Origin of the sequence: Streptococcus pseudopneumoniae (genome assembly GCF_001072925.1) — a bacterium.
GTDB lineage: Bacteria > Bacillota > Bacilli > Lactobacillales > Streptococcaceae > Streptococcus > Streptococcus pseudopneumoniae_Q.
Genome location: NZ_JVHE01000039.1, coordinates 1 through 50355 on the forward strand (window position 1 = coordinate 1; position 50355 = coordinate 50355).

57 protein-coding genes and 2 pseudogenes are annotated in these 50355 nt (G+C 38.4%); 18 read left to right on the plus strand and 41 right to left on the minus strand.

What is annotated here, in order from left to right:
* A pseudogene (locus tag ADH81_RS10590) lies at positions 1 to 76 on the minus strand (cadmium transporter); the annotation flags it as partial.
* Positions 77 to 104: 28 nt separating this feature from the next.
* On the opposite strand from ADH81_RS10590, the gene ADH81_RS11410 reads away from it, so the two are divergent.
* Positions 105 to 233, plus strand: coding sequence for a FanG protein (locus ADH81_RS11410; protein WP_080979257.1), 129 nt, complete (start codon positions 105 to 107; stop codon positions 231 to 233).
* A 227-nt stretch (positions 234 to 460) separates the two neighbouring features.
* Here the strand turns inward: ADH81_RS11410 and ADH81_RS01525 are convergent, their stop codons facing one another.
* The 16 genes from ADH81_RS01525 to ADH81_RS01600 all read right to left on the minus strand — a co-directional run bounded on the left by ADH81_RS01525 (position 461) and on the right by ADH81_RS01600 (position 14478).
* Entirely contained in the window at positions 461 to 1726 is a 1266-nt protein-coding gene (locus ADH81_RS01525) for a tyrosine-type recombinase/integrase (protein WP_001031496.1), read from the minus strand.
* A gap of 111 nt (positions 1727 to 1837) precedes the next feature.
* Positions 1838 to 2095, minus strand: a complete 258-nt coding sequence (locus tag ADH81_RS01530; RefSeq protein WP_000339502.1) for a MerR family transcriptional regulator — start codon at positions 2093 to 2095, stop codon at positions 1838 to 1840.
* A gap of 13 nt (positions 2096 to 2108) precedes the next feature.
* Entirely contained in the window at positions 2109 to 3221 is a 1113-nt protein-coding gene (locus ADH81_RS01535) for a CHAP domain-containing protein (RefSeq protein WP_000734464.1), read from the minus strand.
* Between the two features lie 16 nt (positions 3222 to 3237).
* Positions 3238 to 3462, minus strand: coding sequence for a hypothetical protein (locus ADH81_RS01540; protein WP_001092961.1), 225 nt, complete (start codon positions 3460 to 3462; stop codon positions 3238 to 3240).
* Between the two features lies 1 nt (position 3463).
* Positions 3464 to 5350 carry a hypothetical protein gene (locus ADH81_RS01545; protein ID WP_049526002.1) on the minus strand — a complete coding sequence of 629 codons (1887 nt, stop codon included), beginning with the start codon at positions 5348 to 5350 and terminating at the stop codon, positions 3464 to 3466.
* Between the two features lie 11 nt (positions 5351 to 5361).
* Positions 5362 to 7866, minus strand: a complete 2505-nt coding sequence (locus tag ADH81_RS01550) for an ATP-binding protein (RefSeq protein WP_049526004.1) — start codon at positions 7864 to 7866, stop codon at positions 5362 to 5364.
* 13 nt (positions 7867 to 7879) lie between these two features.
* Positions 7880 to 8290, minus strand: a complete 411-nt coding sequence (locus ADH81_RS01555) for a conjugal transfer protein (protein ID WP_049503699.1) — start codon at positions 8288 to 8290, stop codon at positions 7880 to 7882.
* A 2-nt stretch (positions 8291 to 8292) separates the two neighbouring features.
* Positions 8293 to 8517, minus strand: a complete 225-nt coding sequence (locus tag ADH81_RS01560; RefSeq protein WP_001095596.1) for a TcpD family membrane protein — start codon at positions 8515 to 8517, stop codon at positions 8293 to 8295.
* A gap of 9 nt (positions 8518 to 8526) precedes the next feature.
* Positions 8527 to 9522: a conjugal transfer protein gene (locus tag ADH81_RS01565; RefSeq protein WP_049503701.1), complete on the minus strand. Its 996-nt coding sequence runs from the start codon at positions 9520 to 9522 to the stop codon at positions 8527 to 8529.
* Positions 9523 to 9532: 10 nt separating this feature from the next.
* A complete protein-coding gene (locus ADH81_RS01570; RefSeq protein WP_049526006.1) occupies positions 9533 to 10090 on the minus strand; it encodes a hypothetical protein in 558 nt (185 codons plus the stop codon).
* Between the two features lies 1 nt (position 10091).
* On the minus strand, positions 10092 to 10325 hold the full coding sequence (locus ADH81_RS01575; RefSeq protein WP_000456042.1) for a hypothetical protein: 234 nt from the start codon (positions 10323 to 10325) through the stop codon (positions 10092 to 10094).
* Positions 10326 to 10339: 14 nt separating this feature from the next.
* Complete coding sequence (locus ADH81_RS01580) at positions 10340 to 11572, minus strand: replication initiation factor domain-containing protein (protein ID WP_049526008.1); 1233 nt, start codon at positions 11570 to 11572, stop codon at positions 10340 to 10342.
* 207 nt (positions 11573 to 11779) lie between these two features.
* Positions 11780 to 13468 carry an FtsK/SpoIIIE domain-containing protein gene (locus ADH81_RS01585; protein WP_049526010.1) on the minus strand — a complete coding sequence of 563 codons (1689 nt, stop codon included), beginning with the start codon at positions 13466 to 13468 and terminating at the stop codon, positions 11780 to 11782.
* 13 nt (positions 13469 to 13481) lie between these two features.
* Complete coding sequence (locus ADH81_RS01590; RefSeq protein ID WP_049526012.1) at positions 13482 to 13943, minus strand: hypothetical protein; 462 nt, start codon at positions 13941 to 13943, stop codon at positions 13482 to 13484.
* A 21-nt stretch (positions 13944 to 13964) separates the two neighbouring features.
* Complete coding sequence (locus tag ADH81_RS01595; RefSeq protein WP_049526014.1) at positions 13965 to 14261, minus strand: hypothetical protein; 297 nt, start codon at positions 14259 to 14261, stop codon at positions 13965 to 13967.
* Between the two features lie 34 nt (positions 14262 to 14295).
* On the minus strand, positions 14296 to 14478 hold the full coding sequence (locus ADH81_RS01600) for a hypothetical protein (RefSeq protein WP_006595225.1): 183 nt from the start codon (positions 14476 to 14478) through the stop codon (positions 14296 to 14298).
* 660 nt (positions 14479 to 15138) lie between these two features.
* Between ADH81_RS01600 and ADH81_RS01605 the strand changes: the two genes are divergently transcribed.
* From ADH81_RS01605 to ADH81_RS01620, 4 genes are all read left to right on the plus strand, one after another.
* A complete protein-coding gene (locus tag ADH81_RS01605) occupies positions 15139 to 15474 on the plus strand; it encodes a helix-turn-helix domain-containing protein (RefSeq protein WP_049526020.1) in 336 nt (111 codons plus the stop codon).
* A 177-nt stretch (positions 15475 to 15651) separates the two neighbouring features.
* Complete coding sequence (locus ADH81_RS01610; RefSeq protein WP_049526022.1) at positions 15652 to 16512, plus strand: ImmA/IrrE family metallo-endopeptidase; 861 nt, start codon at positions 15652 to 15654, stop codon at positions 16510 to 16512.
* A gap of 8 nt (positions 16513 to 16520) precedes the next feature.
* Entirely contained in the window at positions 16521 to 17207 is a 687-nt protein-coding gene (locus ADH81_RS01615) for a helix-turn-helix domain-containing protein (RefSeq protein ID WP_049526023.1), read from the plus strand.
* Between the two features lie 205 nt (positions 17208 to 17412).
* A complete protein-coding gene (locus ADH81_RS01620) occupies positions 17413 to 18081 on the plus strand; it encodes a hypothetical protein (RefSeq protein WP_049526062.1) in 669 nt (222 codons plus the stop codon).
* Positions 18082 to 18234: 153 nt separating this feature from the next.
* On the opposite strand, the gene ADH81_RS01625 is transcribed toward ADH81_RS01620, so the two are convergent.
* Positions 18235 to 18543 (minus strand): YciI family protein, encoded by a 309-nt coding sequence (locus tag ADH81_RS01625; RefSeq protein WP_049526025.1) that lies wholly within the window; start codon positions 18541 to 18543, stop codon positions 18235 to 18237.
* Between the two features lie 87 nt (positions 18544 to 18630).
* Here ADH81_RS01625 and ADH81_RS01630 point away from each other — a divergent pair, with 87 nt between their 5' ends.
* Together ADH81_RS01630 and ADH81_RS10600 are read left to right on the plus strand one after the other, a co-directional pair.
* On the plus strand, positions 18631 to 18948 hold the full coding sequence (locus ADH81_RS01630; protein WP_080979259.1) for a winged helix-turn-helix transcriptional regulator: 318 nt from the start codon (positions 18631 to 18633) through the stop codon (positions 18946 to 18948).
* Between the two features lie 125 nt (positions 18949 to 19073).
* A pseudogene (locus ADH81_RS10600) lies at positions 19074 to 19205 on the plus strand (ABC transporter ATP-binding protein); the annotation flags it as partial.
* Positions 19206 to 19479: 274 nt separating this feature from the next.
* Here the strand turns inward: ADH81_RS10600 and ADH81_RS01635 are convergent.
* Together ADH81_RS01635 and ADH81_RS01640 are read right to left on the minus strand one after the other, a co-directional pair.
* Complete coding sequence (locus ADH81_RS01635) at positions 19480 to 20850, minus strand: sensor histidine kinase (protein WP_049526027.1); 1371 nt, start codon at positions 20848 to 20850, stop codon at positions 19480 to 19482.
* A complete protein-coding gene (locus ADH81_RS01640) occupies positions 20847 to 21545 on the minus strand; it encodes a response regulator transcription factor (RefSeq protein ID WP_006149379.1) in 699 nt (232 codons plus the stop codon). The genes ADH81_RS01635 and ADH81_RS01640 overlap by 4 nt, the downstream gene beginning before the upstream one ends.
* 223 nt (positions 21546 to 21768) lie before the next feature.
* Here ADH81_RS01640 and ADH81_RS01645 point away from each other — a divergent pair, with 223 nt between their 5' ends.
* Genes ADH81_RS01645 through ADH81_RS01655 form a run of 3 tightly spaced genes read left to right on the plus strand, consistent with a single transcriptional unit; the run spans position 21769 to position 24160 of the window.
* A complete protein-coding gene (locus ADH81_RS01645) occupies positions 21769 to 22680 on the plus strand; it encodes an ABC transporter ATP-binding protein (RefSeq protein ID WP_080979260.1) in 912 nt (303 codons plus the stop codon).
* Between the two features lie 5 nt (positions 22681 to 22685).
* Positions 22686 to 23435, plus strand: coding sequence for an ABC transporter permease (locus tag ADH81_RS01650; protein ID WP_029689695.1), 750 nt, complete (start codon positions 22686 to 22688; stop codon positions 23433 to 23435).
* Complete coding sequence (locus ADH81_RS01655; protein WP_006149384.1) at positions 23432 to 24160, plus strand: ABC transporter permease; 729 nt, start codon at positions 23432 to 23434, stop codon at positions 24158 to 24160. The genes ADH81_RS01650 and ADH81_RS01655 overlap by 4 nt, the downstream gene beginning before the upstream one ends.
* Positions 24161 to 24229: 69 nt before the next feature.
* On the opposite strand, the gene ADH81_RS01660 is transcribed toward ADH81_RS01655, so the two are convergent.
* Both ADH81_RS01660 and ADH81_RS01665 read right to left on the minus strand, forming a co-directional pair.
* Entirely contained in the window at positions 24230 to 24592 is a 363-nt protein-coding gene (locus tag ADH81_RS01660; protein WP_049526032.1) for a hypothetical protein, read from the minus strand.
* A 297-nt stretch (positions 24593 to 24889) separates the two neighbouring features.
* Entirely contained in the window at positions 24890 to 25252 is a 363-nt protein-coding gene (locus tag ADH81_RS01665) for a MerR family transcriptional regulator (protein WP_000332322.1), read from the minus strand.
* Between the two features lie 283 nt (positions 25253 to 25535).
* On the opposite strand from ADH81_RS01665, the gene ADH81_RS01670 reads away from it, so the two are divergent.
* Positions 25536 to 26291, plus strand: coding sequence for an SDR family NAD(P)-dependent oxidoreductase (locus ADH81_RS01670; protein ID WP_049526034.1), 756 nt, complete (start codon positions 25536 to 25538; stop codon positions 26289 to 26291).
* Positions 26292 to 26483: 192 nt separating this feature from the next.
* On the opposite strand, the gene ADH81_RS01675 is transcribed toward ADH81_RS01670, so the two are convergent.
* The 6 genes from ADH81_RS01675 to ADH81_RS01700 form a co-directional block, all read right to left on the minus strand.
* Positions 26484 to 27095 (minus strand): Fic/DOC family protein, encoded by a 612-nt coding sequence (locus tag ADH81_RS01675; RefSeq protein ID WP_000240414.1) that lies wholly within the window; start codon positions 27093 to 27095, stop codon positions 26484 to 26486.
* On the minus strand, positions 27088 to 27276 hold the full coding sequence (locus ADH81_RS01680; protein ID WP_000171299.1) for a hypothetical protein: 189 nt from the start codon (positions 27274 to 27276) through the stop codon (positions 27088 to 27090). The genes ADH81_RS01675 and ADH81_RS01680 overlap by 8 nt, the downstream gene beginning before the upstream one ends.
* A 383-nt stretch (positions 27277 to 27659) precedes the next feature.
* Complete coding sequence (gene rpmG, locus ADH81_RS01685) at positions 27660 to 27809, minus strand: 50S ribosomal protein L33 (RefSeq protein ID WP_001265622.1); 150 nt, start codon at positions 27807 to 27809, stop codon at positions 27660 to 27662.
* Positions 27810 to 27824: 15 nt separating this feature from the next.
* Positions 27825 to 28007: a 50S ribosomal protein L32 gene (gene rpmF, locus ADH81_RS01690; RefSeq protein ID WP_000290417.1), complete on the minus strand. Its 183-nt coding sequence runs from the start codon at positions 28005 to 28007 to the stop codon at positions 27825 to 27827.
* A gap of 148 nt (positions 28008 to 28155) precedes the next feature.
* On the minus strand, positions 28156 to 28356 hold the full coding sequence (locus ADH81_RS01695) for a PTS ascorbate transporter subunit IIC (protein ID WP_000796543.1): 201 nt from the start codon (positions 28354 to 28356) through the stop codon (positions 28156 to 28158).
* Between the two features lie 2 nt (positions 28357 to 28358).
* On the minus strand, positions 28359 to 29366 hold the full coding sequence (locus ADH81_RS01700; protein ID WP_049526036.1) for an SPFH domain-containing protein: 1008 nt from the start codon (positions 29364 to 29366) through the stop codon (positions 28359 to 28361).
* A gap of 183 nt (positions 29367 to 29549) precedes the next feature.
* On the opposite strand from ADH81_RS01700, the gene ilvD reads away from it, so the two are divergent.
* Together ilvD and ADH81_RS01710 are read left to right on the plus strand one after the other, a co-directional pair.
* On the plus strand, positions 29550 to 31253 hold the full coding sequence (ilvD, locus tag ADH81_RS01705) for a dihydroxy-acid dehydratase (RefSeq protein ID WP_049526068.1): 1704 nt from the start codon (positions 29550 to 29552) through the stop codon (positions 31251 to 31253).
* Between the two features lie 106 nt (positions 31254 to 31359).
* Positions 31360 to 31728 (plus strand): glyoxalase, encoded by a 369-nt coding sequence (locus tag ADH81_RS01710; protein ID WP_049526037.1) that lies wholly within the window; start codon positions 31360 to 31362, stop codon positions 31726 to 31728.
* A 43-nt stretch (positions 31729 to 31771) separates the two neighbouring features.
* Here ADH81_RS01710 and ADH81_RS01715 read toward each other — a convergent pair whose 3' ends face one another.
* The 3 genes from ADH81_RS01715 to tgt form a co-directional block, all read right to left on the minus strand.
* Positions 31772 to 32113 carry a metal-sulfur cluster assembly factor gene (locus tag ADH81_RS01715; RefSeq protein ID WP_049526039.1) on the minus strand — a complete coding sequence of 114 codons (342 nt, stop codon included), beginning with the start codon at positions 32111 to 32113 and terminating at the stop codon, positions 31772 to 31774.
* A gap of 250 nt (positions 32114 to 32363) precedes the next feature.
* Positions 32364 to 34181 (minus strand): acyltransferase family protein, encoded by a 1818-nt coding sequence (locus ADH81_RS01720; protein ID WP_049526041.1) that lies wholly within the window; start codon positions 34179 to 34181, stop codon positions 32364 to 32366.
* A gap of 132 nt (positions 34182 to 34313) precedes the next feature.
* Positions 34314 to 35456 carry a tRNA guanosine(34) transglycosylase Tgt gene (gene tgt / locus ADH81_RS01725; protein ID WP_049526042.1) on the minus strand — a complete coding sequence of 381 codons (1143 nt, stop codon included), beginning with the start codon at positions 35454 to 35456 and terminating at the stop codon, positions 34314 to 34316.
* A 116-nt stretch (positions 35457 to 35572) separates the two neighbouring features.
* On the opposite strand from tgt, the gene ADH81_RS01730 reads away from it, so the two are divergent.
* Entirely contained in the window at positions 35573 to 36430 is an 858-nt protein-coding gene (locus tag ADH81_RS01730) for a DUF975 family protein (protein ID WP_049526043.1), read from the plus strand.
* Between the two features lie 47 nt (positions 36431 to 36477).
* On the opposite strand, the gene ADH81_RS01735 is transcribed toward ADH81_RS01730, so the two are convergent.
* From ADH81_RS01735 to ADH81_RS01770, 8 genes are all read right to left on the minus strand, one after another.
* Entirely contained in the window at positions 36478 to 36840 is a 363-nt protein-coding gene (locus tag ADH81_RS01735; RefSeq protein ID WP_049526046.1) for a DUF1304 domain-containing protein, read from the minus strand.
* Between the two features lie 10 nt (positions 36841 to 36850).
* Positions 36851 to 37267, minus strand: coding sequence for a MarR family winged helix-turn-helix transcriptional regulator (locus ADH81_RS01740; protein ID WP_414716798.1), 417 nt, complete (start codon positions 37265 to 37267; stop codon positions 36851 to 36853).
* A gap of 168 nt (positions 37268 to 37435) precedes the next feature.
* Positions 37436 to 38299 (minus strand): DUF2262 domain-containing protein, encoded by an 864-nt coding sequence (locus ADH81_RS01745; protein WP_049526048.1) that lies wholly within the window; start codon positions 38297 to 38299, stop codon positions 37436 to 37438.
* Between the two features lie 149 nt (positions 38300 to 38448).
* Positions 38449 to 39570, minus strand: coding sequence for a LysM peptidoglycan-binding domain-containing protein (locus ADH81_RS01750; RefSeq protein WP_049526050.1), 1122 nt, complete (start codon positions 39568 to 39570; stop codon positions 38449 to 38451).
* A 176-nt stretch (positions 39571 to 39746) separates the two neighbouring features.
* The gene (locus ADH81_RS01755; RefSeq protein ID WP_049526052.1) at positions 39747 to 40361 is read right to left on the minus strand and encodes an HAD-IA family hydrolase; all 615 of its coding nucleotides are present in this window, start codon (positions 40359 to 40361) and stop codon (positions 39747 to 39749) included.
* 3 nt (positions 40362 to 40364) lie between these two features.
* Complete coding sequence (locus ADH81_RS01760; protein ID WP_049526054.1) at positions 40365 to 41645, minus strand: MATE family efflux transporter; 1281 nt, start codon at positions 41643 to 41645, stop codon at positions 40365 to 40367.
* A gap of 60 nt (positions 41646 to 41705) precedes the next feature.
* Positions 41706 to 43190 carry a threonine synthase gene (thrC, locus tag ADH81_RS01765; protein WP_049526055.1) on the minus strand — a complete coding sequence of 495 codons (1485 nt, stop codon included), beginning with the start codon at positions 43188 to 43190 and terminating at the stop codon, positions 41706 to 41708.
* Positions 43191 to 43264: 74 nt separating this feature from the next.
* Entirely contained in the window at positions 43265 to 44542 is a 1278-nt protein-coding gene (locus ADH81_RS01770; protein ID WP_049526057.1) for a glutamyl-tRNA synthetase, read from the minus strand.
* Between the two features lie 372 nt (positions 44543 to 44914).
* Here ADH81_RS01770 and adhP point away from each other — a divergent pair, with 372 nt between their 5' ends.
* The 4 genes from adhP to ADH81_RS01790 all read left to right on the plus strand — a co-directional run bounded on the left by adhP (position 44915) and on the right by ADH81_RS01790 (position 49043).
* Positions 44915 to 45934 (plus strand): alcohol dehydrogenase AdhP, encoded by a 1020-nt coding sequence (adhP, locus tag ADH81_RS01775; RefSeq protein WP_049526059.1) that lies wholly within the window; start codon positions 44915 to 44917, stop codon positions 45932 to 45934.
* A 351-nt stretch (positions 45935 to 46285) separates the two neighbouring features.
* Positions 46286 to 47275: a PTS sugar transporter subunit IIB gene (locus ADH81_RS01780; RefSeq protein ID WP_049526061.1), complete on the plus strand. Its 990-nt coding sequence runs from the start codon at positions 46286 to 46288 to the stop codon at positions 47273 to 47275.
* Positions 47276 to 47304: 29 nt separating this feature from the next.
* Positions 47305 to 48117, plus strand: coding sequence for a PTS mannose/fructose/sorbose transporter subunit IIC (locus tag ADH81_RS01785; RefSeq protein WP_001280303.1), 813 nt, complete (start codon positions 47305 to 47307; stop codon positions 48115 to 48117).
* A gap of 14 nt (positions 48118 to 48131) precedes the next feature.
* Positions 48132 to 49043 (plus strand): PTS system mannose/fructose/sorbose family transporter subunit IID, encoded by a 912-nt coding sequence (locus tag ADH81_RS01790; protein ID WP_000818311.1) that lies wholly within the window; start codon positions 48132 to 48134, stop codon positions 49041 to 49043.
* Positions 49044 to 49277: 234 nt separating this feature from the next.
* Here ADH81_RS01790 and ADH81_RS10605 read toward each other — a convergent pair whose 3' ends face one another.
* Both ADH81_RS10605 and ADH81_RS01795 read right to left on the minus strand, forming a co-directional pair.
* Positions 49278 to 49607, minus strand: coding sequence for a leucine-rich repeat protein (locus ADH81_RS10605; protein ID WP_342625444.1), 330 nt, complete (start codon positions 49605 to 49607; stop codon positions 49278 to 49280).
* 427 nt (positions 49608 to 50034) lie between these two features.
* On the minus strand, positions 50035 to 50280 hold the full coding sequence (locus ADH81_RS01795) for a hypothetical protein (RefSeq protein ID WP_004238875.1): 246 nt from the start codon (positions 50278 to 50280) through the stop codon (positions 50035 to 50037).
* Positions 50281 to 50355: the final 75 nt, after the last annotated feature.

Here is a 50355-nt window from a genome sequence, read left to right on the forward strand (position 1 = left end):
ATAACATTAGGATAATAAGTAAGTCTACGGCTGTCCCAGAATACAGGATTATTGAAGTAACAACATTTTGAATCATAAAATACCTCATTCAAATATATTTTTGAATGTATTTTAACATTAAACTTTGTAGATGTCAACTTCAGCTCCATCAAAATATAGATAAGAAGGTAGTGCACCAAACATTAAAAAGCCCTGCCATTGAAATGATAGCAGGGCTTAATTTCAATATCTAAATGATATTATTTATCTAAAAAGGTAGAGATTGAACTGACATATAGTGAAATGTATTGAAATTGGAAAAAAGAAAAAACGCTTAAAACAAGCATTTTTCTTATGTATTGATTCGTATTGAATGCTTACTTCACTTCTGTAAGGGTTAAATAATCGGCCTGTACCCCTTGTCATATCAAGGAGTATAGGTTTTTGAAGAAAAAAGGTAGTGATAAAGGTAGTGATTGTATTAATCTGTGAGTTCTTGTAATTTATCCAGAAAAATATCAACTGCTTCGAATTTTTTCTTTGGTGCTAGTTCAGCATATGTATCCATAGTTGTGGTAATAGACTTATGTCCCATCCTATGTTGTAGCTCTTTCCAGTTAGTTCCGGCATTGAGCATCATAGAGGCATGTGTATGTCGGAATAGGTGAAACCCATAATTTGGTAGTCCCAATTCGATAAGTCGTTTTTTTAGAGTTGCACGCTCATTTCTATCACACATATAATTTCCATAAATCGTAGGAAATATCAATTTGGATCTTGGTAAATGATGTTCTTTAAAATAGAGATTCATTTCTTGATGAAATTCCCTTAGTCCTTCTAAAGTTGATATCGGAACAGCAACTCTACGATTACCGGCATCAGTTTTAGGAGAATTCTTACAAATAATCCCTCCTTTTTGGTTCAATTTTTTATTAGCACTTTTCCACATTAAAGTTTTATTGACAATGATTTCATTAGTTTCAAAATCAAGATCAGTAATTTCTAAAGCTAATAGTTCATTGATTCGTAGTGCTGAAGCCAGTAATGTATTACAAATGATTTTAAACCGCCGATTTGCTCTCGTGTTTGGTAGTGTGTCAAGGTAAGCTAGCCAAAGTTTTAAATCCTCATCATGAAGGACCATGATACGTTCTTTAATGGCTTTGGGTTTTGGTGGTATCTTGATTGTCTTTGCAGGATTGGTTTTCAAACCGCAATTTGTTATTCCAAAATCAAAAATATCACTCATTTTATGTGCCATTGCACCAAAATCTTTTGCACTGCCTTTCGGAGCACGTTTTTTTCCAGATTCAATTGCTTGTTTGGCTTTTTTTACTAATCGATTTAGCCATAATTGAATATCTGATGCTTCGATCTGCTCAGGTTTATAATTGCCAAATTGTGGAATGATGTAAGTATCTAAGTACCCTCGAACACGGTTTATTGTGTTTTGCGAAGATACCCAAGTTTTAAAATGGCTAAACCAAAATTCAGCTAAACTTTCAAAATTACCAATTTGGATAGTTTCTTTAATAGTTGACCCAGATTTTTCAAATTGAATTTTGGATTCAACAATTTTTCTATCTAAAGCTTTTAATGTTTTAGCAGTGATTGTTCTTGTAATTCGCTTACCAGTCTTAATATCTGTTCCGATATAAACACCTTTGATTGAATAGCTTATTTCACCGTTCTGCTTGGTAGTTTTTATAACTTTTTTATTGTTGTGTTGAATGGTTTCTTTATTCATATTGCCTCTTAATTCGGATATTTAAAAGACTAAAATAAGACCCTCACCTTCTTTTAAGATGATTTTATTTTAGCATATTCCTGAGTTGTTTGTTGCATTCCTGCTTTACTATTAAGTTGATAGAAATTTAATGATGTCTTGCCGTTTATAGTAGACTGTTCTCGTTCCTTCAATAGGTGGTTCCAGACGAGCTAGTCCTTTTCTTTCCCAACTCTTCAGCGTGTTAGGTGATATATTCAATTCTTTTAGAACTTCTTTTTGAGTTATAATTTCCAAGTGATTGGAGTTGCTTTTTTTGTCAAGAAGGTTCACCAATACTTGAAGAAGATTTTCAATTTTATCTAGTTTTACTTGTTGTAGTGCATCCATATAATTATCCTTTCTAATGTCCAATAACATAGGTAAATTGTTTGGCAGTTTCTGCATCAAATGTGCGGTAACTAATTATTCCTAACCCTTTTACATTACACTCTGAGACGAGAATTGAACCATCTGATTTGACCTGTTCCACAAATGAAATGTGTCCGTATATTGGATCAGCTCCAGCTTGTCCAGGGCTAAATGATAGAGCAGAGTGCTCTGTTGGTGTGTGGGTTGTTGTAAAGCCTGGTTTATTCATCCATTGTCCACCATTTCCCATAAATGGATCAAAGTTGACTCCGACTTGTTTTCCACGGTTGAAGACATACCAGGTACATTGTCCCCATGGATAAGTGCTTGTGATATAGCCAGTAGTGTCAATAGCTGTTGTTAGACTGTAGCCAACAGGGATATCGTTTGAAGTTACTCCTCCACCATCTCTAGTTTTTCCTGTAGTTTGTTCAGGAGCTTTTGGAGTTCCTCCATGTTCATCAATGAAGGCATCCAGTTTTTGCATGGTTTCTGCACGTCTTTTTCCGGATCCTGTAGTATCTGTGAAATAAACACCACCATCGGTAGAAGGATTTAGAGTACCATTCGCAAACTTTTTAGCCTTGTCATCTTGAATTTTGAAGGTTTGGTTTTTATTTCCAATGATGGTTTGTTGGGTTAGTCCGACAACCGCAACCTCGTCATTAAAGTTATTGGCATATTCTGGATTGGAATCATAAGCCCCAAAACCAAACATATTGGCTCCAGGATTAGTGGCTACCCCAGCAGTTCCAAGGGAACTTTCATTCAGTGCGATCGCAACGATTCCACGGACATCAAGATTAGATTTAGCTTCCCATTCGAGGAGCTTTTTTCCATTAATTCGGTTCTTATCATAGGAGATTCCTAACGTATCTAAAAAGCCGTCTAATTGCTCTGCTGTAATACCGAAGCGATGAACCAGTAGGTTGTGAGTATAGGGATCTCCATCTGACCAGTGATCCGCATAAGTCACTCCATTTTGGGATTGAGGTGAGCCATTCGTTCCACCACCTCCGACAGCCCCCATAAGGATAATGATGATGAGGACCGGTAGAAAGAGAGGAATGAGACCGGCTAATAGAAACCATTTTAGTTTTTTCATCGAATCTCCTTTCTAGTTAATGTCTTATATAAGCAGTGAACAGAACAGTCCCAAAACGCCATTTTGCATCTAAAACGACTGAATAGGACTTAGCCTGTAAGATGATTTTGTCTCTTTCTTGTTCTGATACTGGAAACAAAAGAAGGAAATCGACTGAGCGTTTTCCTTCTTGGTAGGCTTGATAAAGAGTTTCTTCAAGAACTCTTGGAAAAGCAGTTCTTGAGCGTATCTTGGTATTCATATCATTCTCCTCTAAGTTGTCTTAAGCGTTCTGTTAATCGGTCTCTTCGTTCAATATTGGTTCTCAATTTATCATCTCGTGTCATGGTTTTCCTATAAGCACGAGTGAAGGCATTGGATCCTTGGGCTTTGTACATGGCTTGAGGATCTTTATATTCCTCTAATTTGTGCTCAATACTATTAATGCGGAGCTGTTTAAATGGAGAAATCCACTCTTCTTTAAGAGTTTGAAATTCCTCGTTTGAACTTGGTGTTGGCTCTACTGTGATTGCAGATTCCATTGAAGGAGTTGGTGGTATTTTTTCTTCAACTGGTTTAATCCCTTCTAGCGTTTGCTTTGTTTTCGGAATGCTTGGTTCTGGAGCATCTGGACTTATCGGAGTCTCAAGAGTTTCTGCTGGGAGCACTTCATCAGGTTGGTGCTCTGATCCCTTATTGGTAAAGAAAGATCCGACATTTTGGAAGTGACTTTTGGCATTCATCACCATTCCGGCTCCGAAACCAGCACCTGCTAAGGCAAAATTCCCAAGATGTTGAGCAGATGAAAGACTTCTCGATGGTACTTGTGAAGCTACCTCTCTGGTCTTTGTGACCCCTTTTTCAACTTTGTTTCCAATATCATTCGCAACCATTCGAGCTTTGGATCCAAGAATGAATTGGATCAGTTCAGCTTTGTATTTCCATAGAAAGAAATATACGAGTCCCTTTGAGACGACTGAAATGAGTAGTTTAAAAACAAGGCCAAAGATAATCAAGGATGGGAGTGTTTTAAGAATGCCATCAAAGCCTGTAATGATAATGTTTTCGATCATTTTCTCAATATAGAAAACTAATAGAGTTAATAGACTTGTGATAGCTGGGAAAAGTAACCCACCAAACATGACTTTTAGAACTCCAAAAATCAAATCTTGCATTCTTGGCACAAAAGACATTAATAGCACAATTGGAAAGAGCAGGATCATCATCAGAACGAGTGTCTGAGCAATGACATTTAACATTTGAATCAAAATAACTGGTATTGCTAATACAAAAGCGTCAAAAATTTTAAAAATGACATAAAACATACGAGTAAAGATGAAATCAGGCATTGCCGAAACCCAACGGTTCTTTTCGCCATCTTCATTAGCTCCATTGCCTAGTTCATCTAGATATTTAGAACGGTCTTTGGATTTAACCGCTGTAAAGTTTCCATTTTTATCGCCTGTTCCTAATACCTTACTATCGTCAAAAGTTTCTTGTTTTCCATTTTGGCTATTCTTATATTTCCCATTTTCTTGTCCAGTATTGACAAAGACATAGGCTTTATAAGATGTTTCTGCTATATAGCTATCTGCCATAGAATCACCAATTTTAATGGATTTATTATTGCCATATTCTACCTTGATATTCGTGATGTTTTTAGTAACATCTTGAGAGACATGGTTGATGGTATCTAGTAGATACAGACCACCTGATGTTCCAGCAATTGTTCCAAAATAACCAAAGCCAAGGATGAGTACCAGAAAGACATGAAGTAGAGTCCTTGAAAAAGCTCCTTTCGAAAAGAAAAACTGGTAAAAGAGATAGAAAGCTAGGATTAGAAGCAACATTGAAACGAGTGATTGTTTTGCGACTCCACCGGAACTTGAACCGATAAATCCTTTCCAGATATTCATCGCTCCATTAAATACATAGTTCTTGTAGTTGGAGTATAGATCAATTTTTTCAAGAATTCGAATCAGCAAAGAAAAGAAGCCCACCACTGCGTTTAGAATGAAAAAGAAGAAGTTGACGAAAAGCTCATTAATCAGTACCCAAGCCCCGTTAAAAGAAGCAAATCCAGTTGGCTCCATATAGGACTTGAGAGAGAAGATATCGACTCCTCTTAGTTTGTCAAAAGCTTCTTGCATGGATTCACCTCCTAACTAGCGTATTTATTTTCAAGGCTTGATGATACTGTGGCTTTCATTGGTTTTAGAAGCATATCAATATCTTCAAAGATGTTGTGTACGGAAATCATATTGAGATTGCCATAGACGTCATAGTATAGGCATTGACCAGAGATCATATTGTCAATCCATTCGAGATTGCTTTCAGTGACTTCGAGATTGACGTGTCTGAGGATATCTTCACGTTCAGATTTTTCATAGAAGGCAAAGATGGTCCCAAATCCAGTCGTGTCATCGTCATTTTCTGCATCATGTACAGATTGAGTAATCAGTGCCAAGGTATTGTTTTTGGAGCGTCCAATCCGACGCATATTTTTGATAACGGCTTTTCCTTCTGCGGACTTCATAAGAATCCATGCTTCATCAAAGAACTCAATGGTATCTTCATTTTCATTTCGTTCTCCAAAGTGGGTACAGAAGGCACCAAGCGCAAACATGAGAGCAATAGAGTTACGTTCATGATCTGAAATTTTTGTGGAATCATCCTTTGGTAGTTTGAGGTTATTGACCTCTAGAATGGTCACTCTTGATTCATAGTTAAGTCCTTGAGTGGTCCCATCTGAAAAGGCTAGTTCCAAGATAGAGTTTGTGACAATTGAGGTAAGATAACGACCAACCGAAGCAATTTCAGAGGAGGTAGAGTCTCTCAAAACTTTTAGGACGTGTTTAAATCCGACCTTCTCACCAGCGACTCGTTTCTCCACAATCGCATTAATAGCTTCTGTGATCGCTGTTTTTTGATCCATCGTGACATCATCTACAGCTTGTAGCAGAAACTCAAGCATGTTTTTTGCGACCTCTACAGCTTGTTCTTTATCTAGAACAACAATAGGATCTAAGACTCCGTGGTTTGATGGAAGTGAGCTATCCAGTGTCACAAAGTTAAAGTTCTCAATCTGTTTCTTGCGTTCAGGATAGAGACGTGCAAATTCAGGTGAGTTGATCACTTCTTGGTAGTGATTTCTAAGTTCACGTTTAGGGTCGATATAAAGGGTTTTAACATTTTGTAAAGCCACACTTAAAAAGATGATCTGAGCGAGGAAAGATTTTCCTTGACCTGTTGCACCCGTGATGATGATATGCGGGTTCTTGGTAATCTTTCCAGCGATATCTTCCTTATTTCCCACTGTCGCATTGTAGAGTACAATATTCTTTGAGGAATCAATAGCTTTCTCAATATTGTCCCAACGCCCTGTCCAGTTATCTACTCGGCCGATATACCAACCGATACGGTTTCCAGAAGAGGTATTGGTGAAGGGCATGAGCTCTGAAAATCCACGAGCTGTGACCATATGTGTCCAGGTGCGAGTTTTCTTTTGGAGGTTTTCTCCATAAAGCAGAGCTTGAAAGAGATAAGGTCCGTCTTGAGAGGCTTCACTGATTTCAACGCCCATATCATCAAAGTAATTCAAAACTACTTGCCGTCTTTGTCGTAGTTGGTTCACACTAGAAGCAGAAACAATCAGATAGGCTCCATATTCGATGATATCTTCCTTGTTTCCGACTTTCTTCATTAAGTCCTTTAGGGAGATGGAACCCATGATGATCTCGTCTTGTTGGACAGTATCGGTATTTTCTGCCTCTTCCATAATGTTTCTGTAACGTGTATTCGAGCGTCCCATTCGACCCTTGATTTTACCTGTATCAATGAATTCCGCTTTAATTCGTAGTTCTACGGGAAAGTTCAAACGTTGGATAAATTCGCCTAGGTGAAAACCATTGAATTGAACAGGAAATTTACCTACAGGAAGAATCGTCACAAAAGATGAACCATAGGGGCTTTCTAACTTGAGAAAGCCACCTTTTAAGACTTTGATCAAGGTGTCTGTGATATTGAATTGAGCACGATTGGCGAGCACCTCCTTCTTGTAGTGAGGAATATAGCGGAGGTATTGCATCCGCTGGTAATAAAAGAGTTCTTCATTGGATAAACGCTTTGCCCGAAGAACTGAGAAGGCTTGGAAAATGGTGAATTCATCACTTTTATAGTCTTCATACCAGGTGGGACATAATTCATATTCATAGCCAAGACCCTTTGCGATCTTTTCAGTGAACTCATTAAAGCTCTCATAGGCCAAGTCTTTTACTGTAGCTCCATGATTTTGTTTGCGTAAAGTCACTCCTACGACCCAGTCAAACTGATAAGGGATTTCCATTTCATCTGTTAGGCGATCCACTGTGTAGAGAAGAAGTTCTTCTCCTAGTTCACGACTGTCATCTGCTAGAGCATCTGAAAAGTCTCTCATTTTCTCTTCTAAGAGATAGTCTTTAGGGATCAGAGATATTTCAAAGAACTTGTTTTTCTGGAGCTTCTTCATCATTTGAGCAACCGTAATTTTATGTTTGCCCTTTTTTTCATCATCTGTAATTGTGATGGGAGTGTTTGGAATACGATAATAAGCAACGACTGTTTGATCTTTTTTGAGAGCTAGATTTTCATGTGTTTCCCTTATAGGATAAGTTAAAGTAATACTCATAGGTCCTCCTTTTCTATAGATTTGTTTTTTCAAAGACAATTTCTTCTACAGGCTCTATCCGATCTTCATGGTAGATAGCTTTTTTATTGATCTTAAAGTCCCAAAAGTAAATTAGGTAATCTCCAATAAAGACGTGCATCTTTTTACCGTGAGGCTCGTATTCAGTATAGAACTTAGCCAATTTGTAAGGGAGATACCAATAGAGCAAGAGAGAAATTGAGTGAGTGATTTTTGCGAGTGGCACAAAGATAAAACCTCCAAAGAGTAACATGGCCACAAAGACGATGATAAAAACAATGAAAAAGGACAACTGCATGGGTGTCGCAAAGTACCATAGTCGAGTGCCCTTTTTTGTCTTGATTTCTTGGATCCAATAAGGAGCATTTAGGCCCTTACTGTAATCATAAAGTCTTTCTTCATTCATACTTAGAGTCCTGATTCAATACCGAAGAGTCGCAGGAACCAGCCGACTGCTTTTAGGATATCTTGTCCTTTCGCAATTGAAACAATAACGGCATAGAAACCAACGACAGAGAAGAGTTGAAGCCAAGAGCTGTTCCGCCAAGCCTTGATCGCTAAGAGCACGGCAATAGCTGTCAGGATCCAAATTCCATCACCTTGAAGGAAGGTTCGTAGATTGTTTGTATTCATAGAGTTCTCCTATTCTTTATCATTTGCATAATTCAGTGGAATGGTGTGTTCTAGTTTTGAGACATAGTAGGTCTTTTCTTTTTCTGAGAGAGTAAAGGTGAAGTTTTCCGAGTGAGTGGTCCCTCCAACTTCAAAGGTAGCTTGGACATAAGCGATTAAATCATCACCGTCCTGTTTGAGATAAGTGTAGTCGATCGTTTTGAAAGTGCTATTTGCGATGATATCCACATCCTTAGCAATCAGATTAAGATTATCTTGGCTTGTGGTGTAGTTGGTAAAGAAGACCTTGAGGAATTTCTCTACTTTCTTTCGCTCGCTGTCTGAAAAATGATCATTGGCAGTGAGTTGGAGCTTATCATCTTCGCTAAAGTGTCCAGCTTGTGAGGATTCAATGGCAGAAAACCAAGGAAGGCCAGAAACGTAATATTTTCCATCTTTTTCATCAAAAGGAATATTGAAACCTGTCACAATTTCTTTTTCTTCTGTGTTGTTATCCCGATGGATGCTTTCCTTGTATTTAACCTTATAGGTCGCAACTTTCCCTTCTACAGTCACTAACTGAGAATAGACAAGTGAGCTGGGATTTCGAACTTGCCCTTGAGATTTTACTTCAGGGATGAAATTGTAAAATTTATTTAAGTAGTCAACTTGAGCTTTTTGTTTATCGCTTTCTTGTGGAAGAGTGAAATAGGCATAGACGTAGTCATTCAAGTAATACTGGAGTTTATAGTCATATTTTCTACTCGACTCCATAGGCTGTGTCTGTTGCTTTTGGGTGGATTCTACTTGGGCTTGTAGTGTACTTACCTTATTTGAGAGTGTGATAGCACGGATAGATCCCAAGAAACCAACAAAAAGGAGGAAAGAAATTCCTCCTATGACTGCGATATTGACGGTCTTTTTATTGGTGACTTTTAGTTTTGGTGGACCTCCTTTTTTCTCCACCTTTTTAAAGTGTGAAAGATATTCTTTCGCTTGAAGCAAGTAGCGTTTAGCTTTATCCATAGATCCTCCTTTAGAGGCCAGCAAGCTCAATGAGCTTTGATCCTTTTGCATAAAGGCGCTTATTGGCTTTTTCGATCTCGCCATTAATGTAATAGTAGCCTCGTAGCTCAGTTTGGAGTTTTTCGATCAGGTCAGGCTTTAGGTCTTTGGCTTCTTCTTTTTTTAGGAGACTATTTAATTCTCCAGCCTTGGTCCAAGCCTCTCTGTGATCTTTCTTTTTAAGTAATTCTCCCAGTTCATTCGTGACTTGAGAGACTTTCTTTTCAAAAATAGTTTTAGTGGCCATTTCAATTTCCTTTCTAAATTTTTCTTGATTGTCTTTGATGGTCTTTTGGATATAAGTAATGAGTGAGGGGCGCATTTTTATATTTACGCTCAACACTTGACCATCTAGCGTGAAACAGGCATGTTCATAGTCATAGAAACCTTTCGCATCTGGTGGTTTTTCGGTAGATCTTCCAGCGCATTCATAGTAGAAGTCTTTGCCTTTTCGTAAGAGAATGTACATATGCCAGAATTCTTGTTCTGGAAGAAGCAGAAAGTCTGCTTGATAAATCTTCTTTAACATCTCAAGAAGCCTCAAGCAGATCATCGTAGCCTAGAGCTTGGTAGATAAAATCTGAATCAAACCAGAGCCAGTCATTGATTTGTCCTTCTGTTGGAGTATCGCCAGAGAAGATATCTTCACAAATGACGGTTAGAGTATCTACTCCACCACGTTCACGGACAGTGTTCAAGGTGGTTAGTCCACCAGACCAAGCTTTAAAGTTTTCTAGTGAATTGATTTGAACTTTGTATTCCATATAGTTTTTCCTTTCTAGTGTTCATAGTGTTTATTGGCTTTGAGAAGTCGTAACATGGCTTTTCCTCGATCAGTGATCTCTCCGCTATTCTGAATCATTTTCATGTATTCTGTTTGGAGGATCTTGTCCGCTTCAGTGACTAGTGCAAGAGAGTTAGCAACTTGATAGGTCAGCCAGCGAATCGTTCGCTCAATACTGTATGGTTGTGGGTTAGTTGAAAGTTTTAAGGGTTCGACTCCTCCAAAGAGACGTTGCCATTTTTCATCGGGTTTATAGGCTCCAAATCGAGTGAGACCATCATAGACTTGGATTTCCTTGTTTATGATACCTCGTGCGATTTCTCCGAGATCTACACCGTTGATATATTCCTCCACAATACCTTGAGCTTTCTGATCTGAAAATCGCAATTCATAGCGATTCCAGATACCAAAAATCTCCAAGGATTCGTCCAAGGAGATGTTTTCCATTCGAGCTATTTCATAGCGCTTTTCATAAAAGTTGAAGTAGAGTTGACTTTGACGGCTCCCAAAGTAAATGGACAAGCCGTGATTCGCTTCCATGTCTTCATTATCTGTGAAAGATCCACCACCCGTGATATTCCATTTCTTGATCGTATCTAGAACAATCTCTTTGGAATAGAGCTTATCAATCAATTTGGGAATTTGAATTTGTTCGTCCTCGTGACCATAACCCTTATAAAGTTCATCCAGAGCAATATCGAGTCGCTTCACTCGAACATCTTCATAGGAATAAAGAATGTTTTGAAGAAAGATCTGCCAAGTGATTCCCTTGTCTTCTAGAAGCAATTCCAACTCACGGCATCCTTGACCGGATAGTTGAAGACAAGTTTGGTAATCATTGGTCACAGACTTATCAAAGAAATCAAAAATCCAGATATTTCCTCGTTGCCATAAGTGGGTATAATTCATGAGACGGGTTTCTTGGTCTGTAAATTCGCTAAGGTGGCAGTGAAGGAAGTTTTCACAGAAAGCATCTAAATCCTTTAATCTAGGAAAGGTCAATCGTAGATAGTCGATTTGAGCCCGAAGACTGTTTTTATCGCAATCTTGATAGTAACCAAGTTTTTCTTTAAGTTCTCTAAACTTATCAATCGTCAGTCCTCTTTCGCCTGTTTCATAAGAGCGGTAGGTTCTTGTAGGTAGATTAACAGCTTGTGCAAATGATTTTTGACTAAGTCCTGTTTGTTTTCTGAAATTCTTAATATGAAAAGGACTAATTTTGTCCATTCATCGCAACACCTCTTTCTAACAAAGTGACACACTTTTTTGACGAAAGTGACACACTTCATAAAAATTGAAAACCCAACTCCCATAAGGAATGAGGAGGGGTGGACTTGGCGTATTTGCCAAATGTAACCCCCCTATTAGAAAACGGGGGTTGAAGTTTCATCATGGCCTAGAGACTTCGGGCTACGGTCTGCGCCTGACCTGCGGTCAGGCTTGCCCTTGCCCTTGTCCTAGCCCATGATGAACAATCGTCGCTTCAACTGCTTTTGGATAAGACCTGCGTCCTCCCTCTTCAAATTGAGCGAGGATTTCAAGAAGAAGTTTTTCTTGAAAAGGATTCACTAGAATAGCGGATACAGTCCGTTCAAAGATGATCCCTTGTTCTGTTAAGAGATAGATAATCTTGCGTAAGGTTGGCATTTTAAGATTTTGTTCGTCCGCAAATTCCTTGAGTGGTCGTTTGTTTGGTCCATTTTCTATAGACTCCTCTTCCTCTATAGGATCAATTGTTTCAAGCGGTGATTTATATTCTTCAAATACTGAGAATTCTTCTCCTTCAAACTCCATGATGGGAATTTTAGAGTAGGCATCATAGAAAGAAAAGCCTTGATCAAGCGGTACATATGGAGAGAAAAACTCACCAGCTAGCTCGCCGTTGTTTGCGATATAGCCCCGTCCTTTGACCTTGACTCCATTAATTTCATCTAGCTTTTTAAACTCTTTGGTTTTATTGGCATCTCCAAACATCATGTCATATCCTGTTGATTCTAAATGACCGACGGAGAGACGCTTCATAAAGTTATCCCGAAGAGCAGTTTTAATAAATTCACCATCTGGCCGTTGCATAGCAAAGATGATAAAGACTCCAGATTGACGACCTTCTAGAACTAACTGTGAGAGATATTCCATGAGTTCTGACTGTTGGCTATAGTCACGATCAATCTTTGCCATAAGAGCTGCCCACTCGTCAACCAGAATGAATTTTGGTTTCATATCATAGTGAGTAAAGTTCTTCCCAGCTTGGAATTTTGGCGAAGTAGACATCATTTCATAGCGTTTTTCCATGAACTCTACATTCTCTTTAAAACAGTTAATGATATCTTCCTTACTAGTATAGACTCGACCATGGAAGACTGGAATTTTCTTTAATCCAGCTAGATCTGAATTCTTTGGATCACAGATATCAACAAAGCCAATTTTAGCTAGTGCATAGATTATGGTCATGAGAACAACTGTTTTTCCTCCACCTGTTCCACCGCCGATGAGAAGATGAGGTTCTTCAATATAATCCCAAGATACATCTTTCATGAGCTGGAGTTTGGATCCCTTGACTTTTACTTCATCGATGGTGATTCGGCTATCAATTCGGTTAATAGCAATTTCATACTTGATAAAGCGATTATCAAAGGTTTTATTACGAAAGTCCCCGTTAAACATGACTTCAAGAGTGGCTCCAAGGTTGAGAAAGCGATCTTGAAATTTATTACCTTCTAGAATGAAACTCGCTTCAATATTGTAGCGAGACTGTTTGATATACACTTGAGGTAAGGTGATCTTTTCAATTATCTTGTTTTCACGTCTAACCTTTTTAACGAGATAGAGGTTGTTCTCTAGCAAAAAGCGAGAAAGAATTCGAAGGCTGTTGAGTTTTTGAAAAAAGAGCAACTTTCTGTAGCAAACCCGATTGATAAACCAAGAGAAGATTAAAGAAAAGAGAAGTCCAGCTCCTAGAAAATATCCTTGAGGTAAAGGATGGACTTTTAATTCTTCTAGATGTAAGTAGCTGTAGAAACTAATAGCCAACAAAAAAGGAAACCACCAGATAAACCATGTGATTCCCTTTAGTTTACGATGAAAAACTCGAACTCTTTTTCCCCGATAGGTAAAGAGTTTCATCCTGTATCACCTCCTAGTTTTCCTTCTTATTTTCTACTGGTTTGTTTTCTTTAGTCGGTGCACCTCCAGCTTTTTTCTTGATTTTAGAAGCAAAAAGCTTATAGATATCATTGCGATTGACGTGGGTATGCGTGATAACAATATCTTCTAGTTCAACCTCTTCTCGGTATTTAATTCCTAAGTCTTCAATTTCAGACTCTGACATATCTGCGATGGTGAAAAAGAGGGTTTCGTGCTGGACAGAAGAATGGATCCCTACAACAATTCCACGGATCTCACCTGTATTGACTTGTACAAATGATCCATCAGGATTACGTTGTGAGCGATCCACTTCAAAGATGATATCAGGGCCTTCAATCCCACGGAAGGTCAATTTCCCAAGGACTTCTGGCACATCCAGCCCGTCAGTAATAACACGATAGGTTTTATCTGCAATTTGTAGTTTTTCTCCGTAGTTTAATCCAATTTTAGCCATGTGATTTTCTCCTTTTATTTCTTATTTTTTAAGTACCAATTTTTCCGCAAAGACGTTGAGGTAAGGCGCAACAGTATTGCCGTTTAAAGCGGTATCTGGGAAAAAAATTGGGTTGACTGCTTCTACTAGAGCATCTTCTGGAAAGACTGTTGTAGAGGCTGGTGTAATGACATGAAAGGCTCCGTGCTCTGCGCTGTTTAGAATGTGGCGTTGGTATTTGCCTTCTTTTCCAAAAATGAATTTAGGAGCATTTCCCAAACGTTCATAGTAAGCAGGGCCAATAAATTCTGGTTTCATTTTAAGTGTTTCTGAGATCATAAGATTTTCCTTTCTGAGTGTAAAATAAAAAGAGTTAAGCTAGTTGCTTCACTCTTGAGTAATAGTGTGTAAAAAGTTTGCGTTTAAACATACGACTATAGAATTGAATATCCCCATGAGAGTAGCCATTTCTACGAGCATTTTGAGCTAGATGATCTAGATCTACTTGCGCTTGAGCATAGAGTTTAGCCTGTAGTTTATCAGATTCACTAAACATGCCATAGGTGAATTCATAATTATCATAGAGTCGTTTACATTGTAATGCGAAAAAAGTTTTGCATATCGTTCTCCTTTATTGTAATAAGTAAAAAAGCTACTAAGTGAAAAAAGGAAAGAACTTAGTAGCTTGAGAGTAAGTCTATCAATAATGATAGACAGCAGTAAAGAAAAGTTATTTGGTTGGAAAGATCCCTCTTTCCACGGTGGCAACGTTTAGCAAGGTGCTTTGCGTCAATTACCATCGCTTTCCCAGCCAATCTCTTCAGGTAGTCCTCATCATACCCAAGGGATTCTCTTACGCCCTTTGGCGAAGCCAGTTCACTTTACTATTCGGAAAAGTGCGAAAGTCCGAAATGCGTGGAAGCCCACAAGAAATTAGTCTTGTTTTATATCTTCACTTCAACCATAAAACGGACTTGACTTTTCTTATCAAAACATTTACAATAAAGGTACGAAGTTTATGTGTAGTTCTGATGATCAGTCCTCTGGTTGTCAGACGCACTTTTTATTTAATTGTCAATGATCTAAGCCTTCTAAAATAAGGTTATTATTTTTAGAAGATATATACTCTTTCGAATATATTTATATTATATACTCGTTTGAGTATATTGTCAAGAGATTATTGCAAAATATTTTAAAATTTTTTGAGGAATTAGAAATGGGATTTCCAGAACGATTAAAAGAACTCCGTTTGAAAAAAGGATTGACACAAAAGGAAATTGCGGAAGAATTTGGTATCAAACAACCTAATTATCAGCAATGGGAAAGTGGAAAAAGAAAACCATCGTCTAAAACTTTAGAGAAATTTGCGAATTTCTTTGGAGTTACGATGGACTACCTTGCAGGGAATGATGAGGAGCTAGATAATGTTGAACTGCTTTTTCGTATGAATTCAAAAGGTTTAACTGAAGAAGAAAAAGAAATCTTCAAAAAAGAGTTGATTGAGTTTATGGAAGAACGCAAGAAGGCGTTTGGGAAAGATATAGATCAATAAAGAAAATGCAATATGGAAAGTTTTGAAATTGAAATACCTAAAAAGAGCATTTTGAAGTTGATCTCAGAAAAATTAGAACAAGTATAAAAAAGTGGACAACCGTCCACTTTTTTTATACAATAAACTCAACCAAACTGGTTTAGTTTTGTAATTTATACTTAAAGGAGGTATCATTCTTTGAATGAATTGTATACAAGAATAAGTAAGTCTACAAAACATATATTATACCAATACATGAAAGATAATGATATTTCATTATTAAATTATAATTTTAATTACTTCTTTCAACATTGTATTCAGAAATATAAGATTCAGGTGATTAGTCACCATTTCTCAAATCATAAGATTGAAGGCTTAACTGTTATTGATGAATTAGGTATTAGTTTTTCATATGAAAAGGATAATCCAATTGTAAAACAGAATTTTACTCTGTGTCATGAACTGGGGCATTTTATACTTAAGCATGAAGGCACTTATTTTGCTGAATCTATTGATAATCAGGAGAACCTACTAGAGCGAGAAGCGAATATCTTCTCTGCTATCGTATTAATGCCTGACATTGTTTTGTTGTCAAAGATTTATTATAGTTGCGACACCTTTCAACACATTCAAAATAGTCTGGATGTTTCAAAGCAGGCATTGTTCTTTCGCCTTTTAGATCTTCTTAGAGAGTATTATCCCGAACAAGAAAGTACCATTAAACAAGCTATCGATGCTTATATTGATGGACAAAATGCCTCTCTACTCCTTTTGTTTCACAGCATCAAAGAACATATTATTACAGAGTTTAATGACTACCAAACTTCTCTAATTAAGAAGATAGAACTATCCATAAGCAAAAGAGGCTTCGTTACTAGTCAAGAGTATCCTGAACTTTTGAATCAAGAGAATTGGGAATCCATAAAGGATTATCATGACAATCTAAAAATATGGCTCGTTTATAACAAAGGAAAATCTATAGCTTATGTTTGGGATAAGAATAAGCTAACGGACAAAGAGGCAAGACAAAAAGCTGAATTGAAACTACTGTTAATGTGAGGTAAGTGATGTATCAACCAGAAAAACTAAAGGCTCGTAGAAAAGAGCTAAAAATGACTCAAAAAGATATTGCAGATCGATTAGGTATTAGTTATCAAGCTTATTCCGCATGGGAGCGTGGAGTAAAACAACCATCTAAAGAAAAAGTAAAGCAGTTAGAGCATATTCTAGATGTCCCAATAGGTTATTTTACAGAGCTTGAATTCGTTCGGCTATATAATGCTCTATCGGATGAAGGAAAAGGTCAAGCACTTAGCTATGTCAGAAACCTAGTTAAAAAAGAAACATGTAAGAACGTTGTTTCAATATCAGCAAAATTATACGAATACCATGTTTACGAAAAAATGTCGGCTGGTATCGGTTCATCAGTTTATAATGATCAGGACTATGATACTGTTTATTTTGATGAAGAACTAGCTCATGACTTTGCTTCATGGGTATCTGGAGACTCGATGGAGCCCAAATATAAAAATGGCTCTGTGGCTCTCATTCGTGAGACAGGGTTTGATTATGATGGAGCAGTTTATGCCGTAGTCTGTAATAGCCAAACCTACATTAAACGAGTTTATCGTGAAGAACACGGCTTAAAGTTAGTTTCTATCAATCCAAAGTATAGAGATATTTTTCTTTCATATGATGAAGATCCGCGAATAGTAGGAATTATTGTTGGTAATTTTGTACCAATAAAACTCTAACAACATTTTATTTACGTTTATTTTCTATTTCTGATGATTATGTAATAGAGGAATGTAGAAATCATTTACATGGAAACTCTATACGCCAATCTTTTAAATATTTAGATAAATTACGAAATGTTACAAAAATATTTCAAAAAGCACTTGACAATGTGTGATATTGTAATATAATGGTTTCTATCAAATAAAGTGAGGGATCATGATGATGAAAAAATGGACAAGTTTAGCACTTTTAGGATTAACTTCTGCAAGCCTACTCGTAGCCTGTGGTTCAAAAAAAGAGGAGAGCAAATCTTCTGCCAAAGAAGCACAAACAACGGTGAAGTCTAGTCAGAAAAAAGCAAAAGCATCTTCTGGAAAGAAAGAGACAAAAGCTACTGAAGCTGCTTCACAAGAAGGGACACAAGCTCCTTCTCAAGATGCAGCAAACTCAGGTCAAACCAAAACAGGATCTGCTTCAGCAAGCACTGATAAGGCCACAGCTTCGTCTCAAATGGTTCCAGAAGAGCTGGTAGGGACTTGGACAGGAACAACTGAATTGGCCAAAGATGTCCAAATGACAGTGGCTGCAGACGGAACGGTCACTACGACAGCGAACTTTTATCAAGCTGATTATAATCCAATTCGCACAGCGACAGCTAGAGCCAAGGCAGTCCAAGCTTCTGGAAATATCTACTACTGGGAAACAGAAGAACCTGGAGATCTTGATGCCCTTCTTCCAGGTATTTCTGGACTTGGGGGAGCCAATGCCAAGGTAAAACCCGGTTTTATTTTGGAAGAGGGCCATTATACACCAATTTTATTTGTAACGGGGCTTAATGAAAATTTTGATTATAGCAAATACACCGATTTCCGTGTTTCCCTTACAAAATAAAAACATATTCAATGCTCTTAAAATTAACAACACCCTAAAAGTTAGATTTCCATCTATACTTTCAGGGTGTTTTCTTATAACCTAATATACAAATGAGGCTGGGTCACACTTTTTCAATGGCTCTACGCAATATTGAGTAGACCTTGAGTTTCTTTATCTAATTTTATCCACTGGATTGTTCAGGACGGTTTTCAATTCAGGACAATATTTACTTACCTCAAATTCAATAATCTCATATTGAGCAATCTCATTTTGATAGAATGGATCGTGTGTAATGATTTCTTGAACGGCTTCTTTATTTTTAGCTATCATGAGAATGATACCGCCGGTTCTTGGATTTTTTCTTCCAGATGCGATAAAAAGACCTTTTGTATAATACTGATTTAAAAAATCTATGTGTTTTTCTAAGTGTTTTTCAACTTCATCAAGGGATTTTATATAGGTAAGATTTACAATAAACATAAGTTACTCCTTTAAAATAAATGATAAATAGATTATAATACTTTACAAACTACCTGAATAGTAGGCACATTTTTGTAAGGAGAAAAAATGTTAACAAATAAAAATTGGAACTGTAGTATGTCTCGAGTCTTAGATGTGGTTGGTGGGAAATGGAGGATGAATATATTATGGGTTATAAACAAGCATAAGAAAATTCGTTTCAATCAATTGAGAAGAGAAGTTGAAGGGATTACAACTATCAGTTTGACACGTGGATTAGATGTTTTAATAGAGAACCAATTGGTTGAGAAATATGATTATGAGTCTTTGCCTCTTCATACAGAATATGAGTTGACAGAAAAAGGTAAATCACTGATGCCGATTTTAAAGGACTTGAATCAATGGGGAAAAGAATGGTTGCATTAAATTTTCTTCTTCTTTTTGTCACTTTCATCTTGCCACTTAGGTTCTCATTTTGACCGCTTATACCAAAAGGCCGTTTTTAAAACGGCTTTTTTGCTAGACTGATACTGTCAAAAAGGAGAGAGAACATGATATTACAAGCTAAAAACATCAGTAAACGGTATGGAAATCATCTAGTGGTTGAACATATTCACCTACAGTTTGAAAAGGGAACGTTTAATGCGATTCTAGGACCAAATGGGGCGGAGAAATCAACGACTGAGAAATAAGATTATTGACTCACTATTTATGGAAGTAGTTATTTAAGAGAGAAAGATGAGTTACCAGAAAGTTACTAAAATTTGAAAAATGAGTCTATTTTGCAAGATTCAAAAGTCCTAAAACCCTATTAAATCAAGGTTATAAGATTTAAAAAATGTATTCATAGAACTCAAAATCTTGCTTTGCTTGTCTTGGCAGGCTAGACAGGGTATAAGTGGAAGATAAGATGAATAAAATGGAGAAGACTCTAATGGTTCTTCTCCATTTTTTTATCTAATTGGTAATGTTGAAAATCGGAAGTGAAATGATACTTTCAAAGAATTCATTTTGAACACTAGCAAACGAAATAGAGCCCTGATGCAAATCAACAATTTGTTTTGAAATTTTTAGCCCAATTCCAGTCGTTCTAATTTTAGAAATATCAATGTTTTTAAAAGATAATTCATTAAGTTCAGCAATTTTTTCTGGTGAAGCTCCCTGTCCATTATCTTTGATTTCGACAATTACATTTGTATCTTTTTTGAATAAGTGGATTCTTATTGTGCACCCCTTTTCGTTATGTAAAACAGAGTTGTAGATGATATTATGGATAACTCTTGTGATTAAAAACTGCTCAATCATGATAGATTGATTAACAAGTGAATCATCGTAATCAAATTCAAATTCAAAATCATTCCAGATTTCTTGATTTAAAATATGGATGAGAATGTCTTTAAAGAAGGGGATAATTTTTGTTTCAGTCTGATTTAATTGAAGATGACCGGATGAAAGGCGAGCTACTATATTTAAGTCATTTAAAACATTTTGGATGTAATAGGATTCCGTCAATATTGGACGAATATGTTTTTTAAACTGTGTATCTAGTTCAGAATCATTTAACAAGGACGCGTTAGAAATGATGACAGAAAGAGGTGTTTTGATATCGTGTGCAATACCTGAAATCCATTGCTCTTTAAAGACTTCATTCTCTTTGAGTAGAGTATCGGTTTGATTAATTGCAGTTGTAAGATATTCTAGTTCTGATATAGAATTTATTGGATTTTTCAAACCATCTGGGAGATTCTGAATAGCAGTTACAAGAGGCACAATTTTACGATTGATATGCGTCACGCCATAGTAGTAAAGAAAAGCGAAATAAAGGCAGTTGAAAAGCAATACTCCAAATGCTATTAGTGGAAACAGGCGGAGACTATCTATATCTAAGTAATTAAAACTATAACGAGCAATTTTATCTTTTGGAAAACCAACAACAATGATGTATCCACCTTTTATCTGACTAAAAACAGGATAATCTGAAAGATAATAGCGAGAAAACTGTAAAATGTCCCCGTAGTCAAATTGCGAAGGAACTTCTGTAGGTTTATACTGTTCGAACACTTGTTTTCCAGTCTGCTTATCCAATACCATGAGCCATAACTTTTGTTCTTTTAGACTAGAAATATCATTTTCAGGTATGTGGACGTTATTATTTGTGATGGTAATGTGTTCAGAAATTATTTTCACAGTCTCAGTAGCAGTTTGCTTTTTACTAATGTAGAAAACAAAACTGGCAATTAGAATAATATTGGTAATAAAGATAATGATGGAAGAAAAGATAAATTTCTTTAGTGAATACCTTAAAATTTTGGTTTGATTCATAATCATGATAACAATTTATATCCTAGCCCTTTAGCTGTCTTTAAATATTGAGGTTTTGAAGGATTTTCTTCTATTTTTTCTCGAATTTTCCGAATATGTACAGTCAAAGAGTTTTCATAACCAAAGCTATCCACTCCCCAAATCGTATCACAGAGAGATTCGGTTGAAACGATGTAATTTTTATTATCGTAAAGTTTTTTCAAAATCTGAATTTCAATTGGCGTAATAGAAATTTCTGCTCCATTTTTTTGTACTGTTGCATTCCGAAAACTCACCAAAGTCTGTCCAATCTGTATTGTTTCCTGTTCTGATTTATAACTTCTACGGAGCAGAGCCATAATACGATAGATAAGATTTTTTGGAATGAAGGGTTTCATGATATAATCATCACCACCAGCATTGAAACCAGCTATCTCATCTTCAGGATTATTTTTGGCAGTCAGAAAGAGGATAGGAGTATCGCCTTTTTTTCGGATATGTTTTGCTAATGTGTAGCCATCACCATCGGGTAGCATAATGTCCAAAAGGAAAAGGTCGAACTGCTCTATTTCAATCATGTCCAAACTAGATTCTATATCATAGGCTGATGTTAGATTGGAAAATCCGTAGGCAGTGAGAATATCTCTTATGGAAGAGTTTAAAATTTTGTCGTCATCAATGATAAGGATGTGCTTATTCAGGAGTTGTTGTTCGAAACTCATAATCTTACCTCGCTTATTTAAATTATACCATTTAAAAGAGTGAAAAAAAGAAAAATACTTTAATCTTAATGTAAAATTAAGGTTAGCTTAGTTTAAAATTAATCTAGCATGTCTATAATAAAGACATAACCTAGATAGAGATACTTCTCAAATAAATTTTAATCAGTGAGGTATTTCCAAATGGCTAAACAACAAATGAATCTCGTTGAGGAGGAAGTTCATAATGATTAGTAATGTTTTACAGATAAAAAACTTACAAAAGGAATTTAAGGACACTCAGGTAGTTAACCTTAGTTCCTTATCAGTTCAACAAGGTGAGATTTATGGTTTTCTAGGTCCAAATGGAGCTGGGAAAACAACCACCATGAAGATGATTTTGTCTTTGATTTCTCGTACAGCTGGGGATATTGAAGTGTTCGGTCAATCCATAGGTACGGACAAGCAGTATCTTAATCAGATTGGCTCTATGATTGAAGAACCGTCTTATTATCCTAATTTGACAGGCTATGAAAATCTCTTGGTTTTCCAAAAAATCCTTGGATTTGATAAGAAAAATATTCAGGAAACCTTGAAAATTGTTGGGTTAGATCAACCTAAAAACAAGAAAAAATTGGTTAAAGATTATTCTCTGGGTATGAAACAGCGTTTGGCTTTAGCCTTTGCCTTAGTCAAGAAACCGCGTTTGTTGATACTGGATGAACCAACTAACGGGCTAGACCCAGCAGGGATTCATGAAATTCGGGAACTGATTATCAAGTTGGCAAAAGAACAGGGCATTACTGTCTTCATCTCTACCCATATCCTTTCTGAAGTAGAGCATATCGCTGACCGTGTAGGGATTATCAATCATGGTCAACTCGTTTACGAGGGAGAAATTCGTAAAATTCAGTCCAATAAATGGCTGGAAGTGCGTGGGGATTTTAGAGGTCGACATGAAGCCATTAGCCAAGTGTTATTTGGTTATCCGTGCAAGATGTTAGAAATACATGAGGATAAACTCAAGCTGACTAACCTTGCCGACCAGCAGATTTCTAGTTTGTTACGAGATTTAATAGTCGAGGAAGTTCCAATTTATGAAGTGAAGCAAGAACAAGAAACCTTGGAATCTATCTTCCTCAACTTAACCAAGGAGTGAGTCTTATGTTGAATAATTTGTCTATTGAATTGCTCAAGGCAAAACGAACCAAATCCTTCTTCATTATCATACTAGTTATGGGAGTCGGATTTGCTTGGGCAATTGCAGCCGCTACACGTTACCTAAGTAATCCAGACATGCACCAGATTAACCTAATTTTCTATATGATAAAAGAAGTAAATGGCTTGATTCTCCCTATCGTGATTGCTCTCTTTGTATCCCGGATTGTCAAGAACGAGAAGGAGGGCAACACTTTCAAACTGCTTTTGGCAAATGGTGAAAATGTACGGCATATCTTTCTGAGTAAGCTTGGCCTGACTATGTTCGTTTTGACCTTTCTCGCTATTTTGGAGGGAGTAGTAGTCCAGTTGATTGCAAACTTTTCTGGTCTAGAAATGCCTGTTAGCCTAATCCTCTGGCAAATCGTCATTTTCTTGCTAGCATCTTTTGTCTTAACCTGTCTGTTTTTGACTTTGCAGTTTTTACTGAAAAAGCAGGCATTGATAATGGCATTAGGGATTTTCGGAGGATTTCTTGGAGTTGGATTTGGTCATGCAACAGCTTTTCTACAGCTGATTTTCCCATTTGGTGGTATAGCATATCTGTCTCTGGTGGATTACCAGAAAGTCGCCAGTCAAGTGAGTTATGTTTTGGCGACAAACCTAGGATTTAAACTCTTTACATATTTGCCAATAGCCCTAATCTATCTCTTCTTATCTCTCTATCTAGTTGAAAAGAAAGGAGGCAAGCTATGATGTCTTATCTATCAGTAGAATGGCGGAAAACCCAAAAATTTTCCATGTTGATGATTGGTATTTTCTTCTTAGCTTTTTGTAGCCTGATTGGTCTTGGTATTTACTTAGGTGCAGCTTATTCTATGGTTGCAGAAAGTGAAAAAGTGCCTGTTTTATGGGGACAATTGACCTTCTATTATAGCCAGCTTTTCTTTCCGATTTTGGTCAGCATTTATGTAGCCATGATGTTAGGAAAAGAGTTTGATAGGAAAAATATTGAATTTCTCAGAGCTAATAATGTCAGTCTTGGGAAATTATTGTTGGCAAAAGAAATAGTAATTATCTTGTTTATTGCTGTTTTACAGTTGTTCTTGTTTGGTATTTTTTATGTCAGTGCTCACCTAATTCATTTAGAAATTTCTAATTTGTTCACCTACCTTAAGTGGGATTTATTGGGGATTTTTGGAACAATTAGTATGATGGCAGTACAGTTTTTTGTGACAGCTAAAACTCGTGTTTTTAGTAAATCTGTGGGAATTGGTTCTATTGGTACTTTCGTAGGATTCATGATGATTTTTGTATCAGATAAATTATCTTTAATCTATCCCTACTCCCAAGCTATGGTGGCAATGCGGTCACGGAATTTGATAGACTTTAATTTAGTGGAAATTTTGCTGTTTATCATTGTAAATATTCTTCTGTGGGGTATTTTTCATACATTGAGTAATAAAGAATTGCATAAGTAATGCGAAGACTCTCCGGAGTCTTTTTTATTTGAAAAAAACACCTATTCAGGAAAATAGGTGTGAATGATGTTATTTATATCCATATTGTTTTAGTGCGTTATTATATGCTTCGCTATCTTTAAGATAGTAGTCGTGCTTAACTCCACTAATATCAACAGAAAAGACCCCATCTTTAAATGAATATTCTTCTGTTCGACTTGCAATATTTTGTCCAGTTAATTCGATCGTATTCTTTTTTTTGTTAATGATAAAACTATCGGCTTCTCCATGCTCTATGGAAGCATTATCTCCTTTAATAGTAAACGCCAACTCGTTTCTTTCACTTGAGATCCAATAATACTCACCATCTAAAGATTGGTGGTTGTTTTTTGAGCAAGCAATTAAAGTAATTATTGATAATGAAAGCAGTAATATACCTACTAATTTTCTCATAATCTTTGCCTCCTTTTATAATATTACTATACCAAAATAATGTTACAAAACTGTATTAATGTCTGTTATAATGGAAATTTCAAATAATGTCCATTATAACAGACATTAGTAAATTATAGAAAAAGATCTATATTTGGCTATAGTTTTACTAAATCTCTACGACTATAGATTAAAAATGTATACACTTCTATTTTACAAGTTCAACTTAAGAAAATCCCAATTACAACCATTTAACAAGTAATATAAAAAGAGTTCAATTGTCAATCCCTTTTTTAGATAAAGAAAATAATAATGGTGCTAATTAGGATTAATACCTAAATAAGTTTTAATTTTCTTTTCAAGAAAATCAATATGTTGGTTAATTTCAGTTTGTTGCTTATGAAGTTCATCAAGTTGAAAAAATAGTAGTCTAAGTCGTTGAGGAATTGTGGAGTCTCCTTTATATCTTAGGTCAGCGTATTCTTGCATATTTTTAATAGACATTCCCGTCTTTTTTAATCTAATAATGAATTGAGCCCACGCTATATCAGAGTCATCATAGTATCTACGATTATTTTCTTCTCTGTGTGAGTAAATCAATTTTTCTTGCTCATAGTATCGAAGTGTGGGAATAGGAAGTCCAGTTTTTTTAGCAAATTCTCCAATAGAATAGTAAGCCATAATATTTCCCCCCTTTATTTTTTATTATTTTAGCATAATTTTTAAAAAATTAAAAAATTTTCAGTTTTCTCTTGACATAAAGTGCGCTTTACTATGTAAAATACATAGTATCAAAGGAATTTGATATAAAGCTAGGAGAGGAGGTAATACCATATAGACGAAAAATTGGTTTGAAGGAATAGAGAGCTCCAAAGGGGCTTAGTGATAAGGCTGTCAAGAACCTTGATGGGAGCAGCGACTCTTATAAAAAATGCAAATAGCAATCTGTAAAGGAGAAAATAGTATGGAACAAACGAAGAATTATACTTGTATTACTGGAGCCAGTGCTGGTATAGGAGCGGAGACAGCAAGACAATTTGCAAAATTAGGAACGAATCTTATTTTAATTGCTCGGCGTCAAGAACGACTAGAAAAATTGAAGCAAGAGATTTTGAACCATTATCCGGATTTAGATGTTGTTATTAAAGTTGTTGATTTATCGAAGTCCAGTAATATTTTTGCTCTTTATGAAAGCTTGAAAAAATATCACATTACTACGCTAATAAATAATGCTGGTTTTGGAAATTATGATAAGGTTGAATCTCAAGATTTAGAAAAGATAATAACATTAATCCATCTAAACATTGAAGCTTTAACAATTCTATCAACTCTATATGTGAGAGATTATAAAGATTGTAAAGGCGCTCAATTGATTAACTTATCATCTAGAGGCGGATACATGATGGTTCCAAATGCAGTTACATACTGTGCAAGTAAATTTTATGTCAGTGCTTTTACAGAAGGCTTGGCATTGGAACTAGAGGCAAATCAACATCAATTAAAAGCTAAGGTTTTAGCTCCAGCTGCCACAAAAACGGAATTCGGTCAAGTTGCTACAGATTCTAAAGAATATGATTATGATGAGCATTTTGCTAAATATCACACAAGTGAAGAGATGGCACAATTTTTGATGGAATTATATCAAAGTGACAAAGTTGTTGGTTTAGTTGATGTTACAAATTTTGAATTTCATCTTAGCGGACCACTACTTAATTATTAATTATTTTAATAAATAGATATAATATGTATTGAATAATAATAGTTGTAGCCATTTTATGACAAGAAAAAAGCTTCTGAAATGTTAGATTTCAGAAGCTTTTTGTCTATCTATTATGATTTAAACCTTGGTAAGTTATAATTTTCTGTGATATTTAGGATATTTAAAAATATAGAAGTATTTTTGTAGACTAATTTACAATTTTTCCAGTATTTTACCAAGTAGTTCTTCTAACTTTCTTAAATCTCCATAGACTGTTCCGTCCATATAAAGATTGTAAACCTCGTCATCTTGCTCAACACGTATTTGTGCAGAATATCCTTTTGACAGTGCTAAGGAACGAATAACTTCTCGTTGAGTTCGTCCATTACCTTCTCGGAAGGGATGGAAATAATTAAGATTATCAAGAATTTTTGCTAATTGTTTAATAATCCCATCTTTTGAATTAGCAGTTTGATAATAGGTATGAATAAGGCGGTTTATATATACTTGGGCAGTACTGAAAGATTGTATTGACATAAAAGGATTCCCATTTTTTGAGATATTCACCTTGCGAAATTGCCCCGCCCAAGCATAGACATCTTGAAATAAATATTTATGAATGGCTAAAATATCACTAATGGAATATACTTCAATGGTTTTCAAGCGCAAGTCTGCAAGCCTTTTAGTAACGAATAAATGCTCATTCCGATAGGCTTCTTCAATATTTGTAATATTTTGTTTGTTGATTAAGACTGTAGAATTTGGATAGGTATATTGGTGATTGGGGTCAATGTACTCATAGCCTTCGTATTGATTTTTAACCAATATTCAATTCCTTTCGTTTGTTGATAACATAAGTTTTTAAATCAATCACATCTTGAACAGTAGGTTCATAATTTTCAATCATTGATGACCCAATAGCATACCAGACAGTATCAAAATCTGAAAAGTTATCAAAGGGAATTCCTAAAATTGTTAATTCTTCTTTATTCACATCAAGAGTCATGGCACACCTCCTTATATAGAGTTATCCTTATTATACCATAAAATCGGTATTTTCACCTAAAGGATAGAGAGCAAAAGATATATGTAAGCGTATAGATTAATACTTACAGAACTAAAAATATTCCCCTGTTTTTAACCCAACTGAAAACCCATACTTTCCAAACCAAATGTTACTATTTGTAAGTAAAAGAACAAATAACAAAAAGAGGAGCTTCACACTAAAGTTCCTCTTCTTTTAAATATCCGAATCATTATTTTTATTTCAAAAAAGGTAGTGAAAAAGGTAGTGATTCGATTGATTTATATTGCAATGTAGTGAAATTTGAAATTTCAAAAATTGCTTAAAATCAAGGTTTTTAACGTCTATTGACGTGTAGTGAACCCCTATTTCACTTCTGTAAACACAACGTGTTTGCGAAGTTTTGGTGAGTATTTCTTCAATTGAAGACGGTCTGGAGTGTTACGTTTGTTTTTAGAAGTAAGGTACAAGCGTTCACCAGATTCTTTGTGTTCAAGTGTAATATTTACGCGCATGGTATCTCCCTTCTATTATTCAGCTGATGCAGCTTTTGCGATCTTACGTCCTTTGTAGTATCCTTTAAGTGATACACGGTGTGAACGTGAGTAATCTCCAGTAGTTTCGTCAAAGTTTACAGATGGAGCTGTTACTTTGTAGTGTGTACGACGTTTGTTTTTCTTCGCTTTTGAAGTGCGACGTGCAGGTACTGCCATTTTGATTTCTCCTTTTAAGATATAAATTCAGTTAGGTTTGATTTTCATCAACTTTAATAGTATATCAAAACTTTTTTGTAAAGTAAAGTTACTTGACAAAAAAAGATAAAAAAATTTTCCTATCCAATCTTTTGGATAGGAAAATAGATTAAATATCAATCTCGAAGGGTTCATCAATGGTTTCTGAGACGTATTTCCCGTCTTTTTTTCGTTGTTTGACGCATTCGGTGAGAAGATATTCAATTTGCCCGTTGACTGATCGGAAGTCATCTTCTGCCCATGATGCGAGTGCAGCATATAACTTATTCGAGAGTCGAAGGGGAATTTGCTTTTTTTTAGCTTCTGCCATTTCTAATAAAGGCTTCCTGTATTGACAATTGGTTGTGCATCATGATTGCCACAGAGAACGACTAGGAGATTTGAAACCATGGCTGCTTTACGCTCTTCATCTAGTTCAACCAACTCTCCTTCATTGAGACGTTCCAATGCCATTTCAACCATTCCTACAGCGCCGTCTACAATCATCTTACGTGCATCGATAATAGCAGATGCTTGTTGACGTTGAAGCATGACAGCTGCAATTTCTGGTGCATAAGCTAGGTAAGTAATACGTGCTTCAAGAATTTCCAAACCAGCGTCCTCTACGCGACTTTGAATCTCTTCACGAATACGTTTAGCTACAATCTCACTAGAACCGCGGAGGCTTCCTTCATCGGCTTGCCCATCACCTGTAGTATCCACATTCGGAGACACATCGTAAGGATAAATGCGGACAATATTACGGAGGGCGCTATCACACTGCAATGAAAGATATTCTTTATAGTTATCTACGTTGAAGACTGCTTTGGCTGTATCGACAACTCTCCAAGTTACCGCGATGCCGATTTCAACAGGGTTACCTAAACAATCGTTAATCTTTTGACGAGAATTGCTCAAGGTCATAACTTTGAGAGAAATCTGTTTCTTGCCAATTTCAATGTTTACATCATTGCCATTGGATGATTTCATTCCTGAAAAAGGAGATTTTGTGCTAACATCGCCACTTTGTCCGAGTCGAGTGTGAATTGCAGGATTGACCGCTATGCTAAAAGGATTTACAAAGTAAAAACCTGGTTCTTTAATGGTACCTGTATAGTTACCAAAGAGGGTCAAAACCAGAGCTTCCTGAGGTTTGACAACTTTTAAACCAGCATGAGCTAGAGCTGAACTTAATATTAATAAAAGCCCGATAATAATTCCAAAAATGTTTTCTGAACCAGCACCAATGATAAATATAAAGAAACCAAGTACGAGTGCCAACTCAATGAGAATCAATGCTACTACACCATTTGGTTTTGAATTGATTAGTTTTTCAGTCATCAGAATGACCTCCTATATTTGATATCTAAATGATATCACTTTAATGTTAAATGTCAATAAAAAAATGCAATCTTTTTAAGAAGATTTCAATGTATTGAATTTTCTGAAAATTCAAGAATTTTCTTCTGTTCATTGCTTTTAAAATGTGCTATAATGGTAAAAACTGAAATGGGAGGGAACTTAATGACAGAATTAGATAAACGTCACCGTAGCAGCATCTATGACAGCATGGTGAAATCACCAAACCGTGCTATGATGCGTGCGACTGGTATGACAGATAAAGACTTTGAAACACCGATTGTGGGGGTCATTTCGACTTGGGCAGAAAATACACCATGTAATATCCACTTGCATGACTTTGGGAAATTGGCTAAAGAAGGTGTCAAATCTGCTGGTGCTTGGCCGGTTCAATTTGGAACCATTACGGTAGCAGATGGGATTGCCATGGGGACGCCTGGTATGCGCTTCTCTCTAACGTCACGTGATATCATTGCGGACTCTATCGAAGCTGCTATGGGCGGTCACAACGTGGATGCCTTTGTGGCTATCGGTGGTTGTGACAAGAACATGCCTGGTTCTATGATTGCCATTGCCAATATGGATATCCCTGCTATTTTCGCCTACGGTGGTACGATTGCCCCTGGAAAACTAGATGGTAAAGACATCGACTTGGTTTCTGTATTTGAAGGTATCGGAAAATGGAACCACGGTGATATGACAGCTGAGGACGTGAAACGTCTGGAATGTAATGCCTGCCCTGGCCCTGGTGGTTGTGGTGGTATGTATACTGCCAATACTATGGCGACTGCTATCGAAGTTTTGGGGATGAGCTTGCCAGGTTCTTCTTCTCACCCAGCAGAATCTGCTGATAAGAAAGAAGACATCGAAGCAGCTGGACGTGCTGTGGTTAAAATGCTTGAACTTGGTATCAAACCGTCTGATATCTTGACTCGTGAAGCCTTTGAAGATGCTATTACTGTTACTATGGCTCTCGGTGGCTCTACAAACGCTACTCTTCACTTGCTCGCCATTGCCCACGCAGCTAATGTTGACTTGTCGCTCGAGGACTTCAATACCATCCAAGAACGTGTCCCTCACTTAGCCGATTTGAAACCTTCTGGTCAGTATGTCTTCCAAGACCTCTACGAAGTTGGTGGTGTGCCTGCAGTTATGAAGTACTTGTTGGCAAATGGATTCCTTCACGGAGACCGTATCACATGTACTGGTAAGACTGTCGCTGAAAACTTAGCTGATTTTGCAGACCTCACACCAGGTCAAAAAGTCATCATGCCACTTGAAAATCCTAAACGTGCAGACGGTCCGCTTATCATCTTGAACGGTAATCTTGCTCCTGACGGTGCAGTTGCCAAGGTATCCGGTGTTAAAGTTCGTCGTCACGTTGGACCAGCTAAGGTCTTTGACTCAGAGGAAGATGCTATCCAAGCTGTCTTGTCAGATGAAATCGTTGATGGCGACGTTGTCGTTGTTCGTTTCGTCGGACCTAAGGGTGGTCCTGGTATGCCTGAGATGCTGTCCCTTTCTTCTATGATTGTTGGTAAAGGTCAAGGAGACAAGGTTGCCCTCTTGACAGACGGACGCTTCTCTGGTGGTACTTATGGACTGGTTGTTGGACATATCGCTCCTGAAGCTCAGGATGGTGGACCAATTGCCTACCTTCGTACAGGAGATATCGTCACTGTCGACCAAGATACTAAAGAAATTTCTATGGCCGTATCCGAAGAAGAACTTGAAAAACGTAAGGCAGAAACAACCTTGCCACCACTCTATAGCCGTGGTGTCCTTGGTAAGTACGCCCACACCGTATCTTCTGCATCCCGTGGTGCCGTTACAGACTTCTGGAATATGGAACAATCTGGAAAAAAATAACTAGAAAAATAAGCAGTCACTAAAGGACTGCTTTTTCTAATCCTTTGTCTTATCTCGTGAAATGTGATAAGATAATTGCTCTAACTATGATTATGAAGGAGAAACAATGTTTTCACAAAATACAGGGATTATGCTCTACGTAGATGATGTAGCAGCTGAGAGAAACTTTTGGTCTGCTATCGGTTTTGAAGTTTTTAATCAATCAGAAATTATGGGTTTTGAAACTTTTGAAATGAAACCTCACACGGACAGTACACTGAATTTTACTGTCTACGCCAAAGACTTTATTCGTCAGGTATCGCCAGAGGTAGTTGATATGAAACCTAGCCTACTCTTTGAATCAGCGGACCTTTGCAGTCTTCACGAGCGCATAGCTGCAGTAACTGATACCACCAGTCCGATCAGTACTCAACCTTTCCCTAACTTTAACTTTGCAAATCCAAGTGGACACTATTTCGCAGTTAGAGGAATCTAATAACAAAACAGCTCTCTGTTTATTAGCAGAGAGCTCTTGTATTTTAGCGTGGTGGTAGACCAAGCGCTATGCGACCATAGCGACTGATTCGCGTAATCTTCCAAGCAGGTGACCAGGTAACTTCAACCCTGACATCTTCAATCCCTTCAATCTGTTTTAAACCTGCAACGATTTCGATGGGTAAACTTTCTGCACAGTCACAGGCAGTATCGGTGAAGGTCATGACAATTGTACAAAGACCAGCCTCGTCCAAATGAATCTCGTAAATCAAGCCAAGATTATAGACATCTAATTCCACATCTGTATCGTAAACTTTTTCTAGCTTGTCAATGATTTGTTCTCCTAATGCTAGAGCACGATCATTGATTTTGATATCTTCTCTCATTGCATTCCCTCCATTTTGTAAACTGCACCTATTTTCTCATAATTCTGACAATTTGGCAAGTTTTTCCCAATCAAAACTGGATTCGCTATAAAAACGAAAGCATAGAGATTGCCATAGTTGGTCCAAACTGCCCAGAGAGCTAACAACCTAGAGCAAGAGGATATTGGCATAGGTTAGAGAATGATTGAGCTTCTAAGAAATACTTTCTAAAAAGAAAAAGTAGAGAACAGTCATCTCTACTTTTTAAATATTATTTTGACTTCACAGGCTTATCTGCCAAGGCCTTGATAGGTGATGCTATCGTTTCTGCGTAGAGCTTAGCTCCCTCTTCTAGTTTGGTATTATCACTTCCAAAGTGAACCTGGTCCGTTCCTTTCCAGATGTCTGGATGATCTTTAGACACCTGATTCCAGTCTGCAACCTCAATGTAAGGATACTTTTGGGCTACTTCACGCACATAGCTAGCATACTGTTCTACATAAGGCTGAGTTGCTTGAGTTTTGTCCCCTTCATAAGGTGTCACAAGTACAAGCTGATGGCCCTTAGGTAGATTTGTTATCAAAGAATCAATATCAGCCTTATAATCCTCAGGGTTATTCACTCCAGTAGCAATAACGACTATTTTAGGGAGGACTTTATTCTGACTGTGGTTGAGCATAATAGCATTGGCTTGCTTGGTATTTCTGCTTACTTGACCATCTGTCTGAGCGTCTGGTAGAACCTCTTTTAGTCCAGGTGTTGCACGCAAGGTTACAGAATCTCCGATGATGGATACACCATCGGCAATATTGTAGCGAATTGCTTCTGCTTGATCCGCCATGGTTTTTGTACGGGTGATATTGGTTTGAGCTTGATTGAGACCATTTACCATCAAATCCGTTTCAAAAGCACCGACTTGAGGAGCAATAAGCATCACAATCAGTGTCAGTAAGCTAAGGAAACCAACGCTACCCGCAAAAATTGGTTGAATATGCGGAATTTCTTTTACCTTTTGCAATAAGCTACTGTTCTTCCCTGCAATGAAAGGTTCAATCACATAGAAAGAAAGGCTTGCAAAGAGATAAGAGAAGATAGTGGTGAGAATCACTGCTGGTAGATTGCTCATCAACTGAGAGAAAATGATATAAAACGGCCAGTGGAAAAGATAGACGGCATAGCTAGTGTCAGCTAAGAAGCTAATCACCTTTGGTTCTTCAATCGTCGGAGTTTTCTCATGCAAAAGTCGTGCTGCAACGATCATCAGAAGAGCAGCTAAACTTGCTAACAAGAAGCCAAGCAAGTAGGCAAAGAGATAATTGAATTTCACGAAGAAGGTCAATAAGAGTAAAACCCCGAGACCAGCTGAAAAAACTAACAAGGTCTGTTTCAAGTCCAAGGTTTGATTCAAACGTTTGAGAAGAGGTGTCGTATGACGGACCCCTATCAAGGTAGCTAGGACACTACCTAGGAAGAACGGATAAACATGAGTTAGACTTGAAAAGTAAAGCGTTGAGTAGGAAGAAACAATAAAGCTACCAATAAACATTGAAAGGAAGCTAACAACAAAGGTAGTTGAAGATAGTAGAAAAACCATTCCCCGTAGTTGCCCACCTGTTTTGGCTTGCTTAGACATGAGCCAAACTGCCAAGCCCCACAAGATATAGTAATGAACTTCAACTGCTAAACTCCAGTTATGAACAAAGAGATGAGGAATGAACTGAGATTCATAACTTCCCCCTGTTAACATTTCATAGAAGTTGGTCATAAAACCAAGGACACCAGCAATCTGACCACCAATCCCTGCTATATAATCCTGCCGAACCAAGAAAGTAAAGGGCATAACGACAAGGATCATCAAGACAACTGGTGGAAAAATCCGATAGAAACGTCTCCTGAAAAATCCTAGGATATCAATCTTCCCTTTTTGTCCAAATTCTTCTAACAGGAGTGACGTAATTAGGAAACCTGAGAAGGTGAAGAAGACGTCAACCCCGAAGAAACCTCCTGGAAAAACCGTCTGAAAGAAATGGTACAAGAGTACCAAGAGTAAGCCTGTAATCCTGATCAAGGAAAACCATTTAATACGCATACGAGTTTATTCTCCGTTCATTAGAGTAGTAAAAAAACCATCTAATGTTCATTCCATATTACCTTTATTTTATCAAAAAAAGAAGAAAAATCCTAAGAGAAAACTTAGGATTTGAGCTTTAGATTGATAATCTTAGAAATTACGACCTGATTTATTGTAGCCATATTTTTCAACAAAATGCTCACGGAATTCCAAGAGATTGTCATCCATAATAGCCTGACGAACCTGCTTCATAAGATTGAGCAAGAAGTAGAGATTATGGTAACTGGTCAAGCGGATACCAAAGGTTTCATCAGCCTTGAGCAAGTGACGAAGGTAGGCACGGGTGTAGTTCTTACATGTGTAGCAATCGCACTCAGGATCAAGTGGTGTAAAGTCCTCCGCAAACTGGGCATTCTTGACAACCAAACGTCCTTGGCTAGTCATACAAGTACCGTTACGAGCGATACGAGTCGGCAAGACACAGTCAAACATATCGACCCCACGAATAACCCCATCAATCAAGCTATCTGGCGCTCCCACTCCCATCAAGTAGCGAGGTTTATTTTCAGGAAGGAGTTGAGTGGTGAAGTCCAAAACTGCGTTCATCTCTTCATGAGTTTCTCCAACTGCCAACCCTCCGATAGAGTATCCTGGGAAGTCCATGCTGACAAGGTCCTGAGCTGACTGACGGCGAAGATCTTCAAATCCTGCACCTTGTACAATCCCAAACAAACCTTGGTCATGTGGACGACAATGAGCTTTTAATCCACGCTCTGCCCAACGGCTGGTACGTTCGATTGACTTCTTCACATAATCATAAGGTTGGTAGAACTGAGGGCATTCATCAAAGGACATCATGATATCTGAGCCCAGATTGTTCTGGATAGAAATAGCTTTTTCAGGTGATAGAAACATTTTAGAGCCATTGAGGTGGTTTTTGAAAGTCACACCTTCCTCTGTAATATTACGACTATCTGCTAGGGAATAGACTTGGAAACCACCACTATCTGTCAAGATAGGCTGATCCCAGTTCATGAACTTATGAAGCCCACCTGCTCGAGCAATGAGTTCATCTCCAGGACGTAGCCACAAGTGATAGGTATTAGATAGGATAATCCCTGACCCCATCTCTTTCAATTCTTCTGGCGATTGGGTTTTAACAGTTGCTTGTGTCCCAACCGGCATAAACATAGGAGTTGGGAAAGTTCCATGTGGCGTGATAATCTCACCCAGACGAGCTCCCGTGTGTTTTTCTTTCTTAATCAAACGATATTTGATTGGTGAATCTGACATTTTTTACCTCCGAAGCTGGGAAAGACAGTCCCAGTTCTTACTTTGTGCCCAAGGGCATACTGTATGATTCTATCAAAAAAAACAGGAACTGTCACGAACTATGGTATAATGAAAGAATGAAATACCCAAAAATTGATTTAAAAGAAGTTCGTCAACAAGCTAAACAGTTTCAAGCCAAACATCCTCGTCTATTGCTTGTCTTTTTATTACCAAGCATTTTCCTGATTCTATCCAGCTTTATAAGTCCATTATCCCTACTTGATGAGGGGATTCTTGAGCAATCCTTCTTTACTTTTTTGATGAGCTTGATCCAGTCCTCACTCTTTCCTCTAGCAGTCGGATTTACAAGTTCTATTATCCTAGCTGGTGCTCTGTTTACAACCATTAATCTTTACAGAATTTCCGAGATAGAGCTTTCCTTTAAAGATAGCCTGTCCTTACTTGACAATCGCTTCTTCACCCAGACCTTTCTGACTCTCTTGCTCAAGCGTTTCTATCTCTTTTTGTGGAGCATCCCTAATCTTTTTGGTGTCTACTTGCTCTTTTATAGCAGTGCCATGGCTCGTAAATTTGTAGAACTTCATCCCGAATTTCCAGCCGTAGACGTCACCAATTCAGATATCGAACATTTTCTGCTCACTTTTGCACTCTACTTCTTTGGTAGCGTCTTTCTGATGATTTTGGGAACCATTGCCTATCTGCCGCAATACTACGCTTATTCCCAAGTAGAGCTTCTCCTATGTGATACCCTTGCAATTGGAATTGCCAAGCCAAGTCGTGTACTCAAGACCAGTCGCTTCCTTATGAAAGGCTATAAGTTCCAACGCTTCGTACTTGATTTACAGCTACTTCCTTGGTATCTCCTTATCTGGATTAGCTTCGGAATTGCGAGCATCCCTACTTTCCCTTATATCTATAGTAGCCAATTCTTCTTTTATCAAAGATTACTCGAAATCAAGCGGAGAAAAGTTTAATGTGAATGATTAAAACCAGCACCTTCAATAGAAAGTGCTGGTTGTTTTTATCTCAAGAAAAGGATACTCAAGAGTGCTAAGATTGCTGGACCACCTTGCTTGAGAATGATTTTTTTATCTGCTGTTAAGGCACCATAAGTCGCTGCTCCTATGACAAATAAAACAAAGATTGTTACGATTTCTAAGCTATGTGAGAAATAAATTCCGTAAATAAGAAATACCCCAATCAAGGCATTATAAATTCCTTGGTTTTTGAAAAGTGAGGTTACAGATGGTCGAGTCAACTCTTCCATTTCCATATTAAAGACTCGACTGGTGGCGTCTGATTGGGTTGCCATACTCTCCAAATAAAAGATATAAAAATGTTCGAGGGCAACAAGTGTTGCTAAAATAGTCGTAATAATTGACATCGTTTTCTCCTTAAAATTCTATTTTTTCTAGACCTGACACTAGCTTGGTCAGTAAAGTCGTCAGCTCTTTCTGCTCAGCAGGCGATAAGATGCTCTCCATCTGTTCCTTCACTTTCAAGTGATGTTTAGGCGGATTGACCAAGAGTTGATTCTTGGCTTCTTGAGTTAATTCAACTAAGACTTCTCGTTGATTAAGCGGATTACGTTTGCGACTGACATAGTTTTCTGTCTCTAAAATCTTGAAATGACGGGTCAAAGCTGCCTGGTCAATCTGTAATTTCTCCTGAACGGCAATTTGGTTACATGGTGACTGTTGCAGTAAAAACTGCAGGATTTGATAGCGGGTCAAACTAATTCCCAATTGTTTCTCAAAAAGTTGAGTGATGGTCTGATCTGTTAAATGGAGCTGGTAAAGCAATTCATGCATTTTTAGTATTTTTCTCCTTTTGTAAGCATTTGATTTATCAATTATTGACTCGTCAAGTATATTACAAGCAGAGTAAAAACGCAACTATTTTGCTCACGCCGAAAAAATAGCCTCTTGGTTTCAATTCCAAAAGACTATTACTTCTACATTCTAAATAAAATCAAGCCATTAGCCTACCAAGTCCGCTCGAAGGATTTCCCCCTCTTTATCGATGACAACTTCGATGGCATGGCCTGCAAAAATTTCCTCGCTATCATCATAGTAAAGGGTCAATTCCCCGTCTTCGTTAATCGATAGTTCACTCAAGGAAAGTGAGTTGGTAAAATACTCTTCTGTTAACTCCATATCATTTTCATCTGAATCAATCCAGTCTTGAGCTGTTTCCCACAGTTCTTTTACGATATAGTTTTTAATCTGAGCATCTTGAACTTGGAAAGATCCCATAAATTTCTTTAAATCATCGAAAGAACTTGGAGGAAGACTTTCATCTGCACCCGCATCAAACATAGCATGAATCTTACCGCCTTCATAGGTGATGAAGCCTTCAAACCAAGAATAGGCTCTGTTTAAGGTGAATTCGCCAAGAGCGTCTTGAATGATAACAGGTTTCTGGTAGGTTTCAATCAAGGTCTCTAACCTAGCGTCTGTGGATTGGTCATCTAAGTATTCCAGCAAGTGGTAGCAGTTGTTAGCCACTTCTGACATATAAGGCTCTAGCTCCATGAAGGGGCGTTTTTGACATTTGATACGATGAATTTTGTAGGATTCAAAACTAAACCCCCAATGCTTTTCTTCAAATTCTTCTGGGGTCAGGAGCCATTCCAAACGTCCCTCACGTTCAGAGAACTCCTGAGTTTCAACATTGACACTAGCTTTAAAATGAACGGACGGCATTAGACAACCATCTTTTAATGAAGCAGCCCCATTTACATTTTGGATGGTAAAAATCAAGAGTTCAACAATTTCTCCAGTAAATTCCTGTTCAAAATCATCTCTTGTTTTCTCAAATGGAGTTTTTAATCGGTTTGTCATCCTTATCATCCTTTCTCTCTATGCTTAAAATCGTTAGCACAACTTTGTATCCGCTTACATTATATCGTGTTTTAGATTTTATTTCACTTATAAAGTGTGTCATAACAAAAAAAGAAGCGGAAACTCAAGTTCCCAACTTCTTAATATTCTTAGTTCATAGATACGTGAACGTGGTCATAGTGGTTTTCTGTAACGCTTCCACGGTCTGGCATTGGATTCCAAGTGTAGGCTGGTCCGTATTTGCTATCGAATGGTGCATAGAAACGTTGTTTCCAGATGATGTAGCTGATGCCTCGGCTTGCCATATTTTGGATAGCATAATCTGCAATCTGGTCCCCAAGAGCTGAGCTTACTGGAACCATAAAGTCAATGGCAAGTCCTTTTCCGTGGTCTCCACTATCTCCTGGACGGTAACCACTAAATGATGTGATTCCGAACAAGTTAGCTACTTCCTCTTTAAAGGCAGCCGTTTGTGGCTGAAGACCTGCATTTTCTGATTTTGAAGCTGCAATACTTGCATAATCAGGTGCTGCTGGTGCTGCATAAGTCGCTGATGAACCTTGGCTTGCTTCAGCTTGATAAGTTGATGGTGCTGATTGAGTCTCTGTTACAGTCTCTGTAACTGGTGCTTCTGTTGTAGTTGTTTCTTCCACTACAGGTGTTTCTGCTACCGGCTCTTCTACTGGTGCTGAAACTTCTGCAACGGCTCCTGTTGTTGTTTCTGCTGCAGATTCTTCCGTTGGTGTTGCAACTTCAGTAGTGGCTTCTACTACTGACTCTTCTACAGGTGCTACAACTTCTGTTGTTGCTTCTGCCACTGGCTCAGCTACAGTTGTTTCTGCAACTGGTTGAGTTAAATCTTCAACCTGTACAGTTTGGTCATCTACAGTGACTTGGTTGGTTGTCAAATCTGCTGTTGCAGTTGTACCTTCGCCACCTTGAACTGTATCAGGGGTTTGAATTTCAACCTCTGTCACTTCTTCTTTTTCATTGACAGTTGTTGTAAGGACTGTCTCAGGGAAGATCAAATCAATATTGCTGATCTTGTTCAAGTTAGCAAGAACGTTCACATCCACTCCCAAAGCTTCGGCAATGGTACTTAAGGTATCACCATACTGAATCGTATAGCTTGTTTTATTCTCACTCTTGGTAACATCGTTTTGAATTTGCTCAACACTACGCGCTGTCCACACTAATTCTTCTGCTTGAGTTGCCAATACAGGGGCAAGGGACAAGGCTACTGTTGATGCTAAAATAATTCTTTTCTTCATACTATCAAACTCCTTTTCAAATGTAGTACCTGTCTATCATAACACAAAGAAAATAGAAAAAAAGCCCTTTGGGGGCTATTTAACAGAACTGTACATTCGTTGTAACAAATCACATTACTTGAAATAGTTTGTTAGTTTCCTGTCATCAGGCTGACACATTCTTCTTGAAGAAAATTCTAGAAGGAAAGCGAGCTAATATCTTCTAAATGCTCTATCTGTTGATTACAAGTTGCAGGAGAGGCAAGAAAATTGATACTCTGAATCCCACTATTTTGAGCAAATTCGATATCCAAAGTCCGATCGCCGATATAATAAGTCTGCTGAGGATCTAGTTCATACTTATCTAGAAGATAAATCGCAGCTTCTGGACTAGGTTTCCGAGAAAAGCCACTTTGATTGGTTAAAATTTCTGTGAAATAGTGGGCCAAACCTAAATTTTCCAAAATTGTAAAAGCATTGTCCCCTTTGTGGGTATAAACAAACTGCTCAATTCCTTGCTGGTCTGCCCAAGCTAAGATTTCACGCGCCCCCGGCATCAGAACAACTTGAGCATTCTTCTCAGCCAAGCTCTGAGCACGAACCTGATTGAGCATATCAGCATCCAAGCCTCTTTCTTCTCCCACCTTTTCCAACAGATCTTGAACGGAAGTTTGTAGAATAAAGGCACGAACCTCAGCCTTATCATAAGGAATGTCAAACTGGGCAAAAGTCTCTTCGATTCCTGCTAAGATAGCCTCATAAGAGTCCAATAAAGTTCCATCTAAATCCCAGATAAATCCAATTTTTTTCATATGTCATCCTTTCAAAGAGATATATTGCTTATAACGATAGCGCAGGAAGAACCAGCGAAAACCATTGTCCAAAAGCGTTCCTGCCCAAATACCAGGCAAGCCCCAACCAAGAACAATTCCCATCAGGTAACCTGTCCCGATACGGATACACCACATTCCGATACTTGTCGCATAAAAGGGGAGGCGTGCATTCCCCAAACCCTGCCAGACAGCTGTATAAATGACTGTTCCCGTCGTCATAGGAGTCCCTAGTAGAGAGAACAGCGTCACCATAACACTGGCTTTAATGGCCGCAGGATCACTGGTGTAGAGGTGACTTAGAGGCGTTCCCAGAGCATAGATACTAAGTGTTAAGGGCAACATAAGAAAGAGAGAAAACCAAAAAGTTTGCTTACTTAAGTTGTCTACCCTTGCCCAATCATTCTCCCCTACTGCTCGTGCCACCTGCATGACTGTTGCTGTCGCAACACCGAAGGCAGGCATATAGTTGAACTGAGTCAAAACTTCACCGATCGCATTTCCCGCGACGGCCTCAGTTCCAAAGGAAACAACCAAGGCAATAATAACCACATCTCCAGCTCGCATCATGAGACGCTCTCCCGCTGCAGGTAAAGCCAAAGTCAGTAAGTCTTTGTCCAGTCCAAAGCTTGGTCTCGTATATGGAAGTTTTAATTGTGACCACAAAATCACAACTCCGATTAAACGAGATAGGATGGTCCCCCAAGCAACACCAGCTATGCCCATATCAAGAACAAAAATAGCTAGACTTGAAAAGAGAATATTCAGGGCATTGGATAAAAGACTTACATAGAGAGGAAGGCGCGGATTATGGGTGGCGCGAATCAAGGCTCCTAAACTAGTCATCAAGCCCAAGAGGACGATTGTCCCACCAACCAAAGCTAGGTATAGTCCACCACTCTCAGCTACAGACGCTTCTGTCCCCAAAAGGCCAATCATCTCTCGTCCTGCAAAGATAGACAAGCTCCCTAAAACTAAACTCAGTAGTAGGGTAATCTTGAGCGCTTCTGTCACATGGTAGGCTAGTCTAGACTGGTCCTTCTGCCCCAAACTTTTGGAAATGACGCTGGAAATAGCCGCTCCCAAAGCAATAAAAATAGCCTGATAAATGGTGATAATATTGCCCGCTACAGACACACCCGAAATGGCGATTAAACCTAGATGGGCTACCAGATAGCTATCTACCATCCCCATGAACATCTGTAAAAAATTTTCACCCATGGCTGGCAGGGCTATGTTGAGAATGTCTTTATATTTCTTAAACAATCCTTCCTCCTGATGAAAAGAAACTCAGTTAGTTTCCCAACCGAGTTTACTTCCTCTCTTTTAAAGTCCTAGATAAGATTCTACTGCAGTCTGCATCTCTGCTGCTGCAACAGTTGTCTTGTGACGAACTGGAGCTGTTTCGAGGCCATCAACTGCTGGTGGCACTGCTACTCCTGAAATTTCGTGTAATTGAGCCAAGGCTTCAAAGTCGCTAAGACCTGATTGTCCAGTTACAGCTTCCACCGCAACCACTGGGAATTTGTAAGGACTAGCTGTTGAAGCAATCACTGTCTTGGTCGCATCACCAGTCGCTGCTTGGTATTTTTTAAATACGGCTGAAGCAACTGCTGTATGAGGATCCTCGATATAAGAATCTGACTCGTAGACACGCTTGATTTCTGCTGCGGTTTCCGCTTCTGTCGCATACTCTGCCGCAAAAAGATCAAGAATCTCTGCATCAAAATCTGTCAACTTATATTGACCTTGAGTGTTCAAGGCATTCATAAGTTCAGCGGTCTTAACAGCATCATTTCCCAAAAGGTGGAAAATCAAACGCTCCAAGTTTGAAGAGACCAAGATATCCATAGACGGACTAGTGGTCACCTTAAACTCACGCTTCTTGTCATAGACACGAGTTTTGAAGAAGTCTGTCAAAACATTGTTGTCATTTGAAGCGCAGATCAGTTTCCCAACTGGCAAACCGATTTGCTTAGCGTAAAAGGCAGCCAAGATATTTCCAAAGTTTCCTGTCGGTACGGTGAAGTTGACCTTGTCACCAGCCACAATTTCGCCAGTTTTAACAAGCTGAGCGTAGGCATACACATAATAGACAATTTGTGGTACCAAACGGCCAATGTTCATAGAGTTGGCTGATGAGAACTGGAGCTTGTTAGCTACTAATTTTTCACGAAGAGCCACATCGTTGAACATATGCTTGACGTTGGTTTGAGCATCGTCAAAGTTTCCATCGATGGCAATGACATGAGTGTTGTCCCCAGTTTGAGTGGTCATTTGCAACTCTTGTACCTTGCTGACACCATCTTTTGGATAAAAGACGATAATTTCAGTTCCAGGAACATCCGCAAATCCTGCCATGGCAGCTTTCCCAGTGTCCCCAGATGTCGCTGTCAAGATGACAATCTTGTTTTCCAAGCCATGTTTCTTGGCAGCTGTTGTCATAAAGTATGGCAAGATAGACAAGGCCATATCCTTAAAGGCAATGGTTGAACCGTGGAAAAGTTCCAAGTTGTATTGGCCATCAAGTTTGACAAGAGGGGCAATGGCTGGTGTATCAAACTTGCTGTCATAGGCATTGGTGATACAGTAGTCCAACTCTTCTGCTGTAAAGTCATCCAAGAAAGCTGACAAGACCAGCTTAGCCACTTCTTGGTAAGAAGCATCTTTTAATGTATCAAAATCCAAATCTACCTTTGGATAACTAACTGGAGTAAACAAACCTCCATCTGTTGCCAAACCTTGCAAAATCGCTTGGCTGGCTGTTACGGTATTTTTCGCATCACGCGTTGATTGATAAACTAATGTCATAAATCTCTATCCTTTATCTATAGTCTCATCCATTATAACATGATTTTTCAGAAAATTCTTCCTTTATAAGAAAATTATAGAGTCATTTTTTCTTTCAGAGGCTCTAAATAGCTCATTTCACTCTGCCCTCTCATCTCAAGTCCTTGCTCTGCTATAGCTAGCAAATCTTTTGAGAATTGAACAATTCCAGCTGTCTCCTCATCTGAAAGCTGTTTCTTAGAAAACTGACGTCTCAAAGATTTGTAGTCACGACCAAATCTCTCAAAGAAAGGTGCTGTTTCTAGGTATGTTTCAAGCTTGTCTAGATTTACCAACAAACCTAGATGAAAGGCTGCCGAAGCAAAGGTTCGGTCTAGGGGTTGCGTACAAACACTACGGAATTCAACCGTCCCTCGAGTTGTTAGGTCTTGATATTGGTAACTACGGTGCGTTTGAAAATCCTTCTCATGAGGAACAAGCAGAGTTTCTTTTCCATTTAAAGTATAGGCCGAAACTTCCTCAGTAGCTAGGTAATCTCTAGCCCGAATCGGAGAAAAATAGTAGGTTTCTCCACCTCGTTCTGCTGTAAAAATCGCAGAGTGGTCTAGATAATCGAAGAAATCATCCTCATCTTTGAAAAGTCTGGCATTGACACCGACATTCTCTGGATAAATCCCATGCATGGAGTCTTCCCAAAAGATATCTCGTGAAATCTGAGTATCCCATTCTGCTCCCGAAAACTCAGAATTGGCAAATAAGAAAGCTTTGGCTGCCTCAAGCTGAGTGAAAGCATTGATGACACGTAGGTAGTTAGCAGTCGATACATCCAACTGAACTTGACTCCCACAGATAAAAGCACCGTATTGTGGAAAGTCATGCAAATCAGCTCTATCTTGGCGACTTCCCATATGCAAGTAATCCATCAGCATCTGGTAACGTGGATAAGCCACAGGTCGATTGTCATTCTGATCCCAGTTTGGGTGAATTCCCCAGCCCTGGATAGCATGATCCTTTTCTCCAAGCTTTTCCTGAATGACCTTCATATAGGCCTCGAAGCGTCCTTGGACCTCTTGGATATTATGGGCTCTGCCAAAGGCAAACTCCAAGGTCGTGTAGGAAACCTCAAACAGAATCCGATCCTGATTTTTTGGTTCTACAAGTTGAATCGGATTTCCTTCCTGGTCCTCTTTTTCAACTTCCAGATGGAGAGCATCCACCAAAAAGCGCATCAAGTCCTTACTGACTTCAATATCTGTCGCTTGCCCATTTACATGAACGATAGGAAACTCCAACTCAATCCCAATATAGAGATCTGGATTTTCTTTTATATTTTTTAAATAACGGTTTTTCAATAACTGAACAGAAGGGGACATAGATACCTCTCACTCTAAATTCTCTTATCAGAAAGATCAATTGCTTTCTATATTATACCAAAATCCCCTCGGGAAGGAAGTCAGAAAATTTGCTGAAAATCTTAAAGCGGGGATATAAAGTCAACTTTTCTAGCATTTATAGGTATTTGCTCGCCAATGCATCAATCTTACTTGTTCAATTTTCACAGTCTTATCAACCGGTTAAGCGATTACATAGTTTTTTACCTCAAAACTATTGTACTATAGCAAATATCGTGATATACTTCACATATAAGTAAATAAGAGGGCGGTTCAAATTCGACTTCACTTGAAAACCTCTCAAGCCAAGCCCCTTTTCCTCTGCACCTCAACGACTAATCAAGGAGGATAGCTATGAAAGCTGTTGTTGTAAATCCAGAAGGTACTGGTGTTGCTATTGAAGAAAAAGTTCTCCGTCCACTCGAAAATGGGGAAGCTCTTGTAGAAGTTGAGTACTGTGGTGTCTGCCACACTGACCTCCACGTTGCCCATGGTGACTTTGGTAAAGTTCCAGGACGCGTTCTCGGTCACGAAGGTATCGGTATCGTCAAAGAAGTTGCTCCTGATGTAAAAAGCCTCAAAGTTGGCGACCGTGTTAGCGTAGCTTGGTTCTTTGAAGGCTGTGGTATGTGTGAATACTGTACAACCGGACGAGAAACTCTTTGCCGTTCCGTAAAAAATGCAGGCTACTCAGTTGACGGCGGTATGGCTGAACAATGTATCGTAACTGCAGATTATGCTGTTAAGGTTCCAGAAGGGCTCGATCCAGCCCAAGCTTCTTCTATCACTTGTGCCGGTGTTACCACATACAAGGCTATCAAAGAAGCAAAAGTTGAACCAGGCCAATGGGTTGTCCTCTATGGTGCTGGAGGCCTTGGTAACTTGGCTGTCCAATACGCTAAAAAAGTATTCAACGCTCACGTTATCGCAGTTGATATTAACAATGATAAACTTGCTCTAGCTAAAGAAGTTGGTGCTGATATCGTGATTAATGGTCTTGAAGTCGAAGATGTTCCAGGTCTTATCAAAGAAAAAACAAACGGTGGTGCTCACTCAGCTGTCGTAACAGCTGTATCAAAAGTTGCCTTTAATCAAGCAGTTGATTCTGTTCGTGCAGGAGGTCGAGTAGTTGCTGTCGGTCTCCCATCTGAAATGATGGACCTTAGCATCGTCAAAACAGTTCTTGACGGTATCCAAGTCATCGGTTCCCTCGTTGGAACACGTAAAGATTTGGAAGAAGCCTTCCAATTTGGTGCAGAAGGTCTCGTTGTTCCAGTTGTTCAAAAACGCCCTGTGGAAGATGCCATTGCTGTCTTTGATGAAATGGCTGCTGGAACCATCCAAGGTCGTATGGTTCTAGACTTTACTCACTAAGATAAATAATAAATGCCAAAACGAGGTCGGGACAGAAGATCCCACCTCGTTTTTTTGTAATAAAATTTTGACACGACAACTAATTGGACTTGGGGCATTTTTTAGACTCCCAAGAGCACTACTGACGTAAACTTCCTAGTCCCTCTTCTTTTTTATATTAAATTTTTTTACCATTTTATAGACGATTTTATAAAAAGTTGATATATCAATATTTGCAAATATGAAACTTTGAGATTTTTTTCACTCTTTATTATAATTAGTTGCTTTTTTTCTGAAAACGATTTATACTTAAGGAGTCTTAAAGTTTTCTTAAACTACAAGTCAAACATTTTATAAGGAGGAATGACAATAATGAGTATCGGAATCATTATTGCGAGCCACGGTGAATTTGCCGCGGGTATTCATCAGTCAGGATCTATGATCTTTGGTGAACAAGAAAAGGTTCAAGTTGTAACCTTTATGCCAAACGAAGGTCCAGATGATTTATACGCCAAGTTCAACAATGCTGTGGCTGCATTTGACGCAGAAGATGAGGTTCTAGTCTTGGCTGACCTTTGGAGTGGATCTCCATTTAACCAAGCTAGCCGCGTAATGGGAGAAAATCCTGAGCGTAAATTTGCCATCATCACAGGACTTAACTTGCCGATGTTGATTCAAGCCTACACAGAGCGCCTGATGGATGCTAATGCTGGAGTAGATAAAGTCGCTGCAAACATCATTAAAGAGGCCAAAGATGGCATCAAGGCTCTTCCAGAAGAGCTAAATCCAGCTGAGGAAGTTGCAACTGCTGCAGCTGCTCCTGTAGCCCAAGCTGCTATCCCAGAAGGAACAGTTATCGGAGACGGTAAATTGAAAATCAATCTTGCTCGTCTTGACACACGTCTTCTTCACGGGCAAGTCGCAACTGCTTGGACTCCAGATTCTAAAGCAGACCGTATTATCGTTGCTTCAGATAACGTTGCAAATGACGACCTTCGTAAAGAATTGATCAAACAAGCGGCTCCTAACGGAGTGAAGGCTAACGTTGTGCCAATCCAAAAATTGATTGAGGTTGCAAAAGATCCTCGTTTTGGTAACACACACGCCCTTATCTTATTTGAAACACCTCAAGATGCCCTTCGTGCTATCGAAGGCGGTGTGCCAATTAAGACTCTTAACGTTGGATCAATGGCTCACTCAACTGGTAAAACAATGATCAACAACGTATTGTCAATGGACAAAGACGACGTTGCTACATTTGAAAAAATGCGCGACCTTGGTGTTGAATTTGACGTACGTAAAGTACCAAACGACACTAAAAAAGATTTGTTTGACTTGATTAGCAAAGCTAACGTTCAATAATTAAAACTAAATAGAAAAGGAATAAAACCATGTCAGATATTTCATTCATTTCTGCTATCTTGGTTGTAGTTGTTGCCTTCTTCGCAGGTCTTGAAGGTATCCTCGACCAATTCCAATTCCATCAACCAATCGTAGCATGTACCCTTATCGGTCTTGTAACTGGTAACCTCGAAGCAGGGGTTATGCTTGGTGGATCACTTCAAATGATCGCCCTTGGTTGGGCTAACATCGGAGCTGCCGTAGCTCCTGACGCTGCCCTTGCCTCTGTTGCTGCTGCAATCATCATGATCAAAGGTGGTAACTTTACTACTGAAGGTATCGCAGTCGCAACTGCAACTGCAATCCCTCTTGCAGTAGCTGGACTTTTCTTGACTATGATCGTTCGTACAATCTCAGTTGGTTTGGTTCACACTGCTGACGCTGCTGCTAAAGAAGGAAACATTGCTGCTGTTGAACGCGCTCACTACTTTGCCCTTGCTCTTCAAGGTCTACGTATTGCTATCCCAGCTGCGCTCTTGCTTGCAATGCCAACTGAAGCCGTTCAAGGCGTATTGGAACTTATGCCAGAATGGCTTAAAGGTGGTATGGCTGTCGGTGGTGCTATGGTCGTTGCCGTTGGTTACGCTTTGGTTATCAACATGATGGCTACTCGTGAAGTATGGCCATTCTTCGCTATCGGTTTTGCTCTTGCAGCAATCTCTCAATTGACTTTGATTGCCCTTGGTGTCATCGGTGTTGCCCTTGCCTTCATCTACCTCAACCTTTCTAAACAAGGCGGAAACGGTGGCGGAGGAGCTGCAACTTCTAACGATCCAATCGGTGATATCCTAGAAGACTACTAGAAAGGGGAACAATCATGGCTGAAAAAATTCAATTATCAAAATCAGATCGCCAAAAAGTTTGGTGGCGTTCACAATTCCTTCAAGGTTCTTGGAACTACGAACGTATGCAAAACTTGGGTTGGGCTTACTCTTTGATCCCAGCTATCAAGAAACTTTACACTAAAAAAGAAGACCAAGCTGCTGCTCTTGAGCGTCACCTTGAGTTCTTCAATACTCACCCATACGTAGCTGCTCCAATCATGGGGGTTACTCTTGCACTTGAAGAAGAACGCGCAAACGGTACTGACATCGATGACGCTGCTATCCAAGGTGTTAAGATTGGTATGATGGGACCTCTTGCTGGTATCGGTGACCCAGTCTTCTGGTTTACAGTACGTCCTATCCTCGGTGCCCTTGGTGCATCACTTGCTGCGACTGGTAATATCGTCGGACCACTTCTCTTCTTCTTTGGATGGAATGCAATCCGTATGTCTTTCCTTTGGTATACACAAGAGTTTGGTTACAAAGCTGGATCTGAAATCACCAAAGACATGTCTGGTGGTATCTTGAAAGACATCACTAAAGGAGCTTCTATCCTTGGTATGTTCATCCTTGCCGTTCTTGTACAACGTTGGGTATCAATCAACTTCACTATCAACCTTCCAGGTAAACAATTGTCAGAAGGTGCCTACATCGTCTTCCCAGAAGGTCCTGTTACAGGTGGAGAATTGAAGGGAATCCTTGGTCAAGCACTTAGCGGATTGAGCTTGGATAGCGTTCAACCACAAACCCTTCAAGGTCAGTTGAACTCATTGATCCCAGGATTGATGGGACTTCTCCTTACTTTCCTTTGCATGTGGTTGCTTAAGAAAAAAGTATCTCCAATCACAATCATTCTTGCCCTCTTTGTAGTTGGTATCGCAGCTCGTTTCTTCGGTATCATGTAATCTCGACGAGAATGTATAAACAAAAAAAGAATCAGGTTTATCATCTGATTCTTTTGGCTCTTTGTCAAATAGTGTTGATGAAGAACCTAATGAAAAAAGAATCCAACAAAAATTGGACTACCTGTCTCCGGTTGGATACCGAAGACGGTAGCCCTAGGGTGTTTTTATTAAATTCTCACTTTTTGGGGTCAGTCCCTAAGCCTGATAGTAATTTTTTGTTCATACTATTCCCCTTTAGTCATTTACTACTTTAAGTTGCATTGCTTTAGCTACTTCTTCTGCCTTTGATCCCTTAGGTGTATGGATTTCTACATCTGGGTTACAGTTATCCACAAAATAGAAGTATTCTGTAATTTCTGTTACACTTGCTGGAATTGTAATAGATTTAATTGATGATGTCCCCCAGAATACTAATGTTCCAATACTCTTTGTTCCTTCTGGGAATACAACTGATTCTAATGAACTGTCAGAGTTGAAAACATCATCTTCTACTGTTTCTATTGACTTACCAAAGTGGACATACTTTAACTTATTGTCAATCGTAAACGCACCTTTCCAATATATCGTACTGTATCTGGTAAAACGATTGCCTCACAATGTTTCAAGTTCGCAAGACCACGTTCTCCAATTGCGATAACAGGTTTACCTTTAATTTCCTTTGGTACACGAACAACCTTATCGTCAGAAGTACAACTATAGATGACATAACCTTCTTCCCATAAATATACGCATGTTAATATATTAATATCTTTAAGGATTTATAACTATAGTTCCTTAATTTTCCCAGTAAAAAAACGAAAGGCACCACAAGTTATTTATGTGTTTTCTTTAAACGATTCATGTACTTCTGTCGCAACTTCTCACCCGCCTTTAATTGCGGTTGCGATAGATTGAGGACCTAAATATGCATCCCCTGTTATTAGTTCATTTCTATTGTATTCTGATGTTGACCGAAAGTCAAATTTTTACCTTTCATCTAGAACACTAAAGTCTACTTTTGTTCAATTGCTGCAACGACAAGGTCACATGGAATAATATGTTCACTACCTGCCACTTCATGCGTTGATCTTCTTCCACTTTCATCTGATTCACCAAGTTCCATTGTAATAACCTTTACACCAGTTACTTTCCCACTCTCATCACGCAATACTTCTTTAATATTCTCTAAGAAATGGAATGTAACACCTTCATTGTGTGCATCTTTGATTTGTAGTGTAGCTTCTAGTATATTGTTCATATGGTCATCATTCTTTTGTTTTAGGTTTCAGCGCTTTTAATATAATGGATGTTGGCCTTTTTGTATACACTAAAA

Bases quoted from the DNA above. Each gene is read 5' to 3' on its own strand.
- ADH81_RS01745 (WP_049526048.1), bottom strand. From the start codon at position 38,299: ATGACAAACCGATTAAAAACTCCATTTGAGAAAACAAGAGATGATTTT.
- ADH81_RS01735 (WP_049526046.1), bottom strand. From the start codon at position 36,840: ATGTCAATTATTACGACTATTTTAGCAACACTTGTTGCCCTCGAACAT.
- ADH81_RS01590 (WP_049526012.1), bottom strand. From the start codon at position 13,943: ATGGCTAAAATTGGATTAAACTACGGAGAAAAACTACAAATTGCAGAT.
- ADH81_RS01680 (WP_000171299.1), bottom strand. From the start codon at position 27,276: ATGACTCTTGATGTGAATAAAGAAGAATTAACAATTTTAGGAATTCCC.
- ADH81_RS01695 (WP_000796543.1), bottom strand. From the start codon at position 28,356: ATGGCAGAAGCTAAAAAAAAGCAAATTCCCCTTCGACTCTCGAATAAG.
- ADH81_RS01645 (WP_080979260.1), top strand. From the start codon at position 21,769: ATGATTAGTAATGTTTTACAGATAAAAAACTTACAAAAGGAATTTAAG.
- ADH81_RS01525 (WP_001031496.1), bottom strand. From the start codon at position 1,726: ATGAATAAAGAAACCATTCAACACAACAATAAAAAAGTTATAAAAACT.
- ADH81_RS01630 (WP_080979259.1), top strand. From the start codon at position 18,631: ATGTTAACAAATAAAAATTGGAACTGTAGTATGTCTCGAGTCTTAGAT.
- adhP (WP_049526059.1), top strand. From the start codon at position 44,915: ATGAAAGCTGTTGTTGTAAATCCAGAAGGTACTGGTGTTGCTATTGAA.
- ADH81_RS01780 (WP_049526061.1), top strand. From the start codon at position 46,286: ATGAGTATCGGAATCATTATTGCGAGCCACGGTGAATTTGCCGCGGGT.
- ADH81_RS01635 (WP_049526027.1), bottom strand. From the start codon at position 20,850: ATGATTATGAATCAAACCAAAATTTTAAGGTATTCACTAAAGAAATTT.
- thrC (WP_049526055.1), bottom strand. From the start codon at position 43,190: ATGACATTAGTTTATCAATCAACGCGTGATGCGAAAAATACCGTAACA.
- ADH81_RS01605 (WP_049526020.1), top strand. From the start codon at position 15,139: ATGGGATTTCCAGAACGATTAAAAGAACTCCGTTTGAAAAAAGGATTG.
- ADH81_RS01565 (WP_049503701.1), bottom strand. From the start codon at position 9,522: ATGGATAAAGCTAAACGCTACTTGCTTCAAGCGAAAGAATATCTTTCA.
- ADH81_RS01555 (WP_049503699.1), bottom strand. From the start codon at position 8,290: ATGAATGAAGAAAGACTTTATGATTACAGTAAGGGCCTAAATGCTCCT.
- rpmF (WP_000290417.1), bottom strand. From the start codon at position 28,007: ATGGCAGTACCTGCACGTCGCACTTCAAAAGCGAAGAAAAACAAACGT.
- ADH81_RS01670 (WP_049526034.1), top strand. From the start codon at position 25,536: ATGGAACAAACGAAGAATTATACTTGTATTACTGGAGCCAGTGCTGGT.
- ADH81_RS01790 (WP_000818311.1), top strand. From the start codon at position 48,132: ATGGCTGAAAAAATTCAATTATCAAAATCAGATCGCCAAAAAGTTTGG.
- ADH81_RS01655 (WP_006149384.1), top strand. From the start codon at position 23,432: ATGATGTCTTATCTATCAGTAGAATGGCGGAAAACCCAAAAATTTTCC.
- ADH81_RS01540 (WP_001092961.1), bottom strand. From the start codon at position 3,462: ATGAATACCAAGATACGCTCAAGAACTGCTTTTCCAAGAGTTCTTGAA.
- ADH81_RS01755 (WP_049526052.1), bottom strand. From the start codon at position 40,361: ATGAAAAAAATTGGATTTATCTGGGATTTAGATGGAACTTTATTGGAC.
- ADH81_RS01570 (WP_049526006.1), bottom strand. From the start codon at position 10,090: ATGTTAAAGAAGATTTATCAAGCAGACTTTCTGCTTCTTCCAGAACAA.
- ADH81_RS01650 (WP_029689695.1), top strand. From the start codon at position 22,686: ATGTTGAATAATTTGTCTATTGAATTGCTCAAGGCAAAACGAACCAAA.
- ADH81_RS01640 (WP_006149379.1), bottom strand. From the start codon at position 21,545: ATGAGTTTCGAACAACAACTCCTGAATAAGCACATCCTTATCATTGAT.
- ADH81_RS01770 (WP_049526057.1), bottom strand. From the start codon at position 44,542: ATGTCCCCTTCTGTTCAGTTATTGAAAAACCGTTATTTAAAAAATATA.
- ADH81_RS01620 (WP_049526062.1), top strand. From the start codon at position 17,413: ATGAAAAAATGGACAAGTTTAGCACTTTTAGGATTAACTTCTGCAAGC.
- ADH81_RS11410 (WP_080979257.1), top strand. From the start codon at position 105: ATGTATTTTAACATTAAACTTTGTAGATGTCAACTTCAGCTCCATCAA.
- ADH81_RS01595 (WP_049526014.1), bottom strand. From the start codon at position 14,261: ATGATCTCAGAAACACTTAAAATGAAACCAGAATTTATTGGCCCTGCT.
- ADH81_RS01530 (WP_000339502.1), bottom strand. From the start codon at position 2,095: ATGGATGCACTACAACAAGTAAAACTAGATAAAATTGAAAATCTTCTT.
- ADH81_RS01720 (WP_049526041.1), bottom strand. From the start codon at position 34,181: ATGCGTATTAAATGGTTTTCCTTGATCAGGATTACAGGCTTACTCTTG.
- ADH81_RS01710 (WP_049526037.1), top strand. From the start codon at position 31,360: ATGTTTTCACAAAATACAGGGATTATGCTCTACGTAGATGATGTAGCA.
- ADH81_RS01660 (WP_049526032.1), bottom strand. From the start codon at position 24,592: ATGAGAAAATTAGTAGGTATATTACTGCTTTCATTATCAATAATTACT.
- ADH81_RS01615 (WP_049526023.1), top strand. From the start codon at position 16,521: ATGTATCAACCAGAAAAACTAAAGGCTCGTAGAAAAGAGCTAAAAATG.
- ADH81_RS01785 (WP_001280303.1), top strand. From the start codon at position 47,305: ATGTCAGATATTTCATTCATTTCTGCTATCTTGGTTGTAGTTGTTGCC.
- ADH81_RS01795 (WP_004238875.1), bottom strand. From the start codon at position 50,280: ATGAACAATATACTAGAAGCTACACTACAAATCAAAGATGCACACAAT.
- ADH81_RS01740 (WP_414716798.1), bottom strand. From the start codon at position 37,267: ATGCATGAATTGCTTTACCAGCTCCATTTAACAGATCAGACCATCACT.
- ADH81_RS01535 (WP_000734464.1), bottom strand. From the start codon at position 3,221: ATGAAAAAACTAAAATGGTTTCTATTAGCCGGTCTCATTCCTCTCTTT.
- tgt (WP_049526042.1), bottom strand. From the start codon at position 35,456: ATGTCAGATTCACCAATCAAATATCGTTTGATTAAGAAAGAAAAACAC.
- ilvD (WP_049526068.1), top strand. From the start codon at position 29,550: ATGACAGAATTAGATAAACGTCACCGTAGCAGCATCTATGACAGCATG.
- ADH81_RS01730 (WP_049526043.1), top strand. From the start codon at position 35,573: ATGAAATACCCAAAAATTGATTTAAAAGAAGTTCGTCAACAAGCTAAA.
- ADH81_RS01665 (WP_000332322.1), bottom strand. From the start codon at position 25,252: ATGGCTTACTATTCTATTGGAGAATTTGCTAAAAAAACTGGACTTCCT.
- ADH81_RS01560 (WP_001095596.1), bottom strand. From the start codon at position 8,517: ATGAATACAAACAATCTACGAACCTTCCTTCAAGGTGATGGAATTTGG.
- ADH81_RS01545 (WP_049526002.1), bottom strand. From the start codon at position 5,350: ATGCAAGAAGCTTTTGACAAACTAAGAGGAGTCGATATCTTCTCTCTC.
- ADH81_RS01700 (WP_049526036.1), bottom strand. From the start codon at position 29,366: ATGACTGAAAAACTAATCAATTCAAAACCAAATGGTGTAGTAGCATTG.
- rpmG (WP_001265622.1), bottom strand. From the start codon at position 27,809: ATGCGCGTAAATATTACACTTGAACACAAAGAATCTGGTGAACGCTTG.
- ADH81_RS01550 (WP_049526004.1), bottom strand. From the start codon at position 7,866: ATGAGTATTACTTTAACTTATCCTATAAGGGAAACACATGAAAATCTA.
- ADH81_RS01580 (WP_049526008.1), bottom strand. From the start codon at position 11,572: ATGGACAAAATTAGTCCTTTTCATATTAAGAATTTCAGAAAACAAACA.
- ADH81_RS01600 (WP_006595225.1), bottom strand. From the start codon at position 14,478: ATGTTTAGTGAATCTGATAAACTACAGGCTAAACTCTATGCTCAAGCG.
- ADH81_RS01750 (WP_049526050.1), bottom strand. From the start codon at position 39,570: ATGAAGAAAAGAATTATTTTAGCATCAACAGTAGCCTTGTCCCTTGCC.
- ADH81_RS01575 (WP_000456042.1), bottom strand. From the start codon at position 10,325: ATGGAATACAAAGTTCAAATCAATTCACTAGAAAACTTTAAAGCTTGG.
- ADH81_RS01625 (WP_049526025.1), bottom strand. From the start codon at position 18,543: ATGTTTATTGTAAATCTTACCTATATAAAATCCCTTGATGAAGTTGAA.
- ADH81_RS01715 (WP_049526039.1), bottom strand. From the start codon at position 32,113: ATGAGAGAAGATATCAAAATCAATGATCGTGCTCTAGCATTAGGAGAA.
- ADH81_RS01585 (WP_049526010.1), bottom strand. From the start codon at position 13,468: ATGAAACTCTTTACCTATCGGGGAAAAAGAGTTCGAGTTTTTCATCGT.